The following is a 52266-nucleotide window of genomic DNA, read 5'->3' as shown; positions in this document are numbered from 1 at the left end:
GGGTGTGAGGACTTAATACAGGCTGTGATTAATAAAGTTGGCTTGGAGCAATGGTCTGAATGTCGTAAGGAATTTATAATATCTATTGACTTTGGACATACAGAACCTAGTGCATTGGAGTTGTTACGCCGATTAGATAACTCCACCGTCTATATTGCTAACCCTGATTTATTACAAAAAGGCCATTTACGACCTGTCAGTGCGTTTCACCCAAAACTATATTGTTTTCAATATGAGAATGAAATAGGAATGATTGCAGGGTCTGCAAATTTAACGAAGGCTGCCCTGCATAAGAATACAGAATTGATACAGTCTTTTTTAGTAGATAGGAATGAATTTAATATTGATGAAATTTTGAGAGATGCTCAAAACGGTTCTGCGTTATTAAATGATGAATTACTAGATAGGTATAAGTATTTAAGGCGCAGAGCTAAAAGTATCCCTTCAATTAGAGCTGAACCACTTGAAAATATTGAAATAGAAGTAACCCCTTATACTGAAGAAGAGGACTCATTATATACCCCTGAAAGTACTGAGTTACCGACAGGTATTGCGGGCGAGGTTGGAGCTACATGGTTATGGGGGGCGATTAATTCGGATGAAAATCCAATTAATCCATTAGATTATGAGCATTTTTGGGTAAATGCAGGTTCGATGTCTAGTAGTGCTTCGCATAATCAGCTCGAATTCGGAAGAGGGAGTAATATCTTTTTCGGGTTTGACTATAGAGATTTTATTTCGAAAGGTAGCGTTATTGTTTTAGGTAGGTTGAGAATAAAGATAAATAATACAATTTTTGAAGATGCAAGTCGTGTCTATAAATGGCAGCCAAACAATATGATGGAAAGGCTTAACTTACCTACCTTCAGAATGGCGAGGGTAGATTACCAACATAAATGTTTGCTTTTCAAACGAAGAAATGACCATTTTGAATTATTGATTGCGGAATGGGATAGTGAAGAAGCTATTTCTTGGAGAGCTGCATCGACCGCAATTAGTCGCAGGTACAACATTGCTATGAATGGGAGAAGTGATAGAGACTGTGGTTTCTTTTAAACCTGATAATTCAATTTAATAGTATTTTATTTATATCTTGAAAGTTAACTTATTGGTCGGGGTCTGTTTTCAATATATCATTATTTGTAACTGTAAAATTAATAGGGGTTTCGCCTAATGTAAGAGCTTCTTCTAAATGTTGCTCAAATGTTTTATGTTATTAATCCCTTTCAACTTATCTATCCCAGCAGAACTATCCACCCCAATAGACTCACAATATTGCACATACTCAAATACGTTTAATTTTCGTTCAAGCGTTTCTATTTTAACTACAAATTGATGGGGTTCATCCAGCAATTTACCCAAGTCTCGTACACTTAGGCCTTTCTCAATTCGAGCGGATTTAAGCCACTCAATTAACGCTTTGTAGCGCGGATCATCTATATGCTTAATCATTATCTTAATTTTCTTTAAAAATAAGTTGGCACTAGAATAGTGCCTAACTATATTGTTTTAACCGGAACTAATTTAGTGCCGGAAGTTTAACAGTAAATTAAGTGAAATAACATCAGGAGATGTAAATGGTTTTTGTACAAAAAAAAGATAGTGCATTCGTAGAGTTAGCAAGGTTTGGTGCGCAACAAATAATTATGAATATGGAGATGGGCTTTAAGGCATTTAAAAGAGTTGAAAGTAGTTTAATTGAACACAATGATGAATGTCTTAATGGCTCAGTTAATGTAAAGCAGTGCTTTGAATATTGTAAAGCAACAGTATACAAACTAGGAAAAGAGGGGCTTGAACATCTGCTATCTGGCAAAGATGTCACTCAAAATTATGAAGCATCTAAAACCCCGACCAAATTAGTCAATCACTTAGTACCAGATCGATGGGTGATTTCAGTAATTCCAGCAACGACAATTACACCTAAGATATATAAGCTTTTTGCTAATTGGGTTCATTTTGAAAGCTATGAATTATCGAAAGGTATTCTTGATCCCTCAGAGGTTAAAGAGTTCGAGCATTACTATATTTGGAAAGAAAAGAAGGGTAAGTCTTACCTTTTACACAAAAACTGTAGCGCTAACTTAAGTGAGTCAGCAAACAAAGCCTTCTACCTAGATCATGTTAACTCTGTTTACCAAGAATATGGCGATTGCAACGTTTATAAACCTAAGCAAATGCCAGCATTTTTCAGATCTGGTTCGATACTCAAATAAGATAATTAAGCATTTAATTTATTGAGAAGTAGCTCAGTTGAGGATGAGTTACTTTATTTTAATTTATTCCTAATGCGTTAGAAAAAAATTCACTATATTCCAATAAGTAACGTACACAAACAACTGAGGCAGTATATGAACGAACTTCAAAATATTAATATGAGTATGAAAGATATTGTAGTGACTATTGCAACTAGAGGAGCCCCGTACATAGGTACCTGCTTTTTCACACGAGAATTTGTTCTTGTAGATTATGATGAGAACAAAGTGTTAAAAGCCTGTGCTTCAATATCTTTACCGTTATGGGTTGCAGAGGAATTTATGTGTTCATGGGGGTTGTTCTTATGCCGCCTCCCTTTACCTGACTCAATTTATGTTTATTACGATAGCTGGAGACCTGATAATGATAATTATAAAAACCTTACTGAACATGAGGTCAATAACTTGAAAGCACTAGGTTTTATAGAGTTTTAAGCTAACTTAATACAGTTAATTAGCTCGTATGCGGTTAATTAACTGTATTATTTAAGTTTAATTATTTTCGACCTGAGTGCCCAAAACCACCTTCACCACGCTCACTCTCATCGAACTCTTCAACCAGCTGGAATTCAGGTTGAATAACTGGAATGAACATCAGTTGTGCAATTCTATCTGCTGGTTCAATAGTAAATGTGTCATTGCCACGGTTCCAGCAAGAAATGAATAATTGCCCTTGATAGTCAGAGTCAATTAAACCAACTAGGTTGCCTAATACAATGCCATGCTTATGACCTAAACCTGAACGAGGTAAAATTGTTGCTGCCATATCTTTACTCTTCATGTGAATAGCAATGCCTGTTGGGATTAACTCTGTTTGACCAGGCTCTAATGTTAATGGCTCATCAATACATGCTCGCAGATCAACTCCAGCTGAACCGTCTGTTGCATATGTAGGTAATGGAATATCATTTCCTACTTTTGGGTTTAAAATTTTTACTTCTACTTGTTTCATGGAGTGCTCCGAGTATTTACTACAATCTTATAAAGTGATATTTATATCTTTTAGGTAGGATTAGCTTTGCTTATCTAACCAAAGATTTATGATGGAATATTATCATAATTCGTACTTGCTTTATGTGAGCTACATCTAAAATTAGTGGTTTAAATTCCGTACCTTGATTTTCGTACCTTTAAAATTGAGTGGGGTATTGTTTGATGCCAATAATAGTTGGAGCTGATAAAAATAAATACGCAAAAGGTACAAAATCCTGGGGTAAGTTCCTTTTTCCGCCAAGATCATGGCTACAAAGACGGTAGCTACATTAAAGAGTGGAACGGGCAAGAAGATAACGAGCATTTAGTTGAAGTAGTTAAAAGCCTTGATACAGAACATGCAGATTTTGCAAAGTTAGTATACCAAGGCCTAGAAGCGCGTTACCCAAAAATTTAACTCACGTAAGCTGAGATTAAATAATCTTACGATAGTCGGTAACACTTAGGTAATCGGCTATTTCGTTATGTGGTTGTTGGCTATCAGGGTTAGCAACTGCAAGTAAGTGCTCAATGCCGTATTCTCGTGCGGCATTTAATACCGGCACACTGTCATCTACAAACAAAGTGCGCTGCTTATTAAACCCTAAGTCTTTTTGTACTTGGTGCCACAAACTTTGTTGCTCTTTACTTACTCCATATTCATGAGTAGACACTACACCATCTAGGTAGTTATCAATCGCTGTATGCTCAAATTTCAGCATGACACTCTCAGGGTGGGCGTTGGTAAGTAAAATTAACTCTTTGCCTGCTTTTTTAAGCTCAGTTAAAAAATGAGGTACGTCTTCGCGCATTTTAATTAAATGCTGAGACTCTCGTTTAAGCTCCATTATAGGTAAGCTTAATTGCTGCTCCCAATAATCTAAACAATACCACTGTATTTGACCGCTCACAGCTTGATAGCGTTTTAAAATATCTGCTTTAGCTGCATCTAGGCTAATGCCTCTTGCTAATGCGTGTTGCGCAGGAATAACGTTAAGCCAAAAGTGACTGTCGTAATGTAAATCGAGTAATGTTCCATCCATATCGAGTAAAACGGTATCGATTTTTGACCAATTTAACATAGGAATTTCAACTTATAAGGTTTATTATTGAACTAACTGCCATGATAGCAAATTAACGCCAATGACACAGAAAAAGCACCCAGTACCACCACAAATCCTAAGTAACAACGTTGTCGCTAAAAGCCGCCTGTTTACTGTGGAGTCTTTAGAACTCAAGTTTTCTAATAACGAAGAACGCCAGTATGAGCGAATTCGCGGCGGTGGCCGGGGAGCAGTGATGATTGTTCCGTTAAGTGCAGACAACGAACTACTACTTGTACGTGAGTATTGTGCGGGTACAAACGACTATCAATTGGGTTTTCCTAAAGGTTTAATCGATCCGGGCGAAACGCTAGAGCAAGCTGCTAACAGAGAGCTTAAAGAAGAAATTGGCTTTGGTGCTGAGTATTTTAAACCATTAAGAACAGTAACAATGGCGCCAAGTTACTTTAATGCCACTATGCATATTTTGTTTGCTAAGCAATTATATCCACAAACCCTTATTGGCGACGAACCAGAGCCGCTTGTTGTTGTTAAGTGGCCATTAACTCAGTGGCAGTCATTATTAGAGCAAGAAGATTTTACCGAAGCACGCAGTGTTGCAGCTTTGCTATTATTAGATAAGTATTTAGCGTCTGGAGCTGCCGATGAATAAATTAATCGAACCGTGTATTGAATTAGCTGAGCGTGCTGGCGATGCAATTATGGCCATTTATAAAAAAGGCGATATTGGCCAACAAGAGAAATCAGATAATACGCCTGTTACCAAAGCTGATTTAGCAGCAAATGACGTATTGGTTGCTGGATTAAAAGCACTTGCGCCCGATATCCCAATTATGTCGGAAGAAACACCTATACCAGCACTCGCCGACCGACAAGATTGGCAGCGTTATTGGTTACTCGATCCGATGGATGGCACAGGCGAGTTTATTTTAGAAAGTGGCGACTTTGCAGTAAATATTGCATTGATTGAAAATAATCACCCAGTGCTTGGCGTTATTCATTGGCCTGCAAAAGGGGTGACCTATTTTGCTACAGCTAGAAATGGTGCCTTTAAACGTGAAAACTCAATTGATAAGCAAATATCTGTAGCGCCGCCAGAGAACTTGACGCTTGCAGTGAGCCGCCGCCAAAAAATAGAAGCGGTGAGTCAGTATTTAAATAGTCAATTTACAACTATTGCTATTGGCTCGTGCTCATTAAAAGCTTGTACTGTTGCAGAAGGCAAAGCAGATTGTTTTTTAAGAATTGGTCCAACGGGAGAGTGGGATACAGGTGCTTCACAAGTTATTGTTGAAGAAGCCGGTGGTTGTATTACCGATGCAGAATTTAATCCGCTAACGTACAACCAACGCGAGAGTACTGAGAACCCTGACTTTATAGTGATGGGACATCCAGACTGGGAATGGCAAAAAATGATTAATCCGCATCAAAGGTTGAGCGCAGAATAGCAATTTGATTGCTTTTTGTTCGGTTGAACAACTTTAATTAGTTTAGGCCTTGCATTAAATGTTTATTCCTATATAGTAGCGCTCTCTTCAAGGCAGGCTCGTAAATATTACGAAAATGTTTTAAAGAAATTACAGGCGCGGGATGGAGCAGTCTGGTAGCTCGTCGGGCTCATAACCCGAAGGTCGTCGGTTCAAATCCGGCTCCCGCAACCAATTTTTATATGATTTGGTTACTGTAAACTCTAGCTTAAGAGATGAAATAAAGTAGTCGATAGACTTAAAATATACAGGCGCGGGATGGAGCAGTCTGGTAGCTCGTCGGGCTCATAACCCGAAGGTCGTCGGTTCAAATCCGGCTCCCGCAACCAATTATTTTATAAAGATTTAGTGCAATAGGTAGTTTTAAAAGGTCGTCGGTTCACTCTTCACCTTCACAGCTCCCGCAATAAATTTTTAAATTGGAAGCCAAGTTGTAATGTAAGCAACTTTAAACAAGTATACAATTTCAGGCGCGGGATGGAGCAGTCTGGTAGCTCGTCGGGCTCATAACCCGAAGGTCGTCGGTTCAAATCCGGCTCCCGCAACCACTGAAATTAAATATCTAAATATCTAAATATCTAAAAAGTTAAAAAAAAATCGCACTCTTTATCGAGTGATTTTTTGCGTCTGCAGTTTAATGAATTCCTATAATTATAAAACTCACCGTTACTGCGCAAAATACTCTGCATAAATAAGCGAAGGTCGTCGGTTCGCTTTTTACAAACTCAGGCTCCCGCAACCACTGAAATTAAATATCTAAAAAGTTAAAACAAAATCGCACTCTTTATCGAGTGATTTTTTGCGTCTGCAGTTTGGTAAAGTACTTTATATTCTGCTTTATTTAATGACTTTCCTCTAAGACCCGTAACGTTTAATAAAATACTTATTTTTTAAAAAGAGTATTTTATGTTAAAACGGTTAAAAGATTTTAAGTAACAATACACATGACAGAACTTTATCACTGGTTTGATTTAATAGGGATTGCGGTGTTTGCCGTATCGGGCACTTTACTAGCGTACGAGAAAAAAATGGATGGCTTTGGGGTCGTAGTTTTAGCGACGGTAACTGCTATTGGTGGTGGTACAGTACGAGATCTAATTTTAGATGTTCCTGTGTTTTGGTTACACGACCAAAGTTATTTTTTTGCCATACTAGCTTCAGTATTTGTTACAACACGCCTTATAAATAAACAAAAGCCGATACCTCATTATATTTTACAAACAGCAGATGCGTTTGGTTTAGCTTTTTTTGCCGTAATGGGGGCGCAAAAAGCGCAACTTGCTGGCATGCCCGATATGACGGCGGTAATTATGGCTGTAATTACTGGCTGTTTTGGTGGGTTAATTCGAGATGTACTTGCACGCGAAATCCCTATGCTATTAAAAGGTGAGCTTTACGCTATTACATGTATAGCGGGTGGCACTGTTTATACGCTTGGCATTGGTTTTTCGTTAGCAACCGAAATGGCAATGATATTAGGTATGTTAATGACCTTATTACTTCGTTTGGCTGCTATAAAATGGCAAATCACATTACACGTTTTTAAATATCCTGACTAAACTGGTGTAATCACACCATTTACTAGGATAAGGAATGTCGTTAGCTCGTATATTTTCTCGTGCTCAAGTGGGTATAAATGCCCCTGAAGTTATTGTAGAAGTTCACCTAGGTAATGGTTTACCCGCTTTTCATATAGTAGGCCTGCCCGAAGCGTCCGTTAAAGAATCAAAAGACAGGGTGCGTAGCGCACTCGAAAACTCTCAATTTGGTTTTCCCGATCAACGAATAACCGTAAACTTAGCCCCAGCCGACTTGCCAAAAGATGGTGGGCGGTTTGATTTGGCTATTGCGGTGGGTATTTTAGTCGCCTCTGGGCAAATAGTGTGTCCTGATATTCATAAGTACGAGTTTTATGGTGAGCTTGCTCTTAATGGTGAAGTGCGTGGTGTAAACGCCATTTTACCTTCGGTACTTGCTGCAAAAGAAGAAGATCGATGCTGCTTTTTACCTCTTGCAAACGATAGCCTAGCAAGTTTAGTTAACGGTGTTAAACGCAAAGCCGTCAGTTCTATTCAAGAAGTGTGGGGCGACCTACTTAATCAACAACCCTTACCATTAAATATAGAGTATCCCGACTGCACACAAGCTCCTGATTTTTTACTTGATTTAAGTGATGTTAAAGGGCAACCCGGTGCAAAGCGAGTGCTCGAAATAGCCGCGGCTGGCGGACATAATTTACTATTTTTAGGTCCACCAGGTACTGGTAAGTCAATGCTCGCTCAGCGAATGGCAACTATAATGCCTACTATGTCGGATGATGAAGCTATTTCGACAGCTGCGCTTTACTCTATTATTGGACAATCCATAGATTTAACTAATTGGCGACAGCGGCCATTTCGTAATCCGCATCATACGTGCTCAGCTGTTGCTTTGGTGGGGGGCTCTTCAAATCCCAAGCCTGGTGAAATTTCATTGGCGCATAACGGCGTTTTGTTTTTGGACGAATTACCGGAATTTGAGCGTAAGGTGCTTGATTCACTACGTGAGCCAATGGAGACCGGCACGGTTACTATTTCACGTGCAGCAAGGCAAATGGAATTTCCAGCGCAGTTTCAGCTTATTACAGCATTAAACCCAAGCCCAACAGGGAGTCATACAGATAAGCGGGCAACTCCCGATCAAGTTATGCGTTATTTATCGCGAGTGTCCGGGCCTTTTATTGACCGGATTGATTTGCAAATAGAGCTACCTAGGTTAACGAGTGTTGAGCTACAAAGTACTCAGCCAGAGGAGAGCAGCGCTGAGGTTAGAGCAAGAGTTGAAGCTGCTTATTACTTGCAGCTAAAACGCCAAGGTAAGGTTAATGCGAGGCTTAATAACAAAGAAATGAGTGTGCACTGTGTACTGGCGCCTACAGAGTTGCAGTTTTTAGCCAGAGCGAGCGAAAAGCTGTCGTTATCGCCACGCTCTTATCATAGGGTGATTAAAGTGGCGCGCACTATTAGTGACTTAAAAGGCGCTGAAAATATTAGTTTAAATGAGCTAAAAGAGGCACTTAACTACCGTGCGTTTGAGCGCCTTATTGCTCAATTAACTAAGTACTAAATAACCCAAGTTTAAGTTAAATAGAGAGCATATAGCCTTTACCGCGTACGGTGACAATGCGTTTTTGATCTTTTTCGTCATTTAATTTTTTACGTAAACGACCAATAAGCACATCAACAGTACGATCGTTTGGGCTCCAATCGGGCTGGCCTATTTCTTCTGATATTTTTTCGCGGGATGTGGCTTTACCTGCATTACTAATTAAGCAAATAAGCACTTTATGCTCGGCTTCAGTTAAGCGCGATTCAACACCTGCAGCGGTAATTAGCGTGCGGTTATCGGGATGAAGCTTAAAGTCGGCATATTCTATAAACTCTTCACTTTCATCGTCTTCTAGGTTAACGGCAACACGCTTATACAGCGCGCGCATGCGTAGCTCTAATTCAAGTAAATCGACTGGTTTACAAATGTAGTCGTCGGCACCTTGTGCAAGGCCTGCTATACGGTCGGCTTGAGAGTCGCGGCTCGATAATACAATAACGCCAATATCGGTCAGTGTGTTTAATTCTTTTGCGAGCTGAAGCCCGTCGCGCTTTGGCAAAACAATGTCAATTATGGCTAATGATATAGCACCGCGCAGGTTTACTCGTTGCCTAACAATGCTAAGTGCATCAGCGCCAGTTGGGTCTACCTCTATTGTAAATTCGGTATCTGCAAAGTGATTTTGGATGCGTTTAACGAGTAGTTCATCGTCTTCAACCAATAAAACATTAATAGCCATAGTACTTTATTTTGAATGCTTATAGCTCTGTATGGTAGCACCATTAGGTAAATGCTGAGAAGGGGGTTTATTAGTTTTAAGTAACTTAATATTTCAAAGGAGTATAAGGCGTATTAGAGGATGAGGTTAGCACCTTTAAACTAATTCAAAGGTGCTAAGTAATTAATACTACAATTAATAAATCTGTATTAAGTCGTTATTTAGAAGAAGCAGACTTAGTCATTTTTATACATAGAGTCCCACCATTGTGGTTCGTCTTTTAGTTTTTTATCAAAATACGCGAGCATGGTATTCCACCAGTCAAATCGTTTATCGCGTGCAAATATTTGGTGGTCGGCACCTTTGTATTCTATTAACTCCACGTCTTTATTAAGCAGTTTAAGCGCAGTGTACATTGTTAAGCTTTCGCCAACAGGTACATTGGTATCGCTATCACCATGAAGAAGTAACATATGGGTTGTTACTTTGTCGGCATGAAACACAGGGCTGTGCTGGCTGTACAGCTCAGGGTTATTCCACGGAAAGCTATTTTTTGATGCTTCGCCAGAATATAAATAGCCCCACCAACCTTCACCCCAATACGAGGTAATGTTAGAAATACCCGCATGTGCAATTGAGGCACTAAATATATCGGTTTTAGTTGCTAGTAGCATAGTCATAAATCCACCGTACGAAGCCCCTAAATTCCCGACTTTTTTACTATCAACATAGTCGTATTTATTTAAAAAAGCTTGAGTGCCTTCAATTATGTCATCTGCAGTGTAGTCGCCCCAGGCATTAACATGCTGCGCTGAAAACTTTTGTCCAAACCCTGTTGCACCCGTAGGTTGTACTACATAAACAACGTAGCCGTTTTCTGCCCATAAATTAAATGGGTAGCGACCTGTAAAACCGCGAGTAACAGGTGATGTGCCACCGTAGTAATATACGAGCGCAGGATGCTTTTTAGTTTTATCTAAATTGCTAGGAATGTACACACGACCCGTTATTTCAACACCACTTTTATTTTTAAAATTAAACTCTTCTAATGTAGGGAGTCGTGTATTTGCATAGCTACTTGGTTTTGAATCCCATATTAAATCCGTTTTATTTTTACTTACATTAAGGCGCTTTAGTTGTTGTGGCGCTAAAGCACTTGTACCACTTAGCAAAATTTCAGTATTGCGATCGTGTGAATAGCTAAATTGTTCAACAATATCCAATCCTGTATTTAACTTTTTAAAACGCTGTTTACTTAAATCAAATAGATACAGTGGTTGAGTGTCTTGCTCTGTTACTTTAATGAGCGCATCGCCGTTTTCTAAAACGTGCAGTTGGCCAATAGCGGGGTCGAACTGTTTACTAAGTGCTTTTACGTTTTTACCACCTTCAGTAAGTAGGTAAAGTTGCCCGTCGTAGTTATTAGCAAGCATTGCTTTTGGTAATGCTCTGCCTGCGCCATTTTTAAAGTCAGGGCCTGCAACTACATAAATATCTTTATTTGCGTATTTGGCTAAATTAAACGTTTTGAATTTACCAAGCGATGAAAGCTTGTATGATTTTAAATCGAGTTCAACAAGTTCTGTTTCAGGGTGGGTTGATGCTTGCATTGCCATTACTGGGCGGCTCATTAATATTTTGCCACGGTTACTATTTGAATCTTCAAGGCTGTAAGAAAGAGGACCTTGGCTAAGTGCTTTTGTTAAACCACTTTTAGTATCAAGCATGTAAATTTGACTGGTGGTACGTGCATACGACCAACGATCTTGTAGACCTTTATAGTGCTTGGTTAAGCTGTTAGTGCTCTCAGGTGATTTAGACCAGCTAAACAAAAGACTAGTGTCGTTATAAAAGGTAAAGCCATTGGCTCCTTCTAAATCGTTTGCTAATGTTTTTATTGAGAAGTTTTTACGGCTAAGTTGTTTAAGCTCACCATTTAACAAATACACTAAATATTGGTTATCTGGACTCCAAATAATGTTACTTGGTTGGCCCGCTTCGAAGCGATAAAGCGTTTGATTATCTGAATCTTTAAGTACAGTAACTGTATTTGCTTGGTTTTGTGTTTTATCGCTATAAGTGCGAGTAGTAGTAACGTACTGCTTAGCATTAGGTGCGAGTGATAATTGGCTGATTGTAGGGGCATCAAACAATTGCTTTGCAGATAAACGTTTTGTTTGTGAAGTGCTAAGCGTTATCTTATCAACATCATTTTTAGGTGCAAAATCAAGTGTTACGTCATGCCAATTAGCTACTTGCTGAGCTACTATTAAAACAGAGTGAGTGCTGTTATTTAAAGCTAACTTATAGCTATTTTTATCACCTGTTTGTAGTTCGCCATTAATAAATAACTGACCTTGCTCAATCCCTTTTAAGGTAAGCGTACCTTGTGTAAAGCGGGTTGTTTCAATATTAAATTTTAGTGCCTGTAACCCACCTAAAGTGAGCGCATTGATTTTATTAAACGGCTGCCAGTTTTGTTTTTTCCCAAATACAGAAAAACTATCTGAGTCTGCTTGTAGCTGCGGCAATAGGTTATTAATAATGGCATTGCCATGAGGTGTTTGAAAAGGCTTTAACTGCATGTCTTCGGCAAGTGGGCCGATAAACTGAATTTTTGATTTATCCAATGGTGCAGCTATTGCAGCAAAGCTTAAACTGCTAAGTGTTAAAAGAGTCGCTGCGTGTTTAAATAGTTTATTTTGATGACACCAAAGTGCACTAAATTTCATTATTATGCCTATTATTATTGGAAGTTTGGCCAAATATAGCATGTATTGTTACTATGCTCACATATCCAATATAGAGGAGAGAAAGTGACTTTATTGATAGTTTATATGGTAGTGGCGATTGTTATTTCGTTTTTATGTTCTGTGATGGAGGCTGTGTTATTAAGTATTTCGCCTAGTTATGTTGCATCACTTAGAAAAGATCATCCTGAGCTTGCTAAACAGCTCGAAAAGCTTAAAAACAATATAGATCAGCCTTTAGCTGCTATTTTAACTTTAAATACAGTTGCTCATACTGCGGGCGCTGCTGGGGTAGGCGCACAGGCAGCTGTCGTGTTTTCCGATGCTGCAGTAGGTATTGCATCAGCCATTATGACGTTCCTCGTGTTAATTCTTTCTGAAATTATTCCTAAAACATTAGGTGCTAATTATTGGCGAACTTTAACGCCAAGTGTTACCTATGCTTTACGTTTTTTAGTTATATCGCTAAAACCCTTTGTATGGTTTGCACAAAAGCTAACAAATTTAATGGGTCCAAAGCACGATGAGGCTTACTATATTCGCCAAGAAATAGAAGCAATGGCTGCTATAGGAACAGAGTCAGGTGCATTGCACCAAGATGAGTCTGATATTATCCGTAATCTTTTGCATTTTAAGCATGCAAAATTATGTGACTTAATGACGCCCCGAACGGTTATTTTTAAAATTCACAAAGACTTAACGGTTAATCAGTATTTAAACGATCACGGCTCGTCGTCATTTTCTCGTATATTGATATTTGATAAAGACAGCGACGATATTGTTGGGTTTGTGCATAAAAACGATATTATGCTGGCGTTTCATCGATTAGGTACAGATTATAAAATTAGTAAATTGATCAAGCCCATTTATACGGTGCCGGACTCTCAAAATGTATCATCGTTACTGCAAACTCTTTTAACAAAGCGCACGCATATATGCCTAGTTGTAGATGAGTACGGTGACGTGCAAGGTATTGTAACGCTAGAGGATATGATTGAGGCCTTGATGGGGCTAGAGATTGTTGATGAGCGAGACCAATCTACTAATATGCGTGCGGTAGCTAAGCAGCGTTGGCACAAACGTTTAGCGAGTAGTGCACATATAGTCAGTGAAGAAGATAAACACACTCGGAGTGATAACTAGTTAATTAGCCCCGAGTAAATATTAATATCTTTTTAAGCTGTGCTTCTATCAGTTTTAGCCCAATCTTTAGCCCAAGATATAAACTCGCTTTGTGGTTTAGGGCAGCTAAATAAGAAACCTTGTATAGCTAAGTTTCTTTTATAGTGCCTTAAATAAGCAAGCTCTTCTGGACGCTCAACCCCTTCTGCAACTAAATCTAAACGGTCTTTACTTGTAATATTAAATAATGAACTTACCACTACTTGAGAAAATAAATCTGTTTCTATATGGCTGATAAGTGAGCGGTCTATTTTAACCTCAGTAAATGGAAGATTGCGAAGTTGATTTATATTAGTAAAACCAACCCCAAAGTCATCTAGCGATACGCCAAAGCCGTGCATTCTTAATCTATTTAGCGTTTCTAACTGCGTGAGGCTAGAAAGTGCATATTGTTCTGTTATTTCTATAATTATATTACTAGGCGTGAGTTGGTTTAATTCTAAAATAAGTAGTAATTTATTAGGGCAGTTTAGGTCATCGAGCTGGGTTGGCGATAAGTTAAAGGCCATTTTAAAATCATGACCTAGTTGTGCTTTCATATTTTTGAATTCGCTGGTGGCCTTTTCAAAAAGAGAAAATGTAATTTGATTAATTAAATTGTGTTGCTCGGCAACGCTTATAAAACGGTTAGGTAAAATAACGTTGCCGTTTTTACTCGATACAATACGGGATAATACTTCAACGCTTTCGATTCTATTACTGTCAGCATTTATTTTTGGTTGATAAAAAGGGGTTATTTCATCATTTTTTAACGCTTCAATAAGCTCTTTCTCTGAAATGGATGGCTCTTTTAATAAAGTATGGCTATTTAATTGCGCTACTTTAATGAGTAATTTACTTACCTGAGATAGCTGCACTGGTTTAGTAATGTTGCCTATGAGATGAGCATTGTGTTGCTTGGCAAGATTGGCAGCCAAACTAATAACTTTATGGTCCATTTCGGAAACAATAATAATACCGCCTTGATAATTTAATCCTCCTAAGTGGCGGATTAATTCCATGCCATCCATTTCTGGCATGTTTAGATCGGTAAAAATAGCATCAAAATAGTTAATATCAGAAGCGACTCTATCTAGTGCCTCAGCCGCACTTAAGTACGTAACTACATTATCAGACATATTTAACTCATTAAATATAGCCTCCATCACGATCAAAATCGCTTTTGAGTCGTCAACAACTAAAATGTTAGGCACTATTTTACTCACTGTTATCCCTTTCAATGCATAGCTTATGATTACTATAAAAGTAGTCGTGTTTTTTTATTTTGTCAGTATCAAATACTTTTATTTTGAAAATAGTTACTGAACGCCTTCACTCGTGTTTTTAAGTTGATTAGGTATACTAGCGCCATTGTTTTAAACGGTCTTAATTATGATAAGAATAGATCTTACCTTAGCCGAGCAACCATTTTCGCTTATGGTGTCTGGGCAAAAAATAGTGCAAGTGTTTCATGGACAACAAGCCATTACCTTTGATAACCCTCGTGAAAACTATTATCAGTTTACTCACGACAACAAAGTAATTGGTATTGATACTGGAGCGGTGGAAGAGCAAAGTATTTCGCTTTTTGTGGATGAGCAATTTGCAACACAGCTTGCGCTACCAGCACCTACAAATGGGTCACCTAAAAAAGGCTTCTTAGGTCTGGCTGCATTAGGCTTTAAGCTTTTTAAAAGTGCTAAGGTCATTAAAGTAGTGCTTGCGGGGGCTTCTGTTGCAGGCTATGCGTGGTTATTTAGTATTGAATTTGCACTAATGTTAATTGGTTGCTTAGTTGTACACGAGTATGGCCATGTGCGAGCAATGAAATACTTTGGCATAAAAACCAAAGGTATTTACTTAATCCCATTCGTAGGTGGGCTCGCTGTAAGCGACGATAAAATAACAACGCGTTGGCAGGATGTCGTTATATCATTAATGGGACCCGCGTTTGGTTTAATTACCTCAGTACTGGGTGTCGTTTTATATTACACCACTGAGATGGAAATATTTGCAGGTGTGGCGGTGCTTAGTGCGTTACTAAATTTATTTAACTTGTTACCAATTTTGCCGCTTGATGGCGGGCATGTATTAAAAAGTATCAGCTTCTCAATGCGCTCATGGATTGGTTTAAGCGTATGTTTATTAGGCGTGCTATTTGGTTTATGGCTGAGCTACACATTTGGCTTAATGTTACTGGTATTCTTTTTGTTTGTAGGTGCGCTGGAAATTGTATTTGAGTGGCGAGGCCGTCACTACTCACACTTAATGCCGCTAGATAAATATGGCCAAGGCTTTTCAGCGGTTATGTACGCCATTGTAGTCGCTGGGCATGTAGCCGTAATGATGCATTTTGCCGATTCAGAAAATCCAATATTGAGTCTGCCGATGACTATTTTATCGAGCTAGGTTTTATCTCCCCGGTAGGAGAGAGCTGTAATATTTATTACAGCTCCTTCAAAATTAATAAAAGCTCAATACTAGCGATATAAAAACCCCAGTTACAAACAACTGCACAACACAAAACCCCATAATATCTTTTGCTTTTAAGCCTGCGATAGCAAGGACTGGTAATGCCCAAAAAGGTTGAATTAAATTAGTCCATGCATCACCCCATGCAACAGCCATTGCAACGCGAGATATATCGGCACCTAGTTCTTGCGCTGCAGGTATTACAATAGGTGCTTGTACAGCCCATTGGCCACCGCCAGAAGGAACAAACATATTAACAAGCCCTGCACTTATAAAACTAAAAAATGGCAAGCTATCAGCATCTGCAACGGCAATAAAGCCACGCGATATTTGCTGCGCTAATCCGCTATCAACCATTACCGCCATTATGCCGGCATAAAAAGGGAATTGAATAACAATACCAGCGCCACTTGGGATTGCTTGTTGTAGGCTATTAAGTAAATTATGAGGTGTCTGATGCAGCGTAATAGCTAAAAACAAAAACACGGCAATAACGCTATTAAGGTTTAAGTTTCCGCCAGCAATAAAAAAGTAATAGCCTAAATATGCCAAACCTAATAAGCCAATTGCCATACCGAGTAGTTTACTTTGTTCTAAATGTTGGGCGGGTCTGGTTATTGTTGTGGACTTAGGTGTTGTCTCTTTTAAAATAGTTGGATCGATATATACGCTTTCTTGCTCATTTGGCAGCATATAGCGATTAACAAGCGGCATAATAATAAATAAGCCTACTAATATGGCTATGTTAAAACCGGCAAATAAAGTGTGCTCTGTACTAATAATACCAATACGGGCCTCTGAAAAGTGACCTTCGGTTGCGATAGTTAAAGGAATCGAACCTGCTAATCCGCCATGCCATACAACAAAACCTGAGTAAGCGCTGGCTACTAATAATCGATAATCAACACGGGTATATTTAGCAATTGCTTTGGCAAATAGAGCACCAATAACTAAACCAAATCCCCAATTTAACCAACTCGCTAAAAGCGAAATAAGCGTGACTAATATAATTGCTTTAGGTGCGGTGCTTGCAAATGTTGCTAGTTTTTCTAATAACTTACTTATAGGTGGCGTACTTGCCAACATGTAGCCTGTAATTAACACTAGTAGCATTTGCATGGCAAAGCTTAATAAGTTCCAAAACCCACCACCCCATGCTTGGAGTACTTCAATGCTGGTTGCGGTTGTAAATAAGCTTGCACTGATAAGAGTAATTATTGTAAGTAAAATCACAAATATAAAGGGATCGGGAAGGTAGCGCTCTACAAGTTTGGTAAAGGGCGTGGCTATTTTATTAAGCATAAATACAACTGTTTTGGTTATTATTTTAACGCTAATTAATCATGAAAAATCACTATTGGCAAACAGCATTTAGTCTTATATTTACGGTTAAAAGCTTAAACATTGCTTAAAAGCAGCGCTTACAGTAACGTACTGTTTATAGATAACTTAATAACAAAGACTTTGTATTATGCCGGTGATATTTAAAAGGCTAGCGTTACTTCTTCGTGCTCATATAGATCAATTGAGTTGGCAAGCAGTAGCATTAGCTATTTTGACTCATATGCTATTAACATGGGGATTATTGTTTATAGCAAACGAGGAAGCGTTAACTTCGCTTACTACCTTTTTTTACTATTACACAGTAACAACATCAACAGTGGGATATGGTGATTTTAGTCCAACTACTGATCTGGGTCGTTGGGTGGTTGCATTAATACAAATTCCATTTGGTTTAGCTTTATTTGGTGTTTTGCTAGGAAAAGCAGGACAAACTGTTACTTACTTAATTAGGCGCGCTATGACTGGTGATAAAAACTTTGCCCACAGTAACAACCATATTATTATTTTTGGTTGGCATGATACTCGTACAAAAAAGATGATTGATTACATTTTGGCAGATACGAAACGAACCGATCGTCGTATTTTACTCGCGGTAACCGAGCAAATGGATCATCCTTTTTTAGCTAACGAAAGCGTCGATTTTGCACGTTTAACTAGTTTTACAAACTTAGGAGAGTTAGAGCGTGTCGCTATTCGTCGTGCCGATAAAGTGATTATTGATGGGCAAGATGATGACCAAACATTTACCACAGCACTGCGTATTAGTCGCTTAGTAAAAGACGACTGCCATATAAGCGCTCACTTTTTAGATGAAACTAAAGTAGATATGCTACTAGAGCATTGTCAAAATGTAGAATGCAGCAGTGCTAAATCAGCAGAAATACTAGTACGCTCCATGCAAGATCCAGGCTCTAGCCGTGTGCAAGAAGAGCTACTTTCTACGCTGCGTGGTGATACACAATTTAGCTTAGCAATACCAAAAGACAGTAAAGAAATGGAGTTTGGTACTTTGTTTCATCACTTTAAACTTGAGCATGATGCAATACTGTTAGGCGTAGCTCATAACCTAAGTGCTCAAAATATGGATTTAAACCCACCATTAGATTACAAAGTAAGTGAAGGCGATATTTTGCATTATATATCGGTAGAACGAGTATTAAGTAGTGAAGTAGACTGGTCTAGCCTAGAAAAATAATGAATGAAGTTGTATTTTTAATTGTTGTTTTAAGTGCTTACATATTACCTGTCGTTATTGTACTTAATAGTAAGCGCACAAAGGGCCATGAAAAGAACGGCTGGCTAATGGGAATAATTATATTTTCGTGGTTAGGATTAATGATGTACTTTGCCATTGTGCCCAAGCATGGGCACAAAAAGAAAAAGGCAAAATAGAGTCGTTAGTTTTTATAGCCGCTTTTGCTGGAGTACTACTCTTCTAGCTGTTTAAGTTTATGCTCAATTAGAGGGTCGTCAGGTAGCAGCTGCTGGGCGACTTCTAATAGCTGAATAGCATCATTAGGGTGTTCATCTTGGTGCTTGAGCGCCACATCAATCAAGGGCTGAATATCAATTTTTGCTTGGTGCTCTTGTACATGCACTTCTTTTTCATCAGCTAAAATTTTATGTGCTGTACTCAATAATGCTAAACGATGGGGTGAGTCTGCATTAGCTGTATTGAGACTTTGATAATAGTCTTCTTTTAAGCGCAACGTTTTTGTTTGCAGGCGAAATTGCGCAATATCAATTTGCTGATGGCGAATAAAATCTATAGCCACTTGCTTATAAAATCCAAACTTATTTAAATATGTGGCGTGTGTGCCATGGCCCATACCAAATACACGCAAGTGAGTTAATTGCTTATAGCGCTTAGCGTGCATGCGGTCTATGCGATTAGTCGGATCGTAAATAATATAGCCTTGGGCATCACCTAAATCTAGATCGTGATAATCCTGTTGCCAGTCAAACTGCTGAGCTATATCGGTACTAGAGCGGTCATCCCATGGTACTAACTCTTTATTTTTAGTACTTACCGGATGAAAGAATAGCACTTGGTTTAGCTTTAATAATTTAGCAAAAGCACCAACAGCAAATCCGCCACGGCTTAGACCGTAACCTAACCGACAATTAAACGGCGTAAGTAATGTTGATAATTGCTCGAGAAAGAATATTAAATTTCGATTACGAAACCAATTACTTTTACCCAAGTGCTGAAAAGCGATGATGTTTACGTTTTGTTTTTGAGCTAGATGATAACCCCAAGGTGCAAAATCAGGATTGAGATCTTGTTCTTGCACATTAGTACCAGCAGGAGAAAAAGTAAAAAGCAGGGGCTTATTAACGTCAACAAATTCATACTTAACAAATACATCGCCGAGTAAGTCACTACCCGACATAGGCAGTTGGGTTTGTTGTTCATCTCGCGGGAGAGTTAACCATTCATCTAACCAATACAGTAATTTCATTAATCCTCCAGCTATAAGTCGGCGCGGATCATATCAAACTCAGTGAAATTAGGTCAAACAGAAGGAAAGGGTTGCTACTGCGCCATTTTAATTATTTCATCCCAATCATTTTTAGTGACGGGCATAATTGATAATCGCCCACCTTTTTTAAGTGCGATTTCAGTAATATTATTATTCGCTTTAATATCCTTAAGGCTAACAAGTTTGTTTAAGTGGCTTTGATAAGTTACCTCAACAACAACCCAGCGTGGTTTGTCGCTGGTGGCCTTAGCATCGTAATAATCGCTGCTTAAATCAAACTGTGTAGGATCTGGGTAGGCATTGTGTGTCACTTCAGCAATGCCAGCTACGCCTACGTGTTTACAGCTTGAATGATAAATCATGACTGAGTCACCGACTTTAACGCCATCACGCATAAAGTTTCGTGCTTGGTAATTACGCACGCCTTCCCAGAGGGTCGTTTGTTTTGGTGCGTTTTTTAAATCATCAATCGAAAAGGAATCGGGTTCGGTTTTAAAAAGCCAGTAAGCGATGAGAGTACTCCTAACAAAGATTTACATAGTTGTAGTCTATAGTATCATTAACTTATCTGGGGATTGAGGAAGAAATAATGAGCCAAGTATTAGATGATTTGTTGTCGCTATTATCACTTGAAGAAATTGAGAAAGGTTTGTACCGAGGGCAAAGCCAAGACTTAGGCTTTGGTGCTGTATTTGGCGGTCAGGTTATGGGGCAGGCACTTTCTGCAGCTAAAGAAACTCTACCCGAAGGGCGTATAGTTCACTCATTGCATTCTTACTTTTTACGCCCAGGCGATCCTGCTAAACCGATTGTTTATGATGTAGAAACGATTCGAGATGGGAAGAGCTTTAGTACTCGCCGAGTAAAAGCGATTCAGTACGGTAAACCGATTTTTTATATGACCGCATCATTTCAGGGTGAGGAAAATGGCTTGTCGCATCAAGCGACAATGCCTGATGTTCCCGCACCTGAAGACCTGCGTTCATCACTTGAGTTTTACCAAGATAACGCTTCGCATATCCCTGAAGTCATCCGTAATAAGTTTACGCGTGAAATGCCGATTGAAATGCGACCAGTTACTTTTCATAATCCATTTAAACCAGAAGTTATGGAGCCGGTAAAGCATATTTGGTTTAAAGCTAATGGTGAAATGCCAGACGATCAACGCATTCATAATTATCTGCTTGCGTATGCGTCTGACTTTGAGTTTTTACCAACTGCATTACAGCCTCATGGTGTATCGTTTATGCAGCCAAATATGCAAGTAGCGACCATAGACCACGCAATGTGGTTTCATCGCCCGTTTAGAATGGATGATTGGATTTTGTATTCAATTGATAGTCCAAGCGCGAGCAATGGTTGTGGCTTGGTACGCGGGCAGTTTTTTGATCGCCAAGGCAACTTAGTTGCCTCAACAATGCAAGAAGGGGTTATGCGCCAGCGCTAACCCCCTTTTATAGTACTAGTTACACTGATCTTGTACTATATCGCTGATTGACTGCCAGACGCGTGCTGGCAGTAATGTTTTAAGGTGTGCATAGGTTTCACAAAGTTGTGTACTACCTACTAAGCCTCTATCACCTTCTGTTATTAATGATTCACCACGTAAGTTTTCAATAAAGCTAACAAGCACCTTTTTATCAAAAAATTCAGGTGTTTTAATTCCATGTAGTGTGCCTAAACGTTGTGCTAACACTTGACTTTCTCGCTCTAGCTCGGCTTTTTCAATGCCATCACTTGTTTGAATAAAACCAATCACAATAGCGTATCGTTGCAGAGTAAAGCTAAGTGCTCGCCCAAGCATTTCTAGCTTAGCTAAGCAGTCATTACCGTTTGTTATATGAATATTGTCACCATCAAACTCAATTAAGTTTTGATCTGCAAAGTTCGCTAAAATACGTGTTATGTAGTTTTCATCAAGAGGCTGCAAGTACCACTCTTTGGCAAACAACGGATAAAACGTTTTTACAAGTTGCTGGCATTGCTCAATGGTCGTGCTGTGTTGCTTAAATAAGTGCAACGCAATTAAGCTTGGTACTGCAAACAAGTGTAAAATATTGTTGCGGTAATAATTAAACAATACTTTTTCTTTATCGCTAATAGTAATAATTTCGCCAAACTCATCACTTATTACCTCAAACTTATTAAGCTTTAATGCATGCGTTAGTAATTGCTCTGGCGTTTCGTCTGGGGCTGTTACTTTATCGCTGTAGCTAGCGTCGCGTTGTAAACGCAGATAAAAATCAAGTTGTGCTAATAGCTTTGGTTTACTCAATGCTTGTTTATCGTTAACCAGCAATATCATCGCTAGTAAGTTAACCGCATTAAGCGCCGCCGCATTATTAATTTTAACCATCACTTGGTCGGCAAGCTTAGTTACTTGTGGTGCTAACCATTGTGGCTTTTGCACGTCAGTTGGGTGTATTGAATCACGCCAATCTGGTTGGTTATCGTTTAAGTATTGGTTAATCGAAATTGGATCACCAAAGTTTAAATTACCACGGCCATAGTTTTTAAGGTTTTTGATTGCCTTAAAAATACCAAATATAGATTCGCCTTTTTTATCTTTACCATCTAGTTCTTTAAGATAAGTATTAATTTCCATTACATGCTCATAGCCAATATACACAGGAACAATAGATATAGGTCTGTCTATTCCGCGCAGCATGGCTTGTAAGGTCATTGAGAGCATGCCGGTTTTAGGCGGTAGCAAACGCCCAGTACGGCTTCTTCCACCTTCTGTATAAAACTTAACAGAGTAGCCCTTAATAAATAGCTGGCTTAAATACTCTTTAAATATGGCTGAGTAAAGCTTATTACCGGCAAACGAGCGACGAATAAAAAATGCGCCTGAGCGTCTAAATATACCGCCAGCAGGGAAAAAGTTAAGATTTACACCCGCAGCAATATGCGGTGGCACTAAACCTAAATGATAAATAGAGTAGGTAAGCAGTAAGTAGTCCATGTGGCTACGATGACAAGGCATATAAATAATTTCATGGCCTTTATCGGTTAGCTCATGAATTTGTTCAGCATGATTAATGTCTATACCGTTATAAAGCTTATTCCACAACCAGGTTAAAAACCTTTCAGCTACACGTATCATCGCCTCAGAGTAATTAGCCGCTATTTCATCAAGTAGCTTAAGTGCATTTTGGCGCGCTTCGGTTTGACTGATGTTTTTAGCTTTAGCTTCATCTTGAATTGCTTTTTTTATTGTAGGTGATGCTAATAATGAATTAAATAATTGCTCGCGAGAGGGCATTTTAGGGCCCGTAGCTGCAAGTTTTTGACGCTTAAAGTGTACACGTGCAACACGTAACAACTTATGTGGTAATTCACTTACGTCTGCTTTCTCATTCACTAACAGCGATAAGTCGAGAGGCTGACTAAAGCGAATAAAGTTATCGCGACCTGAAAACAACACCACAAAAATCTTTCTAAACCAGCTAGGAGTTAGGGAGTGCGTGATTAAAGTGCGTAATCCTGGCTTTTCTTTACCTGGGTCGCGTCCCCATAAAATAGTAACCGGAACAACTTGTACATTTTGCTGCCCGCTTTTTATTAAGTACTCAATAATTTGTTTACTCTGGGCTAAAGCATTTGTTGGCTTAGCTTCATCACCAAACAGTGGTGGTGGGTTTTTAATGCCAATAAAGCGGTCTAAATCTTGGTTGCCTAATACTTGTTCTTCAGTTGGGCTAGGTAGGCCATTTTTTTTACACGCATGTGCAAGGGCGGCTAAATCAAATCGCGAATTTAGGCGCACTATATAAAATGTAGGATACTCAGGGTTTAGATCATACTGTTTAATAGGATTTTCTGGCAGCACTTTGCTTTTCACAAATAAGCGGCTAAATCCAGCAGACATAACATTTAAACAATAATTAAAAATACGCATCGACTCACCATATTGAGAGTATTATACCAATCCGCAATAATACTTAATCATTTTGCGGGGCTAAATGTGTCGCTACCTGCGTTAAAAAATTCTCATTTAGAACAACTAAATAGCGAATTTTTTGCCTAGCTATCAACACATTTTTCCAGCCTCAAAATAGCTCACTTTATTAAGCGAATTGATATTAAAGGCAAAATTAGCGCAGTAGGATACCATAATATCTAAAAATCACTTAGTTTGCGTAATTAAGGTGTTAACTTGTTTATTGACTAGCAAGTAGAGCTATTAGTTCAAGTATAGCGAGTAAGCATTTATGGACGCTTATTTAATCAAATTTACAGCCATTGTATTGTTTCTAAATAGTTGTTGCATTTATCACCAATACCTCTATAATACGCAGGCTTTCAAAATTCCTCTTGGAATTAGAAAGGATAAATTAAGCTTGGATTTCAAGCTAATAAACAGGAGTTCCGATTTGGAACTCAACGTAGATATAATCAAACAGCCGGCATCTTAAGTTTTAAGATTGTTTCGGTCGTTTTTTTATGCTCTTTTATATGCTCTTTATATTGAGGTTAAGAATGTCAAATCAACGCATTCGTATTCGCCTAAAAGCTTTTGACCACCGTTTGATTGACCAATCAACGGCAGAAATCGTGGAAACTGCGAAACGCACTGGCGCACAAGTACGTGGACCAATTCCACTACCTACACGCTTTGAACGTTTTACTGTACTAACTTCACCGCACGTTAATAAAGATGCGCGTGATCAGTACGAGATCCGCACCCATAAACGTCTGATTGACATCGTAGAACCAACTGACAAGACTGTAGACGCGCTTATGCGTTTAGATCTTGCTGCTGGTGTTGATGTTCAAATCAGCCTGGGTTAATCGAAAGATTAGAGAGGTTTTAGGAAAATGGCATTAGGTCTAGTCGGTCGTAAAGTGGGTATGACACGAATCTTCACTGAAGATGGTGTATCTATCCCTGTGACAGTTATTGAAGCGACACCTAACCGCATTGCTCAGATCAAATCTGACGCAACAGACGGTTATAACGCGCTTCAAGTAACCGCAGGCACTAAAAAAGCAAGTCGTGTAAACAAAGCTAAAGCGGGTCATTTCGCTAAAGCTGGTGTTGAAGCGGGTCGCGGTCTGTGGGAATTCCGCCTTAACGGTGGTGAAGGCGATTTTGAAGTAGGCGCTGAGCTTACTGTTGAATTATTCAACGAAATCAACAAGGTTGACGTAACCGGTACTTCTAAAGGTAAAGGTTTCCAAGGTGGTGTTAAGCGCTGGAATTTCAGCATGCAAGACGCTACACATGGTAACTCTCTATCTCACCGTGCTCCTGGTTCAATCGGTCAAAACCAATCACCTGGTAAGGTGTTTAAAGGTAAGAAAATGGCCGGTCATATGGGTGCTGAGCGTGTAACGACTCAAAACTTAGAACTAGTTCGCGTTGACGCTGAGCGTAATTTGCTTTTAGTTAAGGGTGCAGTACCTGGAGCTATTGGCGGTGACGTTATCGTTAAACCAGCTGTTAAAGCATAAGTCCTGGAGATTTAGTGATGGAATTAGCAATTAAAGACGCTTCTGGCGGTCTTGAAGTTTCTGAAGCTACTTTTGGACGTGAGTTTAACGAAGCATTAGTACATCAAGTAGTTGTTGCATACGCAGCAGGCGCTCGTCAAGGTACTCGTGCTCAGAAGACACGTTCTGAAGTAAGCGGTGGTGGTAAAAAACCATGGGCTCAAAAAGGTACTGGCCGTGCACGTGCCGGTACAATCCGTAGCCCAATTTGGCGTTCAGGTGGCGTTAGCTTTGCAGCTAAACCACAAGACCACAGCCAAAAAGTAAACCGTAAAATGTACCGTGGTGCGATTAAAAGCATCTTATCTGAATTAGTTCGTCAAGAGCGTTTAATCGTTGTTGAAAGTTTTGCTCTAGCAGCACCAAAAACTAAAGAACTAGTTGCTAAGCTTAAAGAACTTGAGCTTAAAGATGTTCTTATCGTGACTGAAGAAGTAGATGAAAATCTTTTCTTATCGGCACGTAACCTTTATAAGGTTGACACACGTGATGTAGCTGGTATCGATCCTGTAAGCTTAATTGCTTTCGATAAGGTACTTATTACAGCCGCTGCTGTTAAGCAACTTGAGGAGGCGCTAGCATGATTCGCGAAGAACGTCTTTTAAAAGTGATCCTTGCTCCACATATCTCTGAAAAAAGCACAATTGCTGCTGAAGAAAACAATACTATTGTTTTTAAAGTAGTAAATGACGCAACTAAAGCTGAAATTAAAGTAGCAGTTGAGAAGCTTTTTGAAGTAGAAGTAACTGGTGTTCGCACACTTAACGTTAAGGGTAAAACAAAACGTACTGGCGCACGTTTCGGTCGTCGTAGCGACTGGAAGAAAGCTTACGTTACTCTTAAAGAAGGCAGCGAGCTAGACTTTGTCGGCGGCGCCGAGTAATAAGGGGATAGAATTATGGCACTTCAAAAGTGTAAGCCTACTTCTGCGGGCCGTCGTCACCTAGTTAAAGTGGTTAACTCTGATCTACATAAGGGTAAGCCATACGCACCACTTTTAGAGAAAAACTCTAAATCAGGTGGTCGTAATAACAATGGTCGTATTACGGTTCGTCATATCGGTGGTGGTCATAAACAACACTACCGTTTAATCGATTTTAAACGTACTAAAGATGGCATTCCAGCTACTGTTGAACGTTTAGAATACGATCCAAATCGTAGCGCAAACATCGCTCTTGTATTATATGCAGACGGTGAGCGTCGTTACATTATCGCACCTAAAGGCTTAAAAGCTGGCGATGCAATCCAGTCTGGTGTTGATGCACCAATCAAACCTGGTAATGCATTACCAATGCGTAATATGCCTGTAGGTTCGACTGTTCACAACGTAGAATTAAAACCAGGTAAAGGTGCTCAAATAGCACGTTCTGCTGGTGCATACGTTCAAATCCTTGCTCGTGATGGTCAATATGTAACATTACGTCTTCGTTCAGGCGAAGTTCGTAAAGTTGAATCTGATTGTCGTGCGACTCTAGGTGAAGTAGGCAATGCTGAGCATATGCTTCGTTCACTTGGTAAAGCAGGTGCAAATCGCTGGCGTGGTATTCGTCCGACAGTTCGTGGTGTTGCCATGAACCCGGTAGATCACCCACACGGTGGTGGTGAAGGTCGTACATCTGGTGGTCGTCATCCTGTGTCTCCATGGGGTAAACCGACTAAAGGTGCGAAGACGCGTAAGAACAAGCGTACGGATAAATTTATAGTACGTCGTCGTACTAAGTAATATTGAGGAATAGCCATGCCACGCTCTCTCAAGAAGGGTCCTTTTATAGACCTACACTTGCTGAAGAAGGTAGAGAAAGCTTTGGAAAGCGGTGAGAAAAAGCCAATTAAAACTTGGAGCCGTCGTTCAATGATCATACCTAACATGATCGGATTGACCATTGCTGTCCATAATGGTCGCCAGCACGTACCAGTTTTCGTTTCTGACGAAATGATCGGTCACAAACTAGGTGAATTTGCACCAACTCGCACTTACCGTGGCCATGCTGCGGATAAGAAAGCGAAGAAACGATAAGAGGGGAAGATAAATGCAAGCATTAGCTAAACATAAATTCGCCTCTGGTTCGGCGCAAAAAGCACGTCTAGTTGCAGATCAGATCCGCGGGTTACCTGTAGATCGCGCACTAGAAATCCTGGCGTACAGCCCTAAGAAAGCCGCTGTATTAGTTAAGAAAGTACTTGAGTCTGCTATTGCTAACGCAGAGCATAACGAAGGTGCTGACATTGATGAGCTTCGTATAACAACGATCTTTGTGGACGATGGTCCTACAATGAAACGTATTATGCCTCGTGCTAAAGGACGCGCAGACCGCATCCTTAAGCGTACAAGCCATATCACTGTTATGGTTTCAGATAGCTAGGAGTATAAGTAATGGGACAAAAAGTTCATCCTACTGGTATTCGCCTAGGTATATCTAAACCTTGGGTTTCTACCTGGTACGCGAGTTCAAAAGATTTCTCTGCACAGCTTTTTGGCGATCACAAAGTTCGTACATTCCTTACAAAGGAATTGAAAACGGCTTCTGTGTCTAAAATCGTTATTGAGCGTCCAGCAAAATCAATCCGAGTAACAATCCACACGGCTCGTCCGGGTGTTGTTATCGGTAAAAAAGGCGAAGACGTAGAAAAATTACGTCAAGCGGTAACTAAAATCGCTGGTGTACCTGCTCAGATTAATATCTCTGAAGTACGTAAACCAGAACTAGATGCACAACTAGTAGCAGACGGCATTGCCTCTCAACTAGAACGTCGTGTTATGTTCCGTCGCGCTATGAAGCGTTCGGTACAAAATGCAATGCGCATCGGTTCTAAAGGGATTAAAGTTGAAGTTAGCGGTCGTCTTGGCGGCGCTGAAATCGCACGTTCAGAATGGTATCGTGAAGGTCGTGTACCTCTACATACTCTTCGTGCTGATATCGATTACGCAACTTCTGAAGCCTTAACCACTTATGGTATCATTGGTGTTAAAGTTTGGATCTTCAAAGGCGAAGTTATTGGTGGTTTACCACTAGTACAAGAGCAAGAGAAGCCAGCTAAACGCGCACCAAAGAAAGCCAAGAAAAGTGCTAAGTAGAGGTAGCGACTAATGTTACAGCCAAAACGTACAAAATTCCGTAAAATGCACAAAGGCCGCAACCGCGGCTTAGCGCAAAACGGTAACAAAGTAAGCTTCGGTACTTTCGGATTGAAAGCAACTGGCCGTGGCCGTATGACTGCTCGTCAAATCGAAGCAGCTCGTCGTGCTATGACGCGTCACGTGAAACGTCAAGGTAAAATCTGGATTCGTGTCTTCCCTGACAAACCGATTACAGAAAAACCTCTTGAAGTTCGTATGGGTAAAGGTAAAGGTTCTGTTGAATATTGGGTTGCTGAAATTCAGCCTGGTAAAGTACTTTACGAAATGGAAGGTGTTTCAGAAGAGCTTGCTCGTGAAGCATTCGACCTTGCTGCTCGTAAATTGCCATTCAAAACAACTTTCGTAACTCGGACGGTAATGTGATGAAAGCTAGCGAACTAAAAGACAAAAGCGTAGAAGAGCTTAATGCTGAACTTCTAGGACTACTTCGTGAGCAATTTAATATGCGCATGCAAGCTAGCACTGGTCAGTTAGCTCAGACACACACGCTAAGAACAGTACGCCGCGATATCGCGCGTGTAAAAACAGTTATTAACCAGAAGGCAGGTCAATAATGAGCGATAAAATTCGTACTCTTCAAGGCCGTGTAATCAGCGACAAGATGGAAAAATCTTTCACTATCGCTATCGCACGTTATGTGAAGCACCCAATCTATGGGAAATTCATTAAACGTACGACTAAGTTACACGTACATGACGAAAATAACACAGCAAAAGCGGGTGACGTAGTTACTATCCGTGAATGCGCACCAATTTCTAAGAATAAATCTTGGACTTTAGTAGACGTTATTTCTAGTCCAAAACAAGCTTAATTTTTTTAATTAAGTTAGTTTTGTAAAAAAGCCCCGGCATTAGCTGGGGCTTTTTGTATTTAAAGCTGCTGTAAATTGTGTATAAAGCTGAGTATGTTAGCCCTCTCATCTGAAAATATGGAAGGTATATAGGGAGTGGCTGGAGTTTCGTGTGCCAGTTATGTTTTGTTAGTAGGGCTGGCTGCTGGAGTAGAAAAATAAGATAATAAGGCTTGATATTTCAGTTACTTTAACGCATGCATTTAGTTGTCTAATTAGTGGTGTTACTTTTTTTTACTGTCTTCTAGCCCAAAAGATTCACTTACCTTATTTGATTGTAATGATACAGTTTCAAAGTATCGAAAAATAGATATCCAAATACTGCTTTGATTATAAGTTTATCTGGTTTTTTTATGCCTGAAACTTCAATTTATCGCCTTAAATTAATATTCTGGTATGATTAGCAAATATGCGCTTTTGAATGAATTTTTGAGGTAGTAATGACGCGTAGTTTTGAATTTCATTTAACTGATGAAGTAGCCACGGTCTCAATGGGTAACCGTGTTGCTGATATTATTGAGCAAGGTGCGGTGATTTATTTGCATGGTGATTTGGGTGCAGGTAAGACAACGTTTACACGAGGTGTGGTACAAGGTTTTGGCCATACAGGTAAGGTTAAAAGTCCAACATATACACTTGTAGAACCTTATGAACTCGAACGCGCAAATGTTTATCACTTTGATTTGTACCGCTTAGGTGATCCTGAAGAACTTGAATACATGGGAATACGTGATTATTTTTCACCAGATGCAATTTGTGTTGTTGAATGGCCAGAAAAAGGTGGCGAATTTATTCCTGTGCCTGATTTAGATATTACTCTAAGCTATATGGGTAACGAGCGTAAAATTGTTATTAATAGTGCTAGTGAGCGCGGTGTAGCAATTGTCGAAAAACTAAATAACAAATAATAATATAGTTAAGGCAGTAATTATCAAATGAGCCGAGGTGTAGTTAAACTCTTTATTTACCTTATGGTTTTTACCATAAGCTTGCCGCTGTGGGCTAAAAATACAATCAATAGTGTACGCGTTTGGCCATCCCCAGATAGTACGCGCGTGGTATTTGATTTAAATGATAAGCCCGACTTTAGCTATTTTATGCTTAAAAATCCTAGCCGCTTGGTGATTGATTTAGAAAATACCAGCGAATTAAAAATACTACCTGGTGTGCCACCAAAACATCAAATAGTAAGTAAATTACGTTACTCGAAACCTAAAAATAAACAAAGCGTACGTTTAGTGTTTGAGTTAAGTACGCCAGTAAAGCCCGTTGTATTTGCTTTAGCACCTACAGGTCCTTATAAAAATAGACTCGTTGTTGATTTATACAATAAAAGCCAAGCTGCTGTAGTTACCTCTCCTACTCAAACTGCAGCCAAAAACCGCCAACTAAGCCAAGAACGCGATATTGTTATTGCAATTGATCCGGGCCATGGCGGCGAAGATCCCGGTTCAATTGGGCCGTCTGGTACGTACGAAAAAACGGTAACACTGCAAATTGCAAAACGTTTAGAGCGTATGATTGATGGTGAGCGTGGGATGATTTCGCGCATGGTGCGAAGCGGTGACTATTTTGTAAAACTAAATACCCGTACCAATCGTGCTCGTGAAAAAAAAGCCGACTTTTTTGTCTCTATTCACGCGGATGCATTTACAAGCCCGGGACCAAATGGTGCCTCTGTTTGGGTTTTGTCATTAAGGCGAGCTAATTCAGAAATAGGTAAATGGATAGAAGATAAGGAGAAGCATTCTGAGCTTTTAGGTGGTGCTGCAGATGTAATGAAAGATGCCGCTAACGAAAAATACCTGGCGCAGGCGCTGCTTGATATGTCGATGGACCACTCTATGAAAACCGGCTTAAATGTAGCCGACGAAGTGGTTAAAGAGCTACGTAAAGTGGCTAAGCTCCATAAAAAAGATCCGCAACATGCGAGTCTAGCTGTACTTAAATCACCAGATATTCCGTCTATTTTAGTAGAAACAGGGTTTATATCTAACCCGCGAGAAGAAAAACTACTTAAAAACGCTAATCATCAAGAGCGTTTGGCTAAAGCTATATTTACTTCAATTAAAAATTATTATTTAAAAAATCCACCCGATGATTCTTTATTTGCCAAATTAAAATCTCAATATCCAACAAAGCATAAAGTCCGCCCGGGTGAGTCTTTAAGTATGTTGGCGAGTCGCTATGGCATTACGGTCACTAAATTAAAACAAGTTAATAAGCTTAGCTCTAATACTTTATTTATTGGGCAAGAGCTCGATATACCGCAAAGCTAAATCATCACTAAAATATATCTGTTAGGAAATTAATGAATATTGAAATATTACCCGCGCGTTTAGCTAACCAAATTGCCGCAGGCGAAGTGGTTGAGCGCCCAGCGTCGGTAGTAAAAGAGTTGGTCGAAAACAGTTTAGATGCTGGCGCTACACGTATTCAAATAGATATAGAGCGTGGTGGTCATAAGCTTATTCGTATTCGCGACAACGGCTCAGGGATAAGTAAAGATGAGCTAACGCTTGCACTTTCTCGCCATGCTACCAGTAAATTAAAGTCGCTTGATGATCTCGAAAATATTTGTTCACTTGGTTTTAGAGGCGAAGCGCTTGCGTCAATTAGCTCTGTATCGCGTTTAACGCTGAGCTCAAAACCTAAAGAGCAAGAAGCAGCCTGGCAAGCATTTGCAGAAGGTCGCGATATGGCCGTTCAAGTAAAGCCAGTAGCGCACCCTGATGGCACAACTATTGAAGTAAAAGATTTATTTTTTAACACCCCAGCTCGTCGTAAATTTTTGCGTACCGAAAAAACTGAATTTAGCCACATTGATGAGTTGATAAAGCGTATTGCGCTTAGTCGTTTTGATGTCTCTATTACACTAACTCACAATGAAAAAGTAGTAAGGCAGTATCGTGCTAAAACAGATCCCTCGCAGGCTATTACTCGTGTAGCACAAGTTGCAGGTAAGGCCTTTGCTGAGCAAGGTTTGCATATTCAATCAGGAGAGGGCGGCTTACAGCTGCATGGTTGGGTGCTACCTGTAGGTTCAGCTAATACGACACAGTATACTTATGTGAATAATCGCATGATGCGCGATAAGCTTATTTTGCATGCTATACGCCAAGCATTTGAAGAAGTAAGTGGCACTCAAGAGCTTCCGGGGTTTGTTATTTATATTGATATTGACCCACGACAGGTTGATGTAAATGTTCACCCTGCTAAACATGAAGTGCGCTTTCATCAAGGGCGCTTAATTCATGATTTTATATTGCAAGCCATTAAGCAGGTAGTAGTACCACTGCAAGGCGAATTTAGTAACGAACCTGTAAACACAGAAACTGAGTCCGTGCCAGCGTTCATGGGAACAACGCATAGCACTGCTAATAATATTCAGAGCGAAGCCGTGTTTGATTATCCTAAATCGCAATTACAGCCCTCTTATTCTGGAAGTGCTGGTAGCTCATCATCAGGCACTAGAACGGGCGGAGGTAATGGGGGATATCGGGCTACACCAAATACGAGTCACCATGATGTAAATGCTTTCTATCAAGGTGTCAGTGAGCAACACGCTGCGCATTTTGACAATTTAACAAACTTACCAGCACCACAAAACGAGGTAGAGCCTGCTAGGAATGTTTTACAGGCTGTTTCTATTATTAGTGTTAGTGAAGGTATGTGTGTATTTAGTGAAGAGCAGCAATTGTATTGCTCACATTTTAAATATGCATTAGTGGATGACTGGCATAATCAAATTAAAGAGTTTGGCAGTTTAGAAGGGAAAGCCCTTTTGTTACCTGTACGAGTAAATCTAGAAAAAGAAGATTGCTTACTTATAGAAGCCCAACAATCGTGGTTTACCTTACTTGGTTTTGAACTGGTCATAGAAAAACAGTTTGTAATGGTTAAAAAATTACCAGCGTGTTTATATTTACTTGATGTAAGTGCAGCAGTAGGTGAGCTACTTAATGCATGTAAAGCACAGCTTGAAAATATAGAAAATTGGTTGGAGTGGCAAATGAACTGTGTCCCGACCCGGTTTTATTTAAGCAATGTGTTTTTAGCGCAACAAATGCGCTTACAAAATAATCCGCAAACTATTGAACGCTTGCGCGCAAAAGCAGTTAAAATAGAGCTAAATCACTATTTAACGCAATTAGATTAAGGTATCAGTGTTGAGTAATTTACCAGTCATATTTTTAATGGGTCCAACTGCTGCGGGTAAAACAGCATTGGCAATCTCACTGTGCGAGCATTTAAATACAGAAATAATCAGCGTTGATTCAGCGTTAGTGTATAAAGATATGAACATTGGTACTGCAAAACCCGATGCTGAAGAACTAGCTAAAGCTCCGCACCATCTGATTGACTTACTCGACCCGAGTGAAACATATTCAGTGGCTGATTTTAGGCGAGATGCAGTACAAAAAATTGACGAATTTCATAGACAAGGTAAAGTGCCTGTATTAGTTGGAGGTACAATGTTGTACTTCAAATCTTTAATTGATGGTTTATCGCCTTTGCCTGAAGCAGATACAGCGATAAGAGCAGAACTAGAAGCGCAAGCTAAAGAATTTGGCTGGCCTCATTTATATAAAGAATTAGCTAAAGTTGACCCAAAAGCAGCCGAAAAAATAAGTGAAAATGATTCACAAAGAATTAATCGAGCTTTAGAGGTCTACAAGTTAACTGGTAAGACCATGACTGAGTTGCAAAAGCAAAAACAGCCGGCTTTACCTTATACTTTTCATCAATTTGCGATTGCACCGCAAGAACGCAGCGAATTACACCGCCGAATTGAAGAAAGGTTTAAAATAATGATTGATCAGGGGTTTGAAAATGAAGTTTCGACCCTATATCTACGTAAGGATTTACACCCCAATATGCCTTCTATTCGTTGTGTTGGTTATAGACAAATGTGGGATTACCTTGCGGGTGAAACAAACCATGATGAAATGGTTTTTCGTGGCATCGCAGCAACACGTCAATTGGCAAAACGTCAGTTAACGTGGCTTCGTAGTTGGCCTGATGTTACTTGGTTAACAACGGGTGACGAAGAAAACTTGCATCGTGTAGTAAGTTCGCTAAGCTAGTAGTAGTTGAATATTGTTTTTTATCAAATAAGTTCAGCCACTTAATTATAATAACACCTAGAACGAAGGAATAATAACATGGCAAAAGGCCAATCGTTACAAGACCCATTTTTGAATGCACTACGTCGTGAGCGCATTCCAGTATCAATCTTTTTGGTAAATGGCATAAAATTACAAGGCAAAATTCAGTCATTTGACCAATTTGTTATTTTACTAGAGAACACAGTAAATCAAATGGTTTATAAGCATGCAATTTCAACAGTTGTCCCTGCTCGCGCAGTTAACTTCCAAGCAGTTCAAGGGAGTGAAGACACTGAAGAGGCAGAAGCTGGAAACTTTTAATTAGGAGCATAATGTTTGTTTGACCGCTATGAATCCGGCGAACATGCAATTTTAGTTCATATCGACTTGCCTAAGGAAGGAGATCGTGAAGATCTTCATGAATTAGAAATGTTGGTATCTTCTGCTGGTGTTAGTAGTTTGGCGGTTGTGCAAGGCAGCCGTCAAGCACCACATCCGAAACTATTCGTCGGTACCGGTAAAGCAGAAGAAATAGCTGAGATTGTTAAAATCCACAATGCAGATGTCGTAATTTTTAATCATCAACTCAGACCATCACAAGAGCGTAATTTAGAGCGTGTTTGTCAGTGTCGCGTGCTTGATAGAACGACACTAATTCTTGATATTTTTGCCCAACGTGCACGCACCCATGAGGGTAAGCTGCAAGTTGAACTGGCGCAACTTCGTCATATGTCGACTCGATTAATTCGAGGCTGGACCCATCTGGAACGCCAAAAAGGCGGGATTGGTTTACGTGGACCTGGCGAAACCCAACTTGAAACAGATAGACGATTACTTCGAGCTCGTATTCAAAATATCCGTGCGCGTTTAGCTAAAGTGGCTGTGCAGCGCGAACAAGGTAGGCGAGCCCGTACGCGTAATGAAATACCTACGGTATCGTTAGTAGGGTACACTAACGCGGGTAAATCTACGTTATTCAATCGTATTACAGATTCAGACGTATACGCGGCGGATCAGTTATTTGCAACGCTTGACCCTACCTTACGTAAGCTTGAATTGGGTGATGTTGGTCCTGTTATTTTGGCTGATACAGTGGGCTTTATTCGTCATTTACCGCATGACTTAGTTGCTGCTTTTAAAGCTACGCTTACTGAAACTCGCGAAGCTGATTTACAGTTGCATGTAATTGACGCAGCAGACTCTCGTCTTCAAGAAAATATTGAACAAGTACAATCGGTGCTTAAAGAAATTGAAGCCGATGAAGTACCACAGCTATTAATTTATAATAAAATTGATGCGCTGGATAACGTAAGCCCACGTATTGATCGAGATGACGAAGGCCAACCTATAAGGGTATGGCTTAGCGCTCAGACTGGTGAAGGGTGTGAACTACTTAGTGAGGCTATTAGTGAGCTACTTGCTAAGAAGATGTTTAACGAAACATTATTTCTTACGCCATTGTATGGTCGCCTAAGAGCTGCATTGTTCAGTTTAAATGCAGTACATGAAGAGCGATTTGATGAGCAAGGTAATTGGCTGTTAGATGTTAGAATGCCAATGGTTGAGTGGAATCGTTTAATTAAAGAATTTGGTCCTGAAATTGCTGGTTTTATCTACCAAGATTAAAAATTGACGTTTTAATGTCGGTTTTTGTATGAGAAACGCGGTAGATTTGTTAGATTTAACACAATTTCCTAATTTATTTAGATAACAATGGAGTATAGCTATGGCCTGGAATGAACCGGGTAATAATGGCAATGACAAAGATCCGTGGAATAATAAAGGCGGACGTGATCAAGGCCCACCTGATTTAGACGAGGTGTTCCGCAAGTTTAGTAACAAGTTCGGCGGCTTATTTGGCGGGAAAAAATCCGGCAATGGTAGCGGCGGTGGACTTGGCGGAGCCGGTATTTCATTCATACTTATTATCGCCGTTATTGTATGGGCGTTAAGTGGTATTTATACGGTTAAAGAAGCCGAGCGTGGTGTGGTTCTTCAATTTGGTAAATATGACCGAATTGCTGATCCTGGTCTGCGTTGGAAAATGACATTCATTGAAACGGTAATCCCAGTAGATATTGAAGCAGTTCGTTCATTATCGGCTTCTGGTTTTATGCTTACTGAAGACGAAAACGTAGTAAGCGTTGAGTTTCAGGTGCAGTACCGTGTTATTGACCCATACCTTTATCAATTTAGCGTAACTAACGCTGATAGTAGCTTAGAAGAAGCGCTTGATAGTGCTCTGCGTTATGTTGTTGGACATGCAAAAATGGACCAAGTATTAACTAATGGCCGTGAGGTTGTTCGTCAAAATACATGGGATGAGCTTAATAAGATCATCGAACCATATAACTTAGGCTTAATTGTGACTGACGTGAACTTTAAAGATTCTCGTCCGCCAACTGAAGTTAAAGATGCATTTGATGATGCGATTGCTGCACAAGAAGATGAAGAACGTTTCATCCGTGAAGCAGAAGCATATGCTCGTGAAATTGAACCGCGTGCTCGTGGTCAAGTAACGCGTATGACTCAAGAAGCTGAAGGTTACCAAGAACGTATTACATTAGAAGCGCAAGGTGAGGTAGCTCGCTTTGAAAAGCTATTACCTGAATATCAAGCAGCTAAAGAAGTTACTCGTGAGCGCTTATACATTGATGCAATGGAAGAAGTGTTAGGTAGCAGCTCTAAAGTACTGGTTGATGTGAAAGGCGGTAATAACATGATTTATTTACCACTTGATAAGATCATGGATAAGCAAGGGACAGCAACACGCGTTGCACTTCCAAGCTCAAGTGATATTCAAGATTTACGTAATAAGGTAAATACGTCACGCAATAGCTCTGTTAACAGTGGTAATGACCGCTTTAACAACGACCGCTTTAATGATGGGAGATAATCATAATGAAAAACTTTAGTTTAGTAATACTATTAGCTGCCATTGTTATGTCTTTCTCGTCGGTATTTGTTGTACCTGAAGGGCAAAAAGCAATTGTAATGTTATTCAGTAAAGTACAAAAAGATAGCGACGATAAAGCGATTGTATATGGTCCAGGCCTGCAATTTAAGGTGCCATTTTTTAGCCAAGTGCGTCGCATTGATGCACGTATTCAAACGCTAGATGGTGCACCAGACCGCTTTGTTACTAGTGAGAAAAAAGACTTAATAGTTGATTCGTTTGTAAAATGGCGCGTTAACGACTTTAGTGCTTTTTACTTACGTGCCCGTGGTGATAAGCAATATGCTGAAACACTACTTAAGCAAAAAGTAAACAATGGTCTTCGTACAAACTTTGGTACACGTACAATTCGCGAAATTGTATCAGGTGAGCGTAGCGAGTTAATGGAAGAAGCGTTAGTACAAGCTTCTGAAAGCGCGCGTGAGCTAGGAATTGAAGTGTTAGACGTACGTGTTAAGCAAATTAACCTACCACAAGAAGTAAGTAGCTCTATTTACCAACGTATGCGCGCTGAGCGTACTGCTGTTGCAAAAGAGCACCGTTCTGAAGGTCAGGAAAAAGCCGAGACTATTCGTGCGGGTGTTGACCGTCGCGTTACAGTAATGCTTGCCGATGCAGAGCGTAATGCGCGTTCTGTACGTGGTCAAGGCGATGCTGATGCCGCAGGCATCTATGCTAACGCGTATAACAAAGACCCTGAGTTCTTTAGTTTTGTACGTTCGCTTGAAGCTTACAAAAAGACTTTTAAAGATAAGCAAGACGTTATGGTACTTTCACCAGATAGCGACTTCTTCCAATATATGAAAGGTGCTAAAGCTCAATAAGCTTTACCTTAATTATTTAAAAGTTAAAAAGCCTCGCATTTGCGGGGCTTTTTGTTAAATGTAATCTAGTGCTTTAAATCACTGTTATTTATGTGGTTATTAGCTGATATTTTGATAGAACAGTTGCGAGCAGAAAAAATAAGCTGAACAGGGGTGATCTTTACTTTAGTTTTCTGGTAAAATCTCGTCCTAATTTTCTCTAAGTGAATTTACGATGGGTAAAAACGTTGTTGTATTAGGCACCCAATGGGGTGACGAAGGAAAGGGTAAGGTAGTTGATCTCCTTACAGACAAAGCATCTTTAGTAGTTCGTTATCAAGGTGGCCACAATGCGGGTCATACTTTAGTTATCGAAGGTGAAAAGACGGTTCTACACCTTATTCCATCGGGTGTATTACGTGACAATGTTAAATGTGTGATTGGTAATGGTGTAGTTTTATCACCAGAAGCGCTAATGAGAGAAATTGGCATGCTTGAAGAACGCGGCGTACCTGTACGCGAGCGTCTTTTAATAAGCGAAGCATGTCCACTAATCTTGCCTTTCCATGTTGCATTAGATGTAGCCCGCGAAACTGCTCGTGGCGATAAGCCAATTGGTACAACTGGCCGTGGTATTGGTCCAGCGTACGAAGATAAAGTGGCGCGCCGTGGTTTACGCGTAGGCGATTTATTTAATCCTGAAGTTTTTGCAGCTAAATTAAAAGAAGTTCTTGAATACCATAACTTCACTTTAGTTAACTACTACAAAGTAGATGCTGTAGATTTTCAAAAAACGTTTGATGATGCAATGGCTGTTGCAGATATCTTAAAAGCAATGGTTGTAGATGTAACTGAGCTTTTAGATCAAACGCGTTTAGCAGGCGAAAACATTTTATTTGAAGGTGCACAAGGTACATTACTTGATATCGATCACGGTACTTACCCTTATGTAACATCTTCAAACACTACCGCTGGTGGCGTTGCGACTGGTGCTGGTTTTGGTCCACTAAACCTTGATTACGTTTTAGGTATTATTAAAGCGTACACTACACGTGTTGGTTCAGGTCCTTTCCCTACAGAGCTTTACGATGGTCTTGAAAAACAAGATCCGGTTGGTAAGCACCTAGGTGATAAAGGTCATGAATTTGGCGCAACAACAGGTCGACTTCGTCGTACTGGTTGGTTAGATGCAGTGGCTATGCGCCGTGCAGTTCAAATCAACAGTATTTCAGGTTTTTGTTTAACTAAGCTTGATGTTTTAGATGGCTTAGAAACACTTAAAATCTGTACTGGTTATAAGCTTGAAGATGGCACTGTTACTAACATAACGCCATTAGCAGCTGAAGGTTACGATAAAGTAACACCGGTATACGAAGAAATGCCAGGTTGGTCAGAAAACACTGTTGGTGTAACGAGTCTTGACGGTTTACCAAAAGCTGCGATTGACTACATCAAGCGTATTGAAGAAATTACGGGTGTTCCAATTGATATTATTTCTACAGGTCCTGACCGCGTAGAAACAATGGTACTTCGCAACCCGTTTGCGTAATTACTGTTAGATAAAAAAGCTGCCTAGTGCAGCTTTTTTTGTGTCTAAAATTCACCTTGGAACGATCTTTGTATATCATTTAATAAGTTTATTTTTATAAGTGGTGAGCATGCGTTTATTTTCTCGTAATTGCGTATTAAGGCTTTCGTTAATTTCGTTGTCTTTATTTATATCAACCAATAGCTTAGCTACAGAAAGCCCAGCTGCAGTGCCGCTGTACACTGAATCTGAGCTAATTGCGTTAATAAATAAAAATACACATTTAGCGCGTGTAAAGGCAGATGACTGCCAGTTAGTGCAAGATATAGAAGCACGAGCCAATAAAATGGCATTGCCGTCTTACCAATTCTTATATGGCGACATGCTGGCTTATAGTGTGTGTGTTGATCGAAATGTAGAGTTAGGTGTGTATTACATGCGAAAAGCAGCTGAGCAAGGCTTAGCGGCTGCACTGGAGCAATTAGGGCGATACTACGACACCGGGCGTTTAGTTCAACAAGATAAAGCAATGGCAATTACATATTTGCGTGAAGCCTCGTCGCAAGGAAATTTAAAGGCACAACTACGTTTGGTTAAATTATTTAATGATGGTTATGGCAGCCCACGTGATTTTGAAGATGCATACCGTTGGCTATTTAACTCGATGGTGGCAGATAAAGCGACTCATAAAAAAATTGAGCGAGCGCTGACAAAGTTAGCGCAAAAAATGCCTGATAGTGTGGTTGCTCGCGCCCGGCTTCCAATTTAATGGCTTTTAAAAACAAAACCCTAACTTTTTAAGTTAGGGTTTTTGAGTTTTTACAGGTAGTAAAAGTGTTTAACTTTCTTCTTTAGCCTTTGGTTGTGGGTCTTTTAAAACCGACATTTTAGGTGGCTGCAATGCAACAATGCGCTCGCCTTCTTGCGGCGGCTTTTCCATGTTGATTGTAAAAGGTCTTAACTTAACTGGCGTATCGTCGTCGCTATCTTTATCACCTTTAAGAATAAACAAAGGGATAGCCTCAGGATTCATTTCTAGGTATTGCTCCCAGGTGAATTCATCAGAGATACGTGTTGAACTGACCTTACCGCCCTTGGCAATAATGCTGCTTAAACGTGCATACGATCCTTCGTCGCCAAACAGTATTTGTCTTGATAAAAACGTTGCGCTGTCTTTATTTGCTTTTGCATGCGACGTTGATGAACGAAGCGAAAATACATTTTTTTCATTAAGTAAATGCGAAAAGTATTGAACGCCTAGCGCATTATGATGACGATTTGGTGATAGGGCTAATACACTACGAATAGTGGTTAACGGTAAATAGCGTTCAGCATGTTCTGATTGCGGATTACCATAATAACACGCTAAGCCATCCATACGCGCCATTCTACAGTTTTCCCATGCTGGGTCTGAAAGGTGAACCGGAATATTTTGCTCTTGTAAGCCACGCCCAATTGCACGTGATACATGGTTTGCACCAATAATTAATATAGTGTTTGGAGATGGCTGGCGTACACCTAATAGCTTTGCAACAGGAATGGCTGTTAAGCTTTGTAGTACAACTGTAATGATGATCACTGTAAATATCAGTGGCACCATTTTTTCAGCATCTGCAACACCTGCTTCCATCATGCTTAATGCAAATACCGACCCAACAGCTGCAGCAACGATGCCTCGAGGCGCTATCCAGGCGAGTACTAAGCGAGACTTCATTGGTAGGTCTGTGCCAAAGGTCGAAATTGCTATACACAGTGGGCGTGCAATAAAAAGTACTATGGCTAAAAATATAAATACATCGCTATCGAGCATCATTAAATCAGAAAGCTGTAAGCGTGCTGCAAGTAAAATAAACAGCGTTGATATTAATATCATCGACAAGTCTTCTTTAAACTCAAGTACAGAATCTATTTCTAAATCGTCTTGGTTCGCAAGCCAGATGCCAAATACAGTCACTGCTAATAGACCTGATTCATGGCTTAGGTGGTTTGATACAGAAAAACTAATAAGTACTAAAGCTAAAATACCAAACTTATGTAACTCAAATGGTAACCACTCTCGGCGCATTAGTAGCGTTGTGATCCAGCCAGCTGCAACACCAATACTTAAACCAACGCCGAGTGTTTTAACTAAAGCAATTATGGTGTGGCTAAATACTTCGCCTTGGCCTACAAGCATTACGGCCTCAAATACTAATACGGCAAATAATGCGCCAATAGGGTCTATTACAATACCTTCCCAGCGAAGAATGCGGTCTATGTCTTGTGTTGGGCGCATTGAGTTTAATAACGGTGCTATAACGGTGGGGCCTGTTACAACAAGCACTGCACCTAAAACCGCAGCAACACGCCAATTTAGCTCAAGTAACCAGTAGGCGCTTAAGCTAATAATAATACAGGTAGTAAGCATACCGATGGAGCAAAGGTTTCTTACAACTTTCCCAATTCCTTTCAGCTCTCTGAAATGCAGAGTGAGTGAACCTTCAAATAAAATGACTGCAACGCTTAGTGATACAACAGGAAATAGTAAATCACCTAAAAGTGCATCAGGGTCTAGTACACCACTAAATGGCCCAAGTAGAAGACCAGTAAGCAATAAAAAAAGAATAGCGGGTACTCTAAAAGCCCACGCTACCCATTGGGCAAGCACAGAGCAAAGTGCAATACCGGCTATGTAAATTGCTGACATAGATTAAGAATTCCTTATTGATGACGGTTTGTTTAGAAAGTATAACTTTTGTTAATTATTAATACAGGGGTATACACGGGAAATTCAAATATTACTAATCAATTTTAGCCGCTCATAAAAGATTAGTAGGCTTAAATTATTTAGCTAGAGCTAATTTATCTTATTTTAAAGCCTGTATATTACTTAATTTGTTGAATTTTAATAATAATATAATAACAAAGAAGTGGTTTTATTTACTTAGTTCGAATTTTAACCTTGATTTTAAAGGAGTATTTAGCGTATTATACTTCGTGTTCTAATAATTAGTCATCTAATTATGTTTATTGAAGGCTAACCGGCGTTGTTAATCTTGCCGTCATATTTAATCTTTATAATCATGTGTTAGTGTTGTTGTTACTGTTAGAACACTACAAAATATCATTTACCGAACTCTTGGTATGGTTTTGCTAAACAAGTTTATTTAATTATTTAAGTAAATAAAGGTTTGAGTTGAACTATTACTTTCAATATTTAATCCCCATCGTGGCGGTTAAATCTCGGTCCTTTGGTCTTCACCCTATCTGTCGGTGTATCAGACTTTAGAGGCTCTATGTATGTTGTTAATAAAAAAGCCACACACAGCTTTTTACAGCGATGCATAAACAACACTTTTAAATTTTTTGATTAGTGCTGCTCAATATTATTGGGTTGTTACTACTTTGTACTTAACCTTAAATCTAAGCCTCTCGTTTTAGATATGGTTTTCGCGTGTGTGTAAAAAAGTGTTGCCTAAATGAAAAGAAAAATTCGAAGCTATGTTTTAAACCTAGCTACTTAGTTTTAGCTCGTCTAATTAAGGCGAGCGCAGATAAAATGGAAAGTTGAGCATTTATGCAAAAGTTAAATTGGCGACGTATCGTACTTAAAGTAGGTAGTGCATTAATTGCACCAGATCAAGATGGCTGCCGTTCGCGTTACATATTAACCATCGCACAGTTCATTGTTCGTTGTCGTGCCCGCGGAATAGAGGTGATTTTAGTATCATCTGGTTCAGTAGCGGCTGGCGCACATTTATTCCCATCAGACAAACCTCGATCTGTGGTAATGAAAAAAGCAATGGCGGCAGCAGGCCAAACAGAAATGATTGCCATGTGGGACCGCTTTTTTGACTTTCCTTCTGCGCAGTTACTATTAACGCACGGCGATTTACGTGACCGTGAGCGTTACCAAAGTATTCGCGAAACTGTGTTCACTTTACTTGAGCATGGTGTGCTCCCAATCATCAATGAAAATGATGCTGTTACTACCGATGATTTACGAGTGGGTGATAATGATAATTTATCTGCAATGGTAGCTGCAGCAGCAGATGCTGATGCGTTATTAATATTTTCGGATGTTGATGGGTTGTATGATAAAAACCCTAATTTGCACGACGATGCCGTGTTACTGCCTGAAATAAAATCAATTGATGAATCTATTTATGCTATGGCAGGATGTGCAACAAGTGCTGTTGGCACTGGTGGCATGAAAACTAAAATAGAAGCAGCCGAAAAAGCAACGTCACATGGTATAGCGACTTATATTATAAACGGCTTTAAAGAAGAAACATTTACAAAGCTGCTCGCTGGAGAAAACCCTGGTAGCGTATTTTTACCGTACGAAAAACCAATGCAAGATTCTGTACACTGGATGACACACACAGCAAACGAGCAAGGCGAAGTTGTTGTTGATGGATCATTTGACGAATCGCTAGAAGGTGAAAGCGGATGTATTCGTGGTGATGAAATCATGGAAGTTCATGGTGAATTTGCTGTTGGTGATACCATTTTAGTACGTAGTGAAGATGGTACGCGTTTGGCGAAAGCGACCGCAAATTATAGTAGCTGTTTGTTAAACTTTATTGCAGACAACGAACAGAGTGAATTCAGCGAAAAAATGCAGGATTCAATTGGACCAGTTATATCTGAAAAACATATCGCATTATTGGAGAAGTCATGAGTTTAATTACGGACATTTCACGTCAGGCAGCAAAAGCTGCACATACACTTGCTTTACTCGATACCGAGACTAAAAACCAAGTATTAGTTGAAATGGCAGCGGCACTAAGAGAGCAAAAAGCATTTATAATCAAAGAAAATGAAAGTGACTTAAGCGCAGCACGCGACAATAACCTAGCAGCCTCAATGATTGACCGCTTAACGCTAAACGATGAGCGTATTGAAGCAATGGCTGAAGGCATTGAAGTCATAGTAAGCCTGGATGATCCTGTTGGTCAGCTACGTGACATCACAGAGCGTCCAAATGGTATTAAAATTCGTAAAATGCGCGTACCTCTTGGCGTTGTATGTATGATTTACGAAGCACGCCCAAATGTTACAGCGGACGCCGGCGCATTATGTTTTAAATCGGGTAATGGTGTTATTTTACGAGGCGGTAAAGAAGCCCTTAAAAGCTCACAAGCTATTGCAAGCGTAATGCACAGCGTGCTTGAAAAGCATAACTTACCGGTATCACTTATTTCAGTGATTCCAGATCCGGACCGCGCACTATTAATGGAACTAATGCAGCAACGTGAAAGTATTGATTTAATCATTCCACGTGGCGGCGAAGGTTTAATTAACTTTGTTACCGAAAACAGTACGATTCCTGTAATTCAGCACTACAAAGGTGTTTGCCATCTTTATGTTGATAAAGATGCAGATCTAGAAATCGCGCTCAACTTACTACTTAATGGTAAAACACAACGTACGGGTGTTTGTAATGCACTCGAAGGCTTAGTCGTTCATCAAGATGTTGCAGATGAATTTTTAAATCTGTGTGCCGTCGTATTACGCCAAGAAGGTGTAAAAATAAACGCAGACAGTTTTGCAGCTAAATACTTTGATAACGCAACTGTTTTAGCCGATAACGAATTTGGTGAAGAATACCTAGACTTAGAAATCGCTATTCGCGTTGTTCCAAGCTTTACGGCAGCGGTTGAGCACATTGCCCAGTTTGGTTCAAACCATACTGAAGTAATTTGTACTAAAAACGAAGCTGCTGCAGAGTTATTCCAACGCAGTGTTGATGCTTCTGTAGTGATGGTTAATGCGTCATCTCGCTTTTCTGATGGCTCACAACTAGGGTTAGGTGCAGAGATTGGTATAGCAACTTCTAAGCTTCATGCTTACGGTCCAATGGGGCTTGAGTCGTTAACTACTGAAAAGTATTTAGTTAATGGGGTAGGCCAAGTTCGCGGATAACGACTAAGGCTTAATTCTATTAAAAAGCCGAGCATGAAAATGCTTGGCTTTTTGGTTTTTAGACTACTCTGTAATTAATTTAATTTAATTTAATTTATCAAGCCAGTCATTTGCAGGTTCAGGTTTATGCAAATGGTAGCCTTGTAATATTACTTCAGGGTATTCTTTAAATAAATCAAAGTGAGATTGATTTTCCACACCTTCAGCCACTATTTCGAGTTCAAATACACGGCCTAAGTTTACAATCATATCAATAATTAATTTATCATTATTATCGCTAGGTGCCTCTAAAACAAAAGAACGGTCTATTTTTAGTTCTTGTATTGGTAATTGTTTTAGGTAAGTTAAGCTCGAATATCCAGTACCAAAGTCATCAATTGATACTCTTACACCTAACTTTTTAAGACGATGGACAGCGCTAATGGCTGCTTCCATATGATTAAGTAAAGTCCCTTCAATAATTTCAATAGTCAGCTGTTGAGGATTAATCCCATATTGTTCTATTTTATTGCTGATGAAGTCTAAAAAGCGTGGCTCATGAAAGTGGCGTCCACTTATATTTATAGATAAGTTTAAATCAGGGTGTGTTTTACTAATCTGCGTTAAGATTTTTAGAGCGTTTGAGCTGACCCAGCAATCCAAATCATAAATAATATCAGACTCTTCAGCAATCGATATAAACTCCCCTGGGCTAATAAACCCTTTTTGGGGATGTTCCCACCGTAATAAAACCTCAGCACCTTTAAGTTTATGATTTCTATCAAATTGAGATTGTAGATAAAGGGAAAGTTCATTTTGCGTAATTGCTTTACGCAAATCTTGCTCAATTTCAAAACGACGCTTTGCTTGCTCGCCAAATGAGGTATCAAAAAAGGTAATTCTGTTACCCCCTTTCTCTTTTGCTTTGTAACAAGCAGCTTCGCAGTTTCGAATGGTTTCAATAGCGCTTTCCCACTGATCTTCTCGAGGGAAAATATACGTGCCAATACTCACAGTTAAGCTTATTTCTTGTTCATCAACAAAGAAAGGCTGATTTACGGTAATTAATAACTCTTGTGCTTTTCTCTGGGCAACTATTTGAGCTCTAGTTCGGCCTATACCTTTATCAAGTGTACACAACACTGCAAATTCATCACTGCCTAAACGAGCAATAATATCTTTTTTATCAAGATGGGAATGAACACGCTTAGTAAGCTCTTTTAGTATTTTATCGCCGGCAAGTAAGCCTAAACCATCGTTAATTGAGTGGAAGCTATCTATATCAATAATGTAAATATAAGCGTAATTTTTTTCAGAGGTGCAGACTTGGAGCTGTTGTTCTAATTGTTTTAAAAATCCATTTCGATTAGGTAGGCCTGTAAGTTCATCATGCCATGTTAGGTAATCTATTCGTTCTTGAGTGACTTTTAAGCTCGATATATCGCTAAATACACCAATGTAATGTACGTTTGTATCTTGATCGCCTTTAACCATACTGAGAGTTAGTAATTCGGGATAAAGCTCGCCATTTTTTCGTCTTGTTACCAGCTCACCACTCCAGTAACCCGCTCTATTTGCATGATGCCAAACTTGATCAAAGCTAATACTTGGATGATTATTTTGTTTAATATCGTGCAACTGCATTTGCAGCGAATCAGCTTCACAGTAACCTGTAATACGACAGAAAGAGGGATTTACAGCAATTATTTTGCCATCACTATCTGTAATAACAACGCCATCTGCAGTGCCTGTTAAAGCTTGATAAAATAATTTTTGTTTTGAAGAAAGCTGTTTGAGTTCTTCTTCACGCTCACTTAATTCTAATGCAAGCGATTCTATTTCGAGGAGTTTATCGTGCAGATCAAAGTTTTTTTCTATTAACCTATCTAGCATGCCTTGCGCTGTAATGTGGGTACGAATACGCGCTCTAACGAGTGCTAATTTATAAGGCTTATGTATGTAATCAATTGCGCCCATGGCAAAGCCTTTTTCTTCAGACTCCTCTTCGGTAAGCGCCGTTACAAATATGACAGGGATCCCTTTCGTGTTCTGTTTAGCTTTAAGTATATTACAGACTTCATAGCCATCCATGCCCGGCATCATTATATCGAGCAAAATTAAATCTGGACGTGTTGACTCAACAAATACGAGGGCTTGTTCACCACTTGTAGAAATACGTACGTCATAATCAGTTAAAAGTCCTTCAACTAATACGTGTAAATTACTAGGTTCGTCATCAACAATAAGAATTAAAGGTTTTTGTTTTTGCTCTGCAGTTAATCCATTGCCATTTGCAAGATAATTTGAATGCACTATCTATCCTTCTTTGCGTTCTTTGCAACATTAAATCTAGTTCAGGTTGGTGGTTATGCCTAATTTTTATTATCGTTTCTATAGTTATCAATTAGCTCAATTACTAACGCGTAGTTAAAATTATCGATAGCTTCTTTGAGCTTAAATAAAGGATGGTCTCGATCGTACTGATTTCTGTCTAATTGCCTAATCAAACTACTAGGTATTGGACGAGCCGTTAATGCTAATGAATATATATCATCAATAACTGAATCTTCACTTCCTAGTTCCTGTAATTGTATATGCTCTTTTATTAGGTTTTCAGCTACTAAAAACTGTTTTACAGCAAAAAGCGTGAGTGTTAATTGATCAGTAAAGTTGGATAATTTAATGCTTTTTCCATCAATTAATTTTTTCTCAATACTTTGGGTACTTTGTTCCAGTAGTTCCAAACCTAATGTACCAGCTAACCCTTTAAGTGTATGCACGAGTCGAGTTAGGCTTTCGAACTCTTCATTTTTGATTAATATATCAGCTTTAATCGGAAAGTCATTGTAATCGTTGACAAATTGAGTAAATAATTTCACTAATAATTCGTCATTATTCTCTAAGTTTTCTTTTGCTAATGGGAGGTTTATAGTACTTAGTGGTTCGCTACTTTGTAGGTGCTTTTCTATACTTTTGTAAAGCGCATCAAAAATAATTGGCTTGACTAAAAAGTCATCCATACCCGCTCTAAACGCTGCTTTTCTATCGCTAGGATCGGCGGCGGCAGTAATTGCAATTATTGGGTTTTTGTAGCCTCGCTCTCTTAATATTCTTGTTGCCTCTAGCCCATCCATAACTGGCATTTGAACATCCATAAAAATAATATCGATATCATTTTTATCTATTTTCTGTAAAGCCTCTTGTCCATTATCAGCAATGATTACAGTCATATCTAGTCTGGCCAAAAGAGCTGAGGCTATTTCTTGATTAATTTTATTGTCATCAACAATCAGTGCATTAAATCCAGAAAATTTAGGATGAGGTTTTAATGGCTTTTCTTTAAAGTTACTAGGTGAAAGCTTTCTTAATACTTCTACTTCGCTATTTTTATTACCAATAATGATAATGTCTATATTTTCATTTTTTGCAATTGGTTCAGGGAACTCTTCATCGGTAATTAACAAAATAAGCGTCAGTTTTTCATTAGCGTTTTTATTTTTAGCGTACAGTTGCTGTAAAATAAAGTTATCGTTGAGCTCTTTTTGTTCTATAGACATTATTACAATACTAAATGGACTATTGGGCTGAGACATTTTAGCAATGGCTCTTAATGGTTCTTGTGTTGTTTCTGTTGTTATATTTATATCACTTAGCAAGTCCATTAATTTTTTAATTTGCTCATTATCGGGGCTAATTAATAGGGCATGTTTTTTAAGTTTTTGCTGCTCAGATAAGGTAAAGGGTAGAGTAAAGAAAAACTCGCTACCTTGATTAATAGTGCTTCTTACTTGAATATCTCCGCCAAGCAGTTTAGCTAATTGTTTGCTTATAGTGAGTCCTAAACCGGTACCGCCGTACTTCCTTGTTGTGCTCGAATCACCTTGTGAGAAAGATTGAAATATAATTTTTGATTGATCTTCTGTCATTCCAATTCCGGTATCTTTTATACTAAAGCGTAGGTTTATTATTTTTTCGTGTTGAGATGTTGCTTCTATAATTAATGATACTTCACCATGCTCTGTAAATTTAATTGCGTTGCCTACACAATTATTAATTATTTGGTTTAGGTGCATGGGATCGCCAATAAGTTCAAGGCCCGCATCTACATGTAAAATAAAGTTTAATCCTAAGCCTTTTTGTTTTGCATTAGTTGAAAACAAATTTTGAACGTTAGAAACAATAGTATGTAAGGTAAACGGGATTTGCTCTAACTGAACTTTGTCAGATTCTAGCTTAGAGAAATCTAAAATATTATTTAAGATTTGTAATAGGTTTTGAGCGCTTGAAAAGGCTTTATCTGCATAGTGCTTTTGTCTTGAAGGAAGTTCGCTACTTTGTAAAAGTTGCAGCATGCCTAATATACCATTCATTGGAGTGCGAAGCTCATGGCTCATGTTAGCTACAAAATCTATTTTTGTTTTATTGGCTTTATCGGTTTGCTGCATAGCACTCGTTAGATCGGCATTCATTGCCTCCATTTGTGAATTTAATACACGAGTTTCGTTGAGTAGCTCTTTGGTTTGCTTATTTTTTAGATATAAAGCATTAGCTGCTTTTATTACCGATGCTATTTCAGTTTGATTTTGGCTGTAATTAGAAATAGTTACGGGCTTTTCGTTATTCATATCTTTAAGTAATAAAGTGAGTTGAGTAATCGGTTTTATAACCGATCTAAAAATAAAATAGCTTAAAAATAAAATGATCGACATAATTAAAGCGGCAAATATATTCGCTTGCTCTGTATTTGTAGTTAAGTGATTACTTAGCTTATCTTCAGTTTTAACTAGTTTGTTTTTTTCTATGTTTTTAATTTCATTTGTTAAGTATAGTAATTCGTTTTCTATACCTGTTAAAACTACATTTACAGAAAAAGTGTAGCTGCGGGTAAGCAGTACAAGTTGGTTGTAAGCTTGTTTTAAATTTACTGCTTTATTAGAAAATGATTCATTAATTATCGAAGTGCTCGTTAGCTTTTTATATAAGTGATCTAAGTTTTGTTTAACATTTTGTGCTTCATCAAAATTAGGTTTATAGAGGTAACTTACCGCTGCGTGTTTTAAATTACTAATTGTAAGTAAAACATCGTTAAAAATAACTTTATTGCTATTGTTTGAAGACTCTTCTAAATCACTAATTGTTACTTGTAGGTCATCAATAGGTTGTTTAAATTGAGTAGTGTAAAGATGTTCACGTTTCTTTCTGTTTATGACAACTTGGCCAAATGTATCTTGATAACTATTTAAATACTCGCCAAGGCGAATTAATGAGTTACTGTGTTCTGGTGCGTGGTTTAAGGTGCTTGCTTTTAGTTGTTCAAGATTCAAATTTGCCTTATTTAAATAAAAATTAAATTTGGTAATCGTATTTTCATTTGCATTGTCAATAAATGAAACTGCATGCCCTTGCAGGGAAATAATATCGTTTTCTAAGTGGTTCACAGCTTCGCTTTGAATTAGCGCATTATGCTGAGATTGTTGTAAGCTAAGTAAAGCGTTTTGCGAATAGTTAAATAGGTAACTTTGCAAAAGAAGTAGCCCAACAAGTAAGCATAAGGCTAAAATTATTTTTGATTTAATAGAATTTATTATCATTATCGGCTAATCAACTCATACCATTTTTGCAAGCTGTAGTCATAGGTTGGCATAACTGTATTCCATACTGCTACATTGCTAAAGCGTTTATGGTAACTACCGCCATTACGCTGCTCACCCGCTTTTACTGCTACTTCGCCATTGGTATTTAATAAATCTACGTTTGTTACTTTTCCACCGTACCAGTAATCCCATTCAGCCGGAGATAGTAGTAGTTTAGAGCGCTGTGGATTACTAATGTAATAACCTTGGCGAGCGATAAAAGCGCCTGGCCAGCCCGAAAGCCACCAGTTCATATAATCGTAAGCTGCATCTTTTACGCTATTTTGCGTTTGTGATGATAAGCACATAACACCATGCCAGCCTCTGTACCCTTCTTTTGGAGCAGCAAAGCGTACATTAACGTTTTGGCTGTTTAAGGCTGCAACTGCAGGCGAAAACATACTTTCTATATGGGCACGTTTACTTTTCATAAACTCAATTGACTCGGGAACTGAGTTCCAATAGCCGCTAAAGTGACCTTGGCGTTTAAAGTCGAGTAATATGCTAAATAATCTATCAAGTTCTGTGCGGGTTATTGCACCTATATCGTTAAACTTTATAAGTCCTTTACTTTGAGCCGCAAGCGCTAAGTCGAATAACCCAATAGTAGGCGCATTTACGATAGCTACTTTACCTCTGTTCTCGTCATCAAGCAGCCAACTCCAGCTTTCTGTTTCGTAGGCTATACCGGGCTTAATAAAATCGGTGTTGTAACCAAAAGAGTCAACATTATGCACATAAGGTAAAAAGCTAATATGATCGCTTTCTTGTGCGCTTAATGTGCCATCAGGTTGAACATTTAATAGTTTGTAAGGTGCATCACCGGCACCAATATTTGCTGTTTCGGTTAGCTTACCCGTTTTCGTCAGTGGGTTTATTTCATTAAAATAAGTGAGCCGTTTTTTTTCTATTGGTTGTATGGAACCTGCATTCCAAAGCACATTTATACTGTTAGACCATTGCTCGTATAAATCGAATGAGCCGGGGGCCATAGAGGCTTTTTGTAATACTGCGGCGCTACCTGCGGGGGCAAATTCAATATTAAGACCTAGGTCGCTCATCGCTTGTTTGCGA

At 39.2% G+C, this 52266-nt stretch carries 49 protein-coding genes, 3 tRNA genes and 1 pseudogene (1 of these 53 running past the window's edge); 39 read left to right on the top strand and 14 right to left on the bottom strand.

Annotated features, from left to right (window positions below; genetic code table 11):
- Positions 1–1056, top strand: a 1056-nt coding sequence (locus tag PX700_RS04690) for a hypothetical protein (protein ID WP_479519992.1), incomplete at its 5' end; no start/stop codon positions are given.
- A gap of 132 nt (positions 1057–1188) precedes the next feature.
- Here the strand turns inward: PX700_RS04690 and PX700_RS04685 are convergent.
- Complete coding sequence (locus PX700_RS04685; protein WP_479519991.1) at positions 1189–1452, bottom strand: helix-turn-helix domain-containing protein; 264 nt, start codon at positions 1450–1452, stop codon at positions 1189–1191.
- 125 nt (positions 1453–1577) lie between these two features.
- On the opposite strand from PX700_RS04685, the gene PX700_RS04680 reads away from it, so the two are divergent.
- Complete coding sequence (locus PX700_RS04680; protein ID WP_479519990.1) at positions 1578–2216, top strand: hypothetical protein; 639 nt, start codon at positions 1578–1580, stop codon at positions 2214–2216.
- 135 nt (positions 2217–2351) lie between these two features.
- Positions 2352–2690 (top strand): hypothetical protein, encoded by a 339-nt coding sequence (locus tag PX700_RS04675; protein ID WP_479519989.1) that lies wholly within the window; start codon positions 2352–2354, stop codon positions 2688–2690.
- A gap of 61 nt (positions 2691–2751) precedes the next feature.
- Here PX700_RS04675 and dut read toward each other — a convergent pair whose 3' ends face one another.
- Positions 2752–3207 carry a dUTP diphosphatase gene (gene dut, locus PX700_RS04670; RefSeq protein WP_479519988.1) on the bottom strand — a complete coding sequence of 152 codons (456 nt, stop codon included), beginning with the start codon at positions 3205–3207 and terminating at the stop codon, positions 2752–2754.
- 267 nt (positions 3208–3474) lie between these two features.
- On the opposite strand from dut, the pseudogene PX700_RS04665 reads away from it, so the two are divergent.
- A pseudogene (locus PX700_RS04665) lies at positions 3475–3645 on the top strand (dUTP diphosphatase); the annotation flags it as partial.
- Positions 3646–3661: 16 nt separating this feature from the next.
- Here the strand turns inward: PX700_RS04665 and yrfG are convergent.
- Positions 3662–4309, bottom strand: a complete 648-nt coding sequence (gene yrfG / locus PX700_RS04660; protein WP_007378908.1) for a GMP/IMP nucleotidase — start codon at positions 4307–4309, stop codon at positions 3662–3664.
- A 61-nt stretch (positions 4310–4370) separates the two neighbouring features.
- Between yrfG and nudE the strand changes: the two genes are divergently transcribed.
- From nudE to PX700_RS04625, 7 genes are all read left to right on the top strand, one after another.
- Positions 4371–4943 carry an ADP compounds hydrolase NudE gene (nudE, locus tag PX700_RS04655; protein ID WP_479519987.1) on the top strand — a complete coding sequence of 191 codons (573 nt, stop codon included), beginning with the start codon at positions 4371–4373 and terminating at the stop codon, positions 4941–4943.
- Positions 4936–5739, top strand: a complete 804-nt coding sequence (cysQ, locus tag PX700_RS04650; protein WP_479519986.1) for a 3'(2'),5'-bisphosphate nucleotidase CysQ — start codon at positions 4936–4938, stop codon at positions 5737–5739. Before nudE ends, cysQ begins: the two co-directional genes overlap by 8 nt.
- A 136-nt stretch (positions 5740–5875) precedes the next feature.
- Positions 5876–5952 (top strand) — tRNA-Met (locus PX700_RS04645).
- Between the two features lie 78 nt (positions 5953–6030).
- Positions 6031–6107: transfer RNA gene (locus PX700_RS04640), tRNA-Met, on the top strand.
- Between the two features lie 142 nt (positions 6108–6249).
- Positions 6250–6326: transfer RNA gene (locus PX700_RS04635), tRNA-Met, on the top strand.
- Between the two features lie 396 nt (positions 6327–6722).
- Positions 6723–7337 carry a trimeric intracellular cation channel family protein gene (locus PX700_RS04630; RefSeq protein ID WP_166421758.1) on the top strand — a complete coding sequence of 205 codons (615 nt, stop codon included), beginning with the start codon at positions 6723–6725 and terminating at the stop codon, positions 7335–7337.
- A gap of 34 nt (positions 7338–7371) precedes the next feature.
- A complete protein-coding gene (locus PX700_RS04625) occupies positions 7372–8883 on the top strand; it encodes a YifB family Mg chelatase-like AAA ATPase (RefSeq protein WP_479519985.1) in 1512 nt (503 codons plus the stop codon).
- A 16-nt stretch (positions 8884–8899) separates the two neighbouring features.
- On the opposite strand, the gene PX700_RS04620 is transcribed toward PX700_RS04625, so the two are convergent.
- Positions 8900–9604, bottom strand: coding sequence for a response regulator transcription factor (locus PX700_RS04620; RefSeq protein ID WP_024600237.1), 705 nt, complete (start codon positions 9602–9604; stop codon positions 8900–8902).
- A 215-nt stretch (positions 9605–9819) separates the two neighbouring features.
- Positions 9820–12315 carry an alpha/beta hydrolase family protein gene (locus PX700_RS04615; RefSeq protein WP_479519984.1) on the bottom strand — a complete coding sequence of 832 codons (2496 nt, stop codon included), beginning with the start codon at positions 12313–12315 and terminating at the stop codon, positions 9820–9822.
- Between the two features lie 84 nt (positions 12316–12399).
- Here PX700_RS04615 and PX700_RS04610 point away from each other — a divergent pair, with 84 nt between their 5' ends.
- Positions 12400–13476: a hemolysin family protein gene (locus tag PX700_RS04610; RefSeq protein WP_415637365.1), complete on the top strand. Its 1077-nt coding sequence runs from the start codon at positions 12400–12402 to the stop codon at positions 13474–13476.
- A gap of 32 nt (positions 13477–13508) precedes the next feature.
- Here PX700_RS04610 and PX700_RS04605 read toward each other — a convergent pair whose 3' ends face one another.
- Positions 13509–14720 (bottom strand): EAL domain-containing response regulator, encoded by a 1212-nt coding sequence (locus PX700_RS04605; RefSeq protein ID WP_479519983.1) that lies wholly within the window; start codon positions 14718–14720, stop codon positions 13509–13511.
- Between the two features lie 166 nt (positions 14721–14886).
- On the opposite strand from PX700_RS04605, the gene PX700_RS04600 reads away from it, so the two are divergent.
- Complete coding sequence (locus PX700_RS04600) at positions 14887–15903, top strand: metalloprotease (RefSeq protein WP_479519982.1); 1017 nt, start codon at positions 14887–14889, stop codon at positions 15901–15903.
- Positions 15904–15957: 54 nt separating this feature from the next.
- Here PX700_RS04600 and PX700_RS04595 read toward each other — a convergent pair whose 3' ends face one another.
- Positions 15958–17268 (bottom strand): short-chain fatty acid transporter, encoded by a 1311-nt coding sequence (locus PX700_RS04595; RefSeq protein ID WP_479519981.1) that lies wholly within the window; start codon positions 17266–17268, stop codon positions 15958–15960.
- 169 nt (positions 17269–17437) lie between these two features.
- Between PX700_RS04595 and PX700_RS04590 the strand changes: the two genes are divergently transcribed.
- On the top strand, positions 17438–18505 hold the full coding sequence (locus PX700_RS04590; RefSeq protein ID WP_415637369.1) for a potassium channel family protein: 1068 nt from the start codon (positions 17438–17440) through the stop codon (positions 18503–18505).
- Positions 18505–18702 (top strand): PLDc N-terminal domain-containing protein, encoded by a 198-nt coding sequence (locus PX700_RS04585; protein ID WP_197238481.1) that lies wholly within the window; start codon positions 18505–18507, stop codon positions 18700–18702. Before PX700_RS04590 ends, PX700_RS04585 begins: the two co-directional genes overlap by 1 nt.
- Positions 18703–18737: 35 nt before the next feature.
- Here the strand turns inward: PX700_RS04585 and PX700_RS04580 are convergent, their stop codons facing one another.
- Both PX700_RS04580 and PX700_RS04575 read right to left on the bottom strand, forming a co-directional pair.
- A complete protein-coding gene (locus tag PX700_RS04580; RefSeq protein ID WP_479519980.1) occupies positions 18738–19772 on the bottom strand; it encodes a cytosolic protein in 1035 nt (344 codons plus the stop codon).
- A 74-nt stretch (positions 19773–19846) separates the two neighbouring features.
- Positions 19847–20305 (bottom strand): EVE domain-containing protein, encoded by a 459-nt coding sequence (locus tag PX700_RS04575; RefSeq protein ID WP_479519994.1) that lies wholly within the window; start codon positions 20303–20305, stop codon positions 19847–19849.
- Between the two features lie 77 nt (positions 20306–20382).
- Here PX700_RS04575 and tesB point away from each other — a divergent pair, with 77 nt between their 5' ends.
- Positions 20383–21240 (top strand): acyl-CoA thioesterase II, encoded by an 858-nt coding sequence (tesB, locus tag PX700_RS04570; RefSeq protein WP_166420405.1) that lies wholly within the window; start codon positions 20383–20385, stop codon positions 21238–21240.
- A gap of 15 nt (positions 21241–21255) precedes the next feature.
- Here tesB and plsB read toward each other — a convergent pair whose 3' ends face one another.
- Positions 21256–23694 carry a glycerol-3-phosphate 1-O-acyltransferase PlsB gene (gene plsB, locus PX700_RS04565; RefSeq protein ID WP_479519979.1) on the bottom strand — a complete coding sequence of 813 codons (2439 nt, stop codon included), beginning with the start codon at positions 23692–23694 and terminating at the stop codon, positions 21256–21258.
- 581 nt (positions 23695–24275) lie between these two features.
- Here plsB and rpsJ point away from each other — a divergent pair.
- From rpsJ to PX700_RS04460, 21 genes are all read left to right on the top strand, one after another.
- Complete coding sequence (gene rpsJ, locus PX700_RS04560) at positions 24276–24587, top strand: 30S ribosomal protein S10 (RefSeq protein ID WP_002957900.1); 312 nt, start codon at positions 24276–24278, stop codon at positions 24585–24587.
- Positions 24588–24614: 27 nt separating this feature from the next.
- A complete protein-coding gene (gene rplC / locus PX700_RS04555; protein ID WP_002957898.1) occupies positions 24615–25250 on the top strand; it encodes a 50S ribosomal protein L3 in 636 nt (211 codons plus the stop codon).
- Between the two features lie 17 nt (positions 25251–25267).
- Positions 25268–25873 (top strand): 50S ribosomal protein L4, encoded by a 606-nt coding sequence (gene rplD / locus PX700_RS04550; protein ID WP_002957897.1) that lies wholly within the window; start codon positions 25268–25270, stop codon positions 25871–25873.
- Positions 25870–26172 carry a 50S ribosomal protein L23 gene (gene rplW, locus PX700_RS04545; RefSeq protein ID WP_002957896.1) on the top strand — a complete coding sequence of 101 codons (303 nt, stop codon included), beginning with the start codon at positions 25870–25872 and terminating at the stop codon, positions 26170–26172. The genes rplD and rplW overlap by 4 nt, the downstream gene beginning before the upstream one ends.
- 15 nt (positions 26173–26187) lie before the next feature.
- Positions 26188–27012, top strand: a complete 825-nt coding sequence (gene rplB / locus PX700_RS04540) for a 50S ribosomal protein L2 (protein ID WP_002957895.1) — start codon at positions 26188–26190, stop codon at positions 27010–27012.
- 15 nt (positions 27013–27027) lie between these two features.
- Positions 27028–27306 (top strand): 30S ribosomal protein S19, encoded by a 279-nt coding sequence (gene rpsS, locus PX700_RS04535; RefSeq protein ID WP_004588689.1) that lies wholly within the window; start codon positions 27028–27030, stop codon positions 27304–27306.
- Positions 27307–27319: 13 nt separating this feature from the next.
- Entirely contained in the window at positions 27320–27652 is a 333-nt protein-coding gene (rplV, locus tag PX700_RS04530; RefSeq protein WP_002957892.1) for a 50S ribosomal protein L22, read from the top strand.
- An 11-nt stretch (positions 27653–27663) separates the two neighbouring features.
- Positions 27664–28365 carry a 30S ribosomal protein S3 gene (gene rpsC, locus PX700_RS04525; RefSeq protein ID WP_002957891.1) on the top strand — a complete coding sequence of 234 codons (702 nt, stop codon included), beginning with the start codon at positions 27664–27666 and terminating at the stop codon, positions 28363–28365.
- Between the two features lie 12 nt (positions 28366–28377).
- Positions 28378–28791, top strand: a complete 414-nt coding sequence (rplP, locus tag PX700_RS04520; protein WP_002957890.1) for a 50S ribosomal protein L16 — start codon at positions 28378–28380, stop codon at positions 28789–28791.
- Complete coding sequence (gene rpmC / locus PX700_RS04515) at positions 28791–28982, top strand: 50S ribosomal protein L29 (protein ID WP_002957889.1); 192 nt, start codon at positions 28791–28793, stop codon at positions 28980–28982. Before rplP ends, rpmC begins: the two co-directional genes overlap by 1 nt.
- A complete protein-coding gene (gene rpsQ / locus PX700_RS04510; RefSeq protein WP_002957888.1) occupies positions 28982–29239 on the top strand; it encodes a 30S ribosomal protein S17 in 258 nt (85 codons plus the stop codon). The genes rpmC and rpsQ overlap by 1 nt, the downstream gene beginning before the upstream one ends.
- Positions 29240–29718: 479 nt before the next feature.
- Positions 29719–30186, top strand: a complete 468-nt coding sequence (tsaE, locus tag PX700_RS04505; protein WP_197238485.1) for a tRNA (adenosine(37)-N6)-threonylcarbamoyltransferase complex ATPase subunit type 1 TsaE — start codon at positions 29719–29721, stop codon at positions 30184–30186.
- A 27-nt stretch (positions 30187–30213) separates the two neighbouring features.
- Positions 30214–31557 carry an N-acetylmuramoyl-L-alanine amidase gene (locus tag PX700_RS04500; protein ID WP_479519978.1) on the top strand — a complete coding sequence of 448 codons (1344 nt, stop codon included), beginning with the start codon at positions 30214–30216 and terminating at the stop codon, positions 31555–31557.
- A gap of 32 nt (positions 31558–31589) precedes the next feature.
- Complete coding sequence (gene mutL, locus PX700_RS04495; protein WP_479519977.1) at positions 31590–33437, top strand: DNA mismatch repair endonuclease MutL; 1848 nt, start codon at positions 31590–31592, stop codon at positions 33435–33437.
- A 10-nt stretch (positions 33438–33447) separates the two neighbouring features.
- Positions 33448–34365: a tRNA (adenosine(37)-N6)-dimethylallyltransferase MiaA gene (miaA, locus tag PX700_RS04490; RefSeq protein ID WP_415637375.1), complete on the top strand. Its 918-nt coding sequence runs from the start codon at positions 33448–33450 to the stop codon at positions 34363–34365.
- Positions 34366–34443: 78 nt separating this feature from the next.
- On the top strand, positions 34444–34707 hold the full coding sequence (gene hfq, locus PX700_RS04485; RefSeq protein ID WP_024597268.1) for an RNA chaperone Hfq: 264 nt from the start codon (positions 34444–34446) through the stop codon (positions 34705–34707).
- A gap of 15 nt (positions 34708–34722) precedes the next feature.
- Complete coding sequence (hflX, locus tag PX700_RS04480; protein WP_479519976.1) at positions 34723–36012, top strand: ribosome rescue GTPase HflX; 1290 nt, start codon at positions 34723–34725, stop codon at positions 36010–36012.
- A gap of 100 nt (positions 36013–36112) precedes the next feature.
- Complete coding sequence (gene hflK, locus PX700_RS04475; RefSeq protein WP_166420414.1) at positions 36113–37282, top strand: FtsH protease activity modulator HflK; 1170 nt, start codon at positions 36113–36115, stop codon at positions 37280–37282.
- Between the two features lie 5 nt (positions 37283–37287).
- Complete coding sequence (gene hflC, locus PX700_RS04470; RefSeq protein ID WP_002957880.1) at positions 37288–38166, top strand: protease modulator HflC; 879 nt, start codon at positions 37288–37290, stop codon at positions 38164–38166.
- A 214-nt stretch (positions 38167–38380) separates the two neighbouring features.
- The gene (locus tag PX700_RS04465; protein WP_024600222.1) at positions 38381–39694 is read left to right on the top strand and encodes an adenylosuccinate synthase; all 1314 of its coding nucleotides are present in this window, start codon (positions 38381–38383) and stop codon (positions 39692–39694) included.
- A gap of 109 nt (positions 39695–39803) precedes the next feature.
- Positions 39804–40442 (top strand): tetratricopeptide repeat protein, encoded by a 639-nt coding sequence (locus tag PX700_RS04460; RefSeq protein ID WP_197178061.1) that lies wholly within the window; start codon positions 39804–39806, stop codon positions 40440–40442.
- 69 nt (positions 40443–40511) lie between these two features.
- Here PX700_RS04460 and PX700_RS04455 read toward each other — a convergent pair whose 3' ends face one another.
- Complete coding sequence (locus PX700_RS04455; RefSeq protein ID WP_479519975.1) at positions 40512–42359, bottom strand: cation:proton antiporter; 1848 nt, start codon at positions 42357–42359, stop codon at positions 40512–40514.
- Between the two features lie 870 nt (positions 42360–43229).
- On the opposite strand from PX700_RS04455, the gene proB reads away from it, so the two are divergent.
- Together proB and PX700_RS04445 are read left to right on the top strand one after the other, a co-directional pair.
- Positions 43230–44336 (top strand): glutamate 5-kinase, encoded by a 1107-nt coding sequence (proB, locus tag PX700_RS04450; protein WP_024600220.1) that lies wholly within the window; start codon positions 43230–43232, stop codon positions 44334–44336.
- The gene (locus tag PX700_RS04445; RefSeq protein WP_149593763.1) at positions 44333–45580 is read left to right on the top strand and encodes a glutamate-5-semialdehyde dehydrogenase; all 1248 of its coding nucleotides are present in this window, start codon (positions 44333–44335) and stop codon (positions 45578–45580) included. The genes proB and PX700_RS04445 overlap by 4 nt, the downstream gene beginning before the upstream one ends.
- Before the next feature lie 84 nt (positions 45581–45664).
- Here the strand turns inward: PX700_RS04445 and PX700_RS04440 are convergent, their stop codons facing one another.
- The 3 genes in view from PX700_RS04440 to PX700_RS04430 are tightly spaced (at most 59 nt apart) and all read right to left on the bottom strand, a layout consistent with a single transcriptional unit that may run on beyond the window.
- Positions 45665–47872 (bottom strand): two-component system response regulator, encoded by a 2208-nt coding sequence (locus PX700_RS04440; RefSeq protein ID WP_479519974.1) that lies wholly within the window; start codon positions 47870–47872, stop codon positions 45665–45667.
- A 59-nt stretch (positions 47873–47931) separates the two neighbouring features.
- Complete coding sequence (locus tag PX700_RS04435) at positions 47932–51150, bottom strand: response regulator (RefSeq protein WP_479519973.1); 3219 nt, start codon at positions 51148–51150, stop codon at positions 47932–47934.
- Positions 51150–52266, bottom strand: the 3' portion of a protein-coding gene (locus PX700_RS04430) for an ABC transporter substrate-binding protein (protein WP_415637380.1). It continues 146 nt past the right edge of the window; only the last 1117 of its 1263 coding nucleotides appear in the window; the start codon falls outside the window, past its right edge — the gene reads right to left on this strand; the stop codon is at positions 51150–51152. Before PX700_RS04430 ends, PX700_RS04435 begins: the two co-directional genes overlap by 1 nt.

The organism is Pseudoalteromonas sp. TP27, from assembly GCF_056470645.1.
This window is presented reverse-complemented; position numbering and strand designations above follow the sequence as displayed.

What these genes read in the sequence shown, in the direction of transcription:
- rplD (WP_002957897.1), top strand. Translation starts at nt 25,268, where the DNA reads ATGGAATTAGCAATTAAAGACGCTTCTGGCGGTCTTGAAGTTTCTGAA.
- proB (WP_024600220.1), top strand. Translation starts at nt 43,230, where the DNA reads ATGCAAAAGTTAAATTGGCGACGTATCGTACTTAAAGTAGGTAGTGCA.
- rpsQ (WP_002957888.1), top strand. Translation starts at nt 28,982, where the DNA reads ATGAGCGATAAAATTCGTACTCTTCAAGGCCGTGTAATCAGCGACAAG.
- dut (WP_479519988.1), bottom strand. Translation starts at nt 3,207, where the DNA reads ATGAAACAAGTAGAAGTAAAAATTTTAAACCCAAAAGTAGGAAATGAT.
- plsB (WP_479519979.1), bottom strand. Translation starts at nt 23,694, where the DNA reads ATGCGTATTTTTAATTATTGTTTAAATGTTATGTCTGCTGGATTTAGC.
- tesB (WP_166420405.1), top strand. Translation starts at nt 20,383, where the DNA reads ATGAGCCAAGTATTAGATGATTTGTTGTCGCTATTATCACTTGAAGAA.
- rpsS (WP_004588689.1), top strand. Translation starts at nt 27,028, where the DNA reads ATGCCACGCTCTCTCAAGAAGGGTCCTTTTATAGACCTACACTTGCTG.
- PX700_RS04585 (WP_197238481.1), top strand. Translation starts at nt 18,505, where the DNA reads ATGAATGAAGTTGTATTTTTAATTGTTGTTTTAAGTGCTTACATATTA.
- PX700_RS04625 (WP_479519985.1), top strand. Translation starts at nt 7,372, where the DNA reads ATGTCGTTAGCTCGTATATTTTCTCGTGCTCAAGTGGGTATAAATGCC.
- PX700_RS04435 (WP_479519973.1), bottom strand. Translation starts at nt 51,150, where the DNA reads ATGATAATAAATTCTATTAAATCAAAAATAATTTTAGCCTTATGCTTA.
- PX700_RS04620 (WP_024600237.1), bottom strand. Translation starts at nt 9,604, where the DNA reads ATGGCTATTAATGTTTTATTGGTTGAAGACGATGAACTACTCGTTAAA.
- PX700_RS04680 (WP_479519990.1), top strand. Translation starts at nt 1,578, where the DNA reads ATGGTTTTTGTACAAAAAAAAGATAGTGCATTCGTAGAGTTAGCAAGG.
- PX700_RS04630 (WP_166421758.1), top strand. Translation starts at nt 6,723, where the DNA reads ATGACAGAACTTTATCACTGGTTTGATTTAATAGGGATTGCGGTGTTT.
- hflC (WP_002957880.1), top strand. Translation starts at nt 37,288, where the DNA reads ATGAAAAACTTTAGTTTAGTAATACTATTAGCTGCCATTGTTATGTCT.
- PX700_RS04460 (WP_197178061.1), top strand. Translation starts at nt 39,804, where the DNA reads ATGCGTTTATTTTCTCGTAATTGCGTATTAAGGCTTTCGTTAATTTCG.
- hfq (WP_024597268.1), top strand. Translation starts at nt 34,444, where the DNA reads ATGGCAAAAGGCCAATCGTTACAAGACCCATTTTTGAATGCACTACGT.
- PX700_RS04615 (WP_479519984.1), bottom strand. Translation starts at nt 12,315, where the DNA reads ATGAAATTTAGTGCACTTTGGTGTCATCAAAATAAACTATTTAAACAC.
- rplB (WP_002957895.1), top strand. Translation starts at nt 26,188, where the DNA reads ATGGCACTTCAAAAGTGTAAGCCTACTTCTGCGGGCCGTCGTCACCTA.
- PX700_RS04500 (WP_479519978.1), top strand. Translation starts at nt 30,214, where the DNA reads ATGAGCCGAGGTGTAGTTAAACTCTTTATTTACCTTATGGTTTTTACC.
- hflK (WP_166420414.1), top strand. Translation starts at nt 36,113, where the DNA reads ATGGCCTGGAATGAACCGGGTAATAATGGCAATGACAAAGATCCGTGG.
- PX700_RS04595 (WP_479519981.1), bottom strand. Translation starts at nt 17,268, where the DNA reads ATGCTTAATAAAATAGCCACGCCCTTTACCAAACTTGTAGAGCGCTAC.
- rpmC (WP_002957889.1), top strand. Translation starts at nt 28,791, where the DNA reads ATGAAAGCTAGCGAACTAAAAGACAAAAGCGTAGAAGAGCTTAATGCT.
- PX700_RS04600 (WP_479519982.1), top strand. Translation starts at nt 14,887, where the DNA reads ATGATAAGAATAGATCTTACCTTAGCCGAGCAACCATTTTCGCTTATG.
- PX700_RS04445 (WP_149593763.1), top strand. Translation starts at nt 44,333, where the DNA reads ATGAGTTTAATTACGGACATTTCACGTCAGGCAGCAAAAGCTGCACAT.
- PX700_RS04455 (WP_479519975.1), bottom strand. Translation starts at nt 42,359, where the DNA reads ATGTCAGCAATTTACATAGCCGGTATTGCACTTTGCTCTGTGCTTGCC.
- PX700_RS04675 (WP_479519989.1), top strand. Translation starts at nt 2,352, where the DNA reads ATGAACGAACTTCAAAATATTAATATGAGTATGAAAGATATTGTAGTG.
- PX700_RS04465 (WP_024600222.1), top strand. Translation starts at nt 38,381, where the DNA reads ATGGGTAAAAACGTTGTTGTATTAGGCACCCAATGGGGTGACGAAGGA.
- cysQ (WP_479519986.1), top strand. Translation starts at nt 4,936, where the DNA reads ATGAATAAATTAATCGAACCGTGTATTGAATTAGCTGAGCGTGCTGGC.
- PX700_RS04685 (WP_479519991.1), bottom strand. Translation starts at nt 1,452, where the DNA reads ATGATTAAGCATATAGATGATCCGCGCTACAAAGCGTTAATTGAGTGG.
- nudE (WP_479519987.1), top strand. Translation starts at nt 4,371, where the DNA reads ATGACACAGAAAAAGCACCCAGTACCACCACAAATCCTAAGTAACAAC.
- rpsJ (WP_002957900.1), top strand. Translation starts at nt 24,276, where the DNA reads ATGTCAAATCAACGCATTCGTATTCGCCTAAAAGCTTTTGACCACCGT.
- mutL (WP_479519977.1), top strand. Translation starts at nt 31,590, where the DNA reads ATGAATATTGAAATATTACCCGCGCGTTTAGCTAACCAAATTGCCGCA.
- PX700_RS04580 (WP_479519980.1), bottom strand. Translation starts at nt 19,772, where the DNA reads ATGAAATTACTGTATTGGTTAGATGAATGGTTAACTCTCCCGCGAGAT.
- PX700_RS04590 (WP_415637369.1), top strand. Translation starts at nt 17,438, where the DNA reads ATGCCGGTGATATTTAAAAGGCTAGCGTTACTTCTTCGTGCTCATATA.
- tsaE (WP_197238485.1), top strand. Translation starts at nt 29,719, where the DNA reads ATGACGCGTAGTTTTGAATTTCATTTAACTGATGAAGTAGCCACGGTC.
- rplV (WP_002957892.1), top strand. Translation starts at nt 27,320, where the DNA reads ATGCAAGCATTAGCTAAACATAAATTCGCCTCTGGTTCGGCGCAAAAA.
- rplC (WP_002957898.1), top strand. Translation starts at nt 24,615, where the DNA reads ATGGCATTAGGTCTAGTCGGTCGTAAAGTGGGTATGACACGAATCTTC.
- rplP (WP_002957890.1), top strand. Translation starts at nt 28,378, where the DNA reads ATGTTACAGCCAAAACGTACAAAATTCCGTAAAATGCACAAAGGCCGC.
- rpsC (WP_002957891.1), top strand. Translation starts at nt 27,664, where the DNA reads ATGGGACAAAAAGTTCATCCTACTGGTATTCGCCTAGGTATATCTAAA.
- rplW (WP_002957896.1), top strand. Translation starts at nt 25,870, where the DNA reads ATGATTCGCGAAGAACGTCTTTTAAAAGTGATCCTTGCTCCACATATC.
- yrfG (WP_007378908.1), bottom strand. Translation starts at nt 4,309, where the DNA reads ATGTTAAATTGGTCAAAAATCGATACCGTTTTACTCGATATGGATGGA.